The 56,308-nt window shown below is 63.9% G+C and carries 56 protein-coding genes (1 of these 56 cut by a window edge); 30 read left to right on the top strand and 26 right to left on the bottom strand.

Going from position 1 to position 56,308, the window contains the following annotated elements; all coding sequences use genetic code 11:
• The 3 genes in view from ACX80G_RS15750 to ACX80G_RS15740 are tightly spaced (each overlapping or abutting the next) and all read left to right on the top strand, a layout consistent with a single transcriptional unit that may run on beyond the window.
• Positions 1-132 carry the 3' portion of a sensor histidine kinase gene (locus tag ACX80G_RS15750; RefSeq protein ID WP_459308845.1) on the top strand. The gene continues 615 nt to the left of window position 1, outside the view, so 132 of the gene's 747 nt are visible here — the last part of the coding sequence; the start codon falls outside the window, past its left edge; its stop codon occupies positions 130-132.
• Entirely contained in the window at positions 129-428 is a 300-nt protein-coding gene (locus tag ACX80G_RS15745; protein ID WP_459308843.1) for an ABC transporter permease family protein, read from the top strand. The genes ACX80G_RS15750 and ACX80G_RS15745 overlap by 4 nt, the downstream gene beginning before the upstream one ends.
• A complete protein-coding gene (locus ACX80G_RS15740; RefSeq protein WP_459308842.1) occupies positions 422-640 on the top strand; it encodes a hypothetical protein in 219 nt (72 codons plus the stop codon). Before ACX80G_RS15745 ends, ACX80G_RS15740 begins: the two co-directional genes overlap by 7 nt.
• A 40-nt stretch (positions 641-680) precedes the next feature.
• Here the strand turns inward: ACX80G_RS15740 and ACX80G_RS15735 are convergent, their stop codons facing one another.
• The 5 genes from ACX80G_RS15735 to ACX80G_RS15715 all read right to left on the bottom strand — a co-directional run bounded on the left by ACX80G_RS15735 (position 681) and on the right by ACX80G_RS15715 (position 5,319).
• Entirely contained in the window at positions 681-1,397 is a 717-nt protein-coding gene (locus ACX80G_RS15735; protein ID WP_459308840.1) for a hypothetical protein, read from the bottom strand.
• Between the two features lie 249 nt (positions 1,398-1,646).
• A complete protein-coding gene (locus ACX80G_RS15730; protein ID WP_459308839.1) occupies positions 1,647-3,131 on the bottom strand; it encodes a PQQ-dependent sugar dehydrogenase in 1,485 nt (494 codons plus the stop codon).
• A 369-nt stretch (positions 3,132-3,500) separates the two neighbouring features.
• Positions 3,501-3,923: a DUF1801 domain-containing protein gene (locus ACX80G_RS15725; protein WP_459308838.1), complete on the bottom strand. Its 423-nt coding sequence runs from the start codon at positions 3,921-3,923 to the stop codon at positions 3,501-3,503.
• A 30-nt stretch (positions 3,924-3,953) separates the two neighbouring features.
• Positions 3,954-4,313 (bottom strand): VOC family protein, encoded by a 360-nt coding sequence (locus ACX80G_RS15720; RefSeq protein WP_459308837.1) that lies wholly within the window; start codon positions 4,311-4,313, stop codon positions 3,954-3,956.
• 67 nt (positions 4,314-4,380) lie between these two features.
• Positions 4,381-5,319, bottom strand: coding sequence for a 5'-3' exonuclease (locus tag ACX80G_RS15715; RefSeq protein ID WP_459308836.1), 939 nt, complete (start codon positions 5,317-5,319; stop codon positions 4,381-4,383).
• Positions 5,320-5,653: 334 nt separating this feature from the next.
• Here ACX80G_RS15715 and ACX80G_RS15710 point away from each other — a divergent pair, with 334 nt between their 5' ends.
• Positions 5,654-6,670: an NAD(P)-dependent alcohol dehydrogenase gene (locus ACX80G_RS15710; RefSeq protein ID WP_459308834.1), complete on the top strand. Its 1,017-nt coding sequence runs from the start codon at positions 5,654-5,656 to the stop codon at positions 6,668-6,670.
• Between the two features lie 5 nt (positions 6,671-6,675).
• Here ACX80G_RS15710 and ACX80G_RS15705 read toward each other — a convergent pair whose 3' ends face one another.
• Entirely contained in the window at positions 6,676-6,951 is a 276-nt protein-coding gene (locus tag ACX80G_RS15705; protein WP_459308833.1) for a hypothetical protein, read from the bottom strand.
• A gap of 178 nt (positions 6,952-7,129) precedes the next feature.
• Between ACX80G_RS15705 and ACX80G_RS15700 the strand changes: the two genes are divergently transcribed.
• A complete protein-coding gene (locus tag ACX80G_RS15700) occupies positions 7,130-8,734 on the top strand; it encodes a cellulase family glycosylhydrolase (protein ID WP_459308832.1) in 1,605 nt (534 codons plus the stop codon).
• A gap of 2 nt (positions 8,735-8,736) precedes the next feature.
• Here the strand turns inward: ACX80G_RS15700 and ACX80G_RS15695 are convergent, their stop codons facing one another.
• Positions 8,737-10,236 (bottom strand): diguanylate cyclase domain-containing protein, encoded by a 1,500-nt coding sequence (locus tag ACX80G_RS15695; RefSeq protein ID WP_459308829.1) that lies wholly within the window; start codon positions 10,234-10,236, stop codon positions 8,737-8,739.
• Between the two features lie 124 nt (positions 10,237-10,360).
• On the bottom strand, positions 10,361-11,092 hold the full coding sequence (locus ACX80G_RS15690) for a M50 family metallopeptidase (RefSeq protein WP_459308828.1): 732 nt from the start codon (positions 11,090-11,092) through the stop codon (positions 10,361-10,363).
• Positions 11,093-11,144: 52 nt separating this feature from the next.
• Here ACX80G_RS15690 and ACX80G_RS15685 point away from each other — a divergent pair, with 52 nt between their 5' ends.
• Positions 11,145-12,251 carry an App1 family protein phosphatidate phosphatase gene (locus tag ACX80G_RS15685; protein ID WP_459308826.1) on the top strand — a complete coding sequence of 369 codons (1,107 nt, stop codon included), beginning with the start codon at positions 11,145-11,147 and terminating at the stop codon, positions 12,249-12,251.
• Here the strand turns inward: ACX80G_RS15685 and ACX80G_RS15680 are convergent.
• Positions 12,217-13,308: an FUSC family protein gene (locus ACX80G_RS15680; protein WP_459308825.1), complete on the bottom strand. Its 1,092-nt coding sequence runs from the start codon at positions 13,306-13,308 to the stop codon at positions 12,217-12,219. The genes ACX80G_RS15685 and ACX80G_RS15680 overlap by 35 nt on opposite strands.
• Before the next feature lie 305 nt (positions 13,309-13,613).
• Between ACX80G_RS15680 and ACX80G_RS15675 the strand changes: the two genes are divergently transcribed.
• Together ACX80G_RS15675 and metE are read left to right on the top strand one after the other, a co-directional pair.
• On the top strand, positions 13,614-14,531 hold the full coding sequence (locus ACX80G_RS15675; RefSeq protein WP_459308824.1) for a methylenetetrahydrofolate reductase: 918 nt from the start codon (positions 13,614-13,616) through the stop codon (positions 14,529-14,531).
• A 30-nt stretch (positions 14,532-14,561) separates the two neighbouring features.
• The gene (gene metE, locus ACX80G_RS15670) at positions 14,562-16,877 is read left to right on the top strand and encodes a 5-methyltetrahydropteroyltriglutamate--homocysteine S-methyltransferase (RefSeq protein ID WP_459308823.1); all 2,316 of its coding nucleotides are present in this window, start codon (positions 14,562-14,564) and stop codon (positions 16,875-16,877) included.
• Here the strand turns inward: metE and ACX80G_RS15665 are convergent.
• Positions 16,874-17,797 (bottom strand): LysR family transcriptional regulator, encoded by a 924-nt coding sequence (locus tag ACX80G_RS15665; protein ID WP_459308821.1) that lies wholly within the window; start codon positions 17,795-17,797, stop codon positions 16,874-16,876. The two genes, metE and ACX80G_RS15665, sit on opposite strands and share 4 nt — an antisense overlap.
• 202 nt (positions 17,798-17,999) lie before the next feature.
• Between ACX80G_RS15665 and ACX80G_RS15660 the strand changes: the two genes are divergently transcribed.
• From ACX80G_RS15660 to ACX80G_RS15645, 4 genes are read left to right on the top strand one after another with little or no spacing between them, the layout of a single operon-like run.
• Entirely contained in the window at positions 18,000-19,394 is a 1,395-nt protein-coding gene (locus tag ACX80G_RS15660; protein ID WP_459308819.1) for an NAD(P)/FAD-dependent oxidoreductase, read from the top strand.
• Positions 19,391-20,119, top strand: coding sequence for a DUF1365 domain-containing protein (locus ACX80G_RS15655; protein WP_459308817.1), 729 nt, complete (start codon positions 19,391-19,393; stop codon positions 20,117-20,119). The genes ACX80G_RS15660 and ACX80G_RS15655 overlap by 4 nt, the downstream gene beginning before the upstream one ends.
• Positions 20,116-21,393, top strand: a complete 1,278-nt coding sequence (locus ACX80G_RS15650) for a class I SAM-dependent methyltransferase (RefSeq protein ID WP_459308815.1) — start codon at positions 20,116-20,118, stop codon at positions 21,391-21,393. The genes ACX80G_RS15655 and ACX80G_RS15650 overlap by 4 nt, the downstream gene beginning before the upstream one ends.
• Positions 21,394-21,410: 17 nt before the next feature.
• Positions 21,411-22,685, top strand: coding sequence for a class I SAM-dependent methyltransferase (locus tag ACX80G_RS15645; RefSeq protein WP_459308813.1), 1,275 nt, complete (start codon positions 21,411-21,413; stop codon positions 22,683-22,685).
• A 183-nt stretch (positions 22,686-22,868) separates the two neighbouring features.
• Here ACX80G_RS15645 and ACX80G_RS15640 read toward each other — a convergent pair whose 3' ends face one another.
• Positions 22,869-23,006 (bottom strand): hypothetical protein, encoded by a 138-nt coding sequence (locus tag ACX80G_RS15640; RefSeq protein WP_459308811.1) that lies wholly within the window; start codon positions 23,004-23,006, stop codon positions 22,869-22,871.
• 809 nt (positions 23,007-23,815) lie between these two features.
• Between ACX80G_RS15640 and nrdH the strand changes: the two genes are divergently transcribed.
• The 4 genes from nrdH to nrdF all read left to right on the top strand — a co-directional run bounded on the left by nrdH (position 23,816) and on the right by nrdF (position 27,858).
• Entirely contained in the window at positions 23,816-24,070 is a 255-nt protein-coding gene (gene nrdH, locus ACX80G_RS15635) for a glutaredoxin-like protein NrdH (RefSeq protein ID WP_459308810.1), read from the top strand.
• A gap of 70 nt (positions 24,071-24,140) precedes the next feature.
• On the top strand, positions 24,141-24,614 hold the full coding sequence (nrdI, locus tag ACX80G_RS15630) for a class Ib ribonucleoside-diphosphate reductase assembly flavoprotein NrdI (RefSeq protein ID WP_459308857.1): 474 nt from the start codon (positions 24,141-24,143) through the stop codon (positions 24,612-24,614).
• Between the two features lie 74 nt (positions 24,615-24,688).
• The gene (gene nrdE / locus ACX80G_RS15625) at positions 24,689-26,788 is read left to right on the top strand and encodes a class 1b ribonucleoside-diphosphate reductase subunit alpha (protein WP_459308856.1); all 2,100 of its coding nucleotides are present in this window, start codon (positions 24,689-24,691) and stop codon (positions 26,786-26,788) included.
• Between the two features lie 95 nt (positions 26,789-26,883).
• Positions 26,884-27,858: a class 1b ribonucleoside-diphosphate reductase subunit beta gene (gene nrdF / locus ACX80G_RS15620; protein ID WP_459308808.1), complete on the top strand. Its 975-nt coding sequence runs from the start codon at positions 26,884-26,886 to the stop codon at positions 27,856-27,858.
• 819 nt (positions 27,859-28,677) lie between these two features.
• On the opposite strand, the gene ACX80G_RS15615 is transcribed toward nrdF, so the two are convergent.
• The 9 genes from ACX80G_RS15615 to ACX80G_RS15575 all read right to left on the bottom strand — a co-directional run bounded on the left by ACX80G_RS15615 (position 28,678) and on the right by ACX80G_RS15575 (position 36,180).
• A complete protein-coding gene (locus ACX80G_RS15615; RefSeq protein ID WP_459308807.1) occupies positions 28,678-29,526 on the bottom strand; it encodes an alpha/beta fold hydrolase in 849 nt (282 codons plus the stop codon).
• Positions 29,527-29,981: 455 nt separating this feature from the next.
• Positions 29,982-30,437 (bottom strand): MarR family winged helix-turn-helix transcriptional regulator, encoded by a 456-nt coding sequence (locus ACX80G_RS15610; protein ID WP_459308805.1) that lies wholly within the window; start codon positions 30,435-30,437, stop codon positions 29,982-29,984.
• Positions 30,438-30,473: 36 nt separating this feature from the next.
• On the bottom strand, positions 30,474-31,556 hold the full coding sequence (locus ACX80G_RS15605; protein WP_459308804.1) for a fatty acid desaturase family protein: 1,083 nt from the start codon (positions 31,554-31,556) through the stop codon (positions 30,474-30,476).
• A 93-nt stretch (positions 31,557-31,649) separates the two neighbouring features.
• Positions 31,650-32,117 carry a DUF4383 domain-containing protein gene (locus ACX80G_RS15600; RefSeq protein WP_459308803.1) on the bottom strand — a complete coding sequence of 156 codons (468 nt, stop codon included), beginning with the start codon at positions 32,115-32,117 and terminating at the stop codon, positions 31,650-31,652.
• A 52-nt stretch (positions 32,118-32,169) separates the two neighbouring features.
• Positions 32,170-32,826 carry a DUF3618 domain-containing protein gene (locus tag ACX80G_RS15595; protein WP_459308801.1) on the bottom strand — a complete coding sequence of 219 codons (657 nt, stop codon included), beginning with the start codon at positions 32,824-32,826 and terminating at the stop codon, positions 32,170-32,172.
• Entirely contained in the window at positions 32,823-33,278 is a 456-nt protein-coding gene (locus tag ACX80G_RS15590; protein WP_459308799.1) for a phage holin family protein, read from the bottom strand. Before ACX80G_RS15590 ends, ACX80G_RS15595 begins: the two co-directional genes overlap by 4 nt.
• Complete coding sequence (locus ACX80G_RS15585) at positions 33,278-34,024, bottom strand: hypothetical protein (RefSeq protein WP_459308797.1); 747 nt, start codon at positions 34,022-34,024, stop codon at positions 33,278-33,280. Before ACX80G_RS15585 ends, ACX80G_RS15590 begins: the two co-directional genes overlap by 1 nt.
• 921 nt (positions 34,025-34,945) lie before the next feature.
• Positions 34,946-35,413 (bottom strand): pyridoxamine 5'-phosphate oxidase family protein, encoded by a 468-nt coding sequence (locus ACX80G_RS15580; RefSeq protein WP_459308796.1) that lies wholly within the window; start codon positions 35,411-35,413, stop codon positions 34,946-34,948.
• Positions 35,414-35,478: 65 nt separating this feature from the next.
• On the bottom strand, positions 35,479-36,180 hold the full coding sequence (locus tag ACX80G_RS15575) for a FadR/GntR family transcriptional regulator (protein WP_459308794.1): 702 nt from the start codon (positions 36,178-36,180) through the stop codon (positions 35,479-35,481).
• A gap of 147 nt (positions 36,181-36,327) precedes the next feature.
• On the opposite strand from ACX80G_RS15575, the gene ACX80G_RS15570 reads away from it, so the two are divergent.
• The 10 genes from ACX80G_RS15570 (at position 36,328) to ACX80G_RS15525 (ending at position 45,254) form a co-directional block, all read left to right on the top strand.
• Positions 36,328-37,716, top strand: a complete 1,389-nt coding sequence (locus ACX80G_RS15570) for an SLC13 family permease (protein WP_459308792.1) — start codon at positions 36,328-36,330, stop codon at positions 37,714-37,716.
• A gap of 48 nt (positions 37,717-37,764) precedes the next feature.
• Entirely contained in the window at positions 37,765-38,979 is a 1,215-nt protein-coding gene (locus ACX80G_RS15565; RefSeq protein ID WP_459308790.1) for a CaiB/BaiF CoA transferase family protein, read from the top strand.
• A gap of 1 nt (position 38,980) precedes the next feature.
• Entirely contained in the window at positions 38,981-40,486 is a 1,506-nt protein-coding gene (locus ACX80G_RS15560) for a carboxyl transferase domain-containing protein (RefSeq protein ID WP_459308789.1), read from the top strand.
• A 121-nt stretch (positions 40,487-40,607) separates the two neighbouring features.
• Positions 40,608-41,228: an ECF RNA polymerase sigma factor SigK gene (locus ACX80G_RS15555; RefSeq protein ID WP_459308788.1), complete on the top strand. Its 621-nt coding sequence runs from the start codon at positions 40,608-40,610 to the stop codon at positions 41,226-41,228.
• Between the two features lie 20 nt (positions 41,229-41,248).
• Positions 41,249-42,070, top strand: a complete 822-nt coding sequence (locus tag ACX80G_RS15550) for a GAF domain-containing protein (RefSeq protein WP_459308786.1) — start codon at positions 41,249-41,251, stop codon at positions 42,068-42,070.
• A gap of 51 nt (positions 42,071-42,121) precedes the next feature.
• Entirely contained in the window at positions 42,122-42,757 is a 636-nt protein-coding gene (locus tag ACX80G_RS15545) for a DNA alkylation repair protein (protein WP_459308784.1), read from the top strand.
• Between the two features lie 69 nt (positions 42,758-42,826).
• Positions 42,827-42,988: a hypothetical protein gene (locus ACX80G_RS15540; protein WP_459308783.1), complete on the top strand. Its 162-nt coding sequence runs from the start codon at positions 42,827-42,829 to the stop codon at positions 42,986-42,988.
• 18 nt (positions 42,989-43,006) lie between these two features.
• Positions 43,007-43,783: a thioesterase family protein gene (locus ACX80G_RS15535; RefSeq protein WP_459308781.1), complete on the top strand. Its 777-nt coding sequence runs from the start codon at positions 43,007-43,009 to the stop codon at positions 43,781-43,783.
• 58 nt (positions 43,784-43,841) lie between these two features.
• Positions 43,842-44,873: an aldo/keto reductase gene (locus tag ACX80G_RS15530; RefSeq protein ID WP_459308779.1), complete on the top strand. Its 1,032-nt coding sequence runs from the start codon at positions 43,842-43,844 to the stop codon at positions 44,871-44,873.
• Positions 44,874-44,969: 96 nt separating this feature from the next.
• Complete coding sequence (locus ACX80G_RS15525; RefSeq protein WP_459308777.1) at positions 44,970-45,254, top strand: DUF427 domain-containing protein; 285 nt, start codon at positions 44,970-44,972, stop codon at positions 45,252-45,254.
• Positions 45,255-45,270: 16 nt separating this feature from the next.
• Here the strand turns inward: ACX80G_RS15525 and ACX80G_RS15520 are convergent, their stop codons facing one another.
• From ACX80G_RS15520 to ACX80G_RS15505, 4 genes are read right to left on the bottom strand one after another with little or no spacing between them, the layout of a single operon-like run.
• On the bottom strand, positions 45,271-46,626 hold the full coding sequence (locus ACX80G_RS15520; RefSeq protein ID WP_459308776.1) for a M1 family metallopeptidase: 1,356 nt from the start codon (positions 46,624-46,626) through the stop codon (positions 45,271-45,273).
• Complete coding sequence (locus ACX80G_RS15515; RefSeq protein WP_459308774.1) at positions 46,623-50,495, bottom strand: Pls/PosA family non-ribosomal peptide synthetase; 3,873 nt, start codon at positions 50,493-50,495, stop codon at positions 46,623-46,625. Before ACX80G_RS15515 ends, ACX80G_RS15520 begins: the two co-directional genes overlap by 4 nt.
• 38 nt (positions 50,496-50,533) lie before the next feature.
• A complete protein-coding gene (locus ACX80G_RS15510; protein WP_459308772.1) occupies positions 50,534-50,965 on the bottom strand; it encodes a DUF2177 family protein in 432 nt (143 codons plus the stop codon).
• Positions 50,962-51,345: a DUF2177 family protein gene (locus ACX80G_RS15505; protein ID WP_459308771.1), complete on the bottom strand. Its 384-nt coding sequence runs from the start codon at positions 51,343-51,345 to the stop codon at positions 50,962-50,964. The genes ACX80G_RS15510 and ACX80G_RS15505 overlap by 4 nt, the downstream gene beginning before the upstream one ends.
• A 19-nt stretch (positions 51,346-51,364) precedes the next feature.
• Between ACX80G_RS15505 and ACX80G_RS15500 the strand changes: the two genes are divergently transcribed.
• Positions 51,365-52,108: a lipoate--protein ligase family protein gene (locus tag ACX80G_RS15500; RefSeq protein WP_459308770.1), complete on the top strand. Its 744-nt coding sequence runs from the start codon at positions 51,365-51,367 to the stop codon at positions 52,106-52,108.
• 49 nt (positions 52,109-52,157) lie between these two features.
• On the top strand, positions 52,158-52,964 hold the full coding sequence (locus tag ACX80G_RS15495) for a PIG-L deacetylase family protein (protein ID WP_459308768.1): 807 nt from the start codon (positions 52,158-52,160) through the stop codon (positions 52,962-52,964).
• Positions 52,965-53,041: 77 nt separating this feature from the next.
• Here the strand turns inward: ACX80G_RS15495 and ACX80G_RS15490 are convergent, their stop codons facing one another.
• Together ACX80G_RS15490 and ACX80G_RS15485 are read right to left on the bottom strand one after the other, a co-directional pair.
• Positions 53,042-53,671, bottom strand: a complete 630-nt coding sequence (locus ACX80G_RS15490; protein WP_459308767.1) for an MBL fold metallo-hydrolase — start codon at positions 53,669-53,671, stop codon at positions 53,042-53,044.
• Complete coding sequence (locus tag ACX80G_RS15485) at positions 53,671-54,756, bottom strand: S-(hydroxymethyl)mycothiol dehydrogenase (protein ID WP_459308765.1); 1,086 nt, start codon at positions 54,754-54,756, stop codon at positions 53,671-53,673. The genes ACX80G_RS15490 and ACX80G_RS15485 overlap by 1 nt, the downstream gene beginning before the upstream one ends.
• 332 nt (positions 54,757-55,088) lie before the next feature.
• On the opposite strand from ACX80G_RS15485, the gene ACX80G_RS15480 reads away from it, so the two are divergent.
• Entirely contained in the window at positions 55,089-55,724 is a 636-nt protein-coding gene (locus tag ACX80G_RS15480) for a hypothetical protein (RefSeq protein ID WP_459308764.1), read from the top strand.
• Between the two features lie 120 nt (positions 55,725-55,844).
• Positions 55,845-56,308: hypothetical protein (locus ACX80G_RS15475; protein WP_459308762.1), on the top strand; the 464-nt coding region annotated here is incomplete at its 3' end.

Below are 56,308 nucleotides of genomic sequence, written 5' to 3'. Positions count from 1 at the left end.
CGCGCCGGCGACCAGCGTTGGGTGGAGCTGGAGACGGTAGACAATGGGATGCCGCGCCCCACCGCCGAGCCCGGCTCCGGGTGGTCGAAATCCTTGCTACGGCAATACCGATCCGCCAGCTGCTGTGCGTGAAAGTGTTGGGCAACACCATCCTGGCCATGGTCCAACTGGCTCTATACGGTGGTGCTGCGCTGCTCGCACTCAACCTGACCGACACAGCGGACCTGGTGGGAAGCATCATTCCTGCCTCCGGATGGTTTTTCGTGTTCTTCCTGGCCGGCTTCCTGATTCTTGCGGCGATCTGGGCGGTCCTGGGCTCGCTCGCCAGCCGACCCGAGGATCTGACCAACAACTCGACTCCGGTGATGGGTCTCATCTTCGCAGCCCTGTTTGTTGGGTTGTTCGCCTCGGGCCAACTCTGTTGGTAGTTGCTTCCTACGTGCCGGTGGTGTCATCGGTGGCGATGCCCATCAGGGTCCTGAACTCCCCGGTCGCAGTGTGGGAGCCTCTGCTTTCCCTCGTCATCGCTCTGGCAGCGGCGGTTGCGCTCCTGCACCGTGGCGAGAAAATTTACCGCAGGGCTGTCATGCAGGGTGGGGGAGCGCTCAGCCTGCGGAAGGCGATCAAACTGGAGCAGTAGCCGGCAAGCTGGTCGGCTGGCTTCGTCTCCACCCGGGCGCCTAGGGCGCCCAGGTGGAGACGACCTCAATCTGGGCGAACCGTTTGGCAGCTTCGGTTTCCTCAGACGTCAGGCCAGTGATGGGAACTGCAAGCACGCCGTAGTCTCCCGGCGCCAGATCGGGCGCCAGACTGATCTGAAAGGTGTAGTTGCCGTTGGCATCTGCAACGACAACCGGGTATCCGATCACTGACACATCCGTTTGGGCGGGGCCAAACCCGATCTGGATCTCTGCTCCCGGTGCATACCCGGACCCGACGATGTTCCACGTCGTACCAACATGGCGGACCACGCGGACCCCATCCCAAGCGGGGACCAGCACAAGATCGTCGTAGCTTCCGGATAGCCCAGGGATGGGGGGCTCGGACGTTTCGGTGATGGGCTCCTCTGTTGGCTCTGCCACCGCGGTCGGCTCGACGGTCGGTTCGGGTACAGGCGCTGCTGCGGGCTCAGGGCTCGGTTCGGGGCTTGGTTCGGGGCTCGGTTCGGGGCTGGCCGACGGTGGATCGATAGTGGGCTCGGCTGGTGAGGGTGAACTCTCGGGGGTCGGCGTCGGCGTCGGCGTCGGCGTCGGCGTCGTGCTCGGCGACGATGTCGGCGCGGGCGAGGCGCTGGATTCAGTTTCGGTCACCCCCGCCGAAGGCTCGGCGTTGGAGGCGCACCCCGTCAGGAGGAGGGCCGTAATTGAGAGGACAAGAAGGGGCGAGGACTTCTTCACTGGTGTGCTTTCGGATCAGATGGTCGGGATGACTTGGACACTACAGATCCAACGCGCCACTTGACAGCACGACTTGGTCACGTGAGCTAACCGTTATACAACGGGCGGGTCCTGTGTGGTGTGGTCATACTCGTCGCGGATCATCTCCTTGAGGGAGTGCAGGTCGATATCGGCCAACTTGTCGACGTAAATGCAGGACCTCCCACGTCTAGATTAGGACCGGGAGGTCCGAGAGGTGGCGGGAATTCGTCAGCGGGTGATCTGGTGGATCTGACCAGACACACCCGGTTCGAAGACCAATGCGTAGAGTTCGTTGTCCTCGTCCTGACCGAAGCCGATGAGCTGGACGTCCAGAGGCTCGTCCCGGAGTTCGACGACTCGGTGGGCCCCTGTCTTGGAGCCGGAAGTGGCGAACAGCCTACCGTGAGCGTTGTTCAGCCGACGCGAGGTGTCGCCGAATACGTACTGGCCTTGAAGGGCGGGGACTTCTGTGCCCCGGTAGACATACCCGCCGATGATGGCGGTGCCGTCGTCGTGGTCATATTGGGCCACTGGGTCGGTGAACGTCGCGTTGCTGGTCGTTCGAGCGAACACGAATCCGTCGGAGCGTGCACCCTTGAGTTGGAATTCGTTGGGGTTGAACAGGAACCCGCCTTCCCGGACTCGCCAGCCGTAGTTGCGGCCCGCGGAGACCACGTTGACTTCCTCGACGTCGTTCTGGCCAACGTCGCCGACCCAGGCCTGGGCAGGAGTTCCGGTGTTGGCGGAGGTGAAGTCACGGGCATCGAAGGAGAACCTGAACGGATTGCGGAAGCCCATCGCGAAAAGCTCCGCGATCTGGCCCTCGGGGCGTGTGGTAGCGAAGGGGTTGTCCGCTGGTATGCCGTACTGGCCGTTGCTGGAGTTGGTCCCGTTTACGTCGATCCGCAGCAGGTCACCCAGCGGGTTCTTGGGGTTCTGCCCGTTGCCGTTGGCGCCGTGGCCGAACATCGGTTCGCCGTCGAAGTTCGTTTGGCAATTCTGGTCGTCTGCGCCGCCGCCGTCACCGAACGCAATGTACAGCATGCCGTCAGGACCGAAGTGCATGTCGCCCGCGTTGTGGTTGGCCTGCGGTTGGTCGACCGTGAACAGGATGCGGCTACTGGACTGCGCGCCGAAGCGAAGAGGGGCGGTGCTGGTTGGGCGCCATTCTCGAATCACGCTGCGATGGTCGGGTACGGCGCCCGAGAGATCGCAGGGACCGGGCGGGTCAGGAGGCAGTGGGAAGGTGGCCGGCACGGCTGGGTTGAATGCTTCGGAAGTGTAGGTGAAGAGCCGGCCATCGGCGGCGAAGGCCGCGCCGAGGAATCCCCGCTCGTCCGTGGCGTCCTGGGGGCCCACCAGCAGTGGGCTGACGTCGAGGATGGTGGCTAGGTGCGCTACGGGACGAGGGGCGTCGATGCTGAGTTCTTTGAGCTGTCCGATCTGGTCGACGATGTAGAGCTTGCGGCTCTGCCCTGGTGCGGTGATCCCTGCGAGTGGTGCGGTCACGTCGGTGGTCACGAGCGCAAGCCCGACATTTACGGGGCCCTGAGGCACGTCGGGGACGGGGTCGCCGATCCTTTCGCCGCCGCCGGCCGACGCCGAGCTGAGGGCGAGCGCAGAGATGGCCGCCCAGGCAGTAGCGACGGTGGTCAGCCGGGCAAGCCGCGGGCGCCGCGAGGAGCGGCGAGGGCTTGGTGATTGGTGACGCATGAGGAATCCTCTCATGAAGCTACTCAGGCGACGGGTGCCGCCTGAGGGGGCGTCATCGACTACCGTTCCTCGGATGCTCATAGAAGGCTCAGGGATGCTAGACCCCAAAAGCAGGTCTAGTCCTGCGCCGAAACTTTGTCAACCTTCCCAAAGGGCATCGGCGTCCTGGAAAAACTCTGCCGAAGCAGGCGATTGCGAGCCAACACGGAAAGAGCGCGCGGAAGCCGACTGCGGCGAGTCGACCGGCTCAGCGATGATCGGCAGTCGCGGTCCGCGATCGCTCGACCCGACGCGTCGCAACCCGGGAGCACTTGCAGAACAGATCCGATTCGCCACTTCAGAGCACGACCTGGTCGCGTGAGCTAACCGTTATCCAACCGGCGGGTCCTGTGTGGTGTGGTCGTACCCGTCGCGGATCATCTTCTTGAGGACGTCCAGATCGATGTCGGCCAACTTGTTGACGTAGATGCAGGAGCTCCCGCGTTTATGTTTGCCGAGCCGGTCCAGCAACTCTTCTGAGGCTGGTCCGTCGGTGAGCCCGTACAGGACGAGATGCGCCGTGCGGGGTGAGAAGCCTACTGCTGCCGCATTCCCGTCGCGGCCCGACCCGTAGTGGTAGTGGTAGCTCCCGAAACCGATGATGGAGGGCCCCCACATTGCTGCTGGTTGACCAGTGATCTCAGCCATCATGCTCAGCAACACCTCAGCGTCTCTCCGGCGTACGGGGTGCGGCACCGCGGCAACAAAGTCGTTGGGATCGGATCCGGTGGGGGACAGAGCAGGCTCACTCATGGATCCAGTGTCCTCATTGCGGTGACCGGCTCACTCGACGCACAGGCAGAACGGATGGTTCGCCGGGTCGAGGAAGACGCGGAAGGTTGTGCCAGGCTGGACGTCGGCCCTCGTTCCGCCCAGACCGAGCACCACAGCCTCGCCTTCGTCGAGGTTTTCGACCATCAGGTCGAAGTGCATTTGTTGCGGGACCGCCTGATCTGGCCAGCGTGGCGGTTGGTAATTGTCCACCTGCTGGAAAGAAATGCAGTTACTGCCATCGTCGGGGCGGATGTCCGCCCACCCGTCGTTGGCGTCCACTGTCCACCGGAGTAGTGCTCCATAGAAGGTTGCGAGGATCGTAGCATCGGGACAGTCGATGACGACACTGGGGGAGCGTGCGATAGCCATGCCGGAAGCCTACTGCTGTTCCTTGCCCAAATGAAGGGGCAAGCGTCGCTACCACACTGCCAGAAGGTCAGGCGGCTGTCGGGGTGTTCCCCAACGCCTGAAGCGCGCGCCCCGAGGATCCGCCAAGGGCCCAATCCAAGGCTAGCTGCTCAATGTGCTTCAGCTGTTTGGGATCGAGGGGTCTAATGGCCGCATCGAGCTCGCCGAGGTCGAGATCCCGGACTACGTTGACGACGGTCGGTGCCACCCCAAGATAGTCGGCGGCCTGGGTGATTTTGGCCCGCATCGACGCGGACATGGCTGAGGCGCCGTCGTTTGCTGCCTTGATGATCCCGTCCAGGTCGACAAACTCCTGCAGCAGGCTGGCGGCCGTCTTGTCGCCGATCCCCGCGACGCCGGGCAGGCCGTCGGACGAGTCTCCGCGAAGGGCAGCAAAATCCGCGTACTGCCCGGGCAACACCCGGTATTTACTGACCACTGTGGCGTCGGTGAGAACCTCCAGCCGACTCATCCCACGGGCCGTGTAGATCACGCGCGCGCCCCGGCCGTCGTCGACAAGCTGGAACAGGTCCCGGTCGCCGGTCACAATATCGACGGGGCAGTCAGCCTGTGCGGCAAGACTGCCGATGACGTCGTCGGCCTCGTGCTCGGCCGCCCCGGCTACGGTGATCCCGAAGGCGGCCAGGATCTCACGGATCATCGGCACCTGGGCCACCAGCCCTTCCGGCATTTCCTCGACGTCGACGCCGCCGTCCACCGCACTGACCACCCGGTGCGCTTTGTAACTCGGGATCAGGTTGACGCGCCAGGCGGGACGCCAGTCGTCGTCCCAACACGCGACCAGATGGGTTGGCTGGTAGTCACTAACGAGCCGCGCGATCATGTCGAGCAGTCCGCGGACGGCATTCACCGGGGTGCCGTCGGGAGCCTTGAGGGAGTCAGGCAATCCGTAAAACGCACGGAAGTAGAGGGACGCGGTATCGAGGAGCATCAGTCGGTTAGCCACCCCGTGATCCTCTCACGGACGGGTATCGCTACTCCAGGCCTTCAGCGCATCCAGAACCAGGTCTAGCCTGACCTCGAGCTAGTCGCAGAAGTTGTCGCCGGATGTGAGCACGTGCCCAGTGGTGATAGCAGAGCGACAGGGCTTGATGCCCAACTCCTTCGCAAGCGATCGGGTGGCCACTGCTGCGATTCCCGCTCCACCAGCTAGATCGGGTCCATAATGCAGCGACTCTATCGCATTTTCGTACATAGTACGATACGATCGTCGCAGCTGGCACGGAGAGTCATCTCCGTATCCCTTTGGGAAACGGATAGACCTCGGAATGGAGTCGGACATGGTGACCAGGGAAGAGCAACAGGATGGTACCCCGTCGGAGGGCGCGGCGATGCGGGCAGTAGTGCAGCGTAGGTATGGGACTGACTCGGTACTGACCCTCGGACAGGTGACCCGCCCCACACCGGCGCCTCATGAAGTTCTTGTGCGGGTGCATGCCGCCGGAGTGGACAGGGGAGCGTGGCACATCATGACCGGGAAGCCCTACCTGCTGCGCCTCGTTTTCGGTTTACGGACGCCACGACAGCAAGTCCCCGGGCTGGAGTTGGCCGGGACCGTCACGGAGGTCGGCTCAGAGGTCAGCGGGTTCCAGCCCGGGGACGAGGTCTTCGGGTTCGGCGCCGGGGCGTTCGCCGAGTATGCGGTGGCCAGGGCAGACAAGCTCGCCCACAAGCCGCCCAGCCTTTCCTTTGAACGGGCAGCTGTAGTCCCGGTGTCTGCTGTGACGGCGCTGCAGGGGCTGAGGGAAATCGGCAGGCTGGTGCGGGGACAGTCAGTGCTGGTGATCGGAGCCTCAGGCGGAGTGGGCAGTTACGCCGTCCAGCTGGCAAAATACTTTGGCGCCGAAACAACCGGGGTGTGCAGTAGCGGCAAGGTGAATTTTGCCAGGTCCCTCGGGGCCGACCGCGTCATCGACTACACCACTGAGGACTTCGCCAGAGGTCCGCAGAAATACGATCTGATCCTCGACACCGGGGGCAGCTCCTCGCTGCGCCGGCTTCGCAGCGCACTCACGCCCACCGGGACGGCCGTCATCATCGGAGGTGAAGGGGGCGGCGACTGGATCGGAATCAGGCGGCAACTACTGGGGGTTGCCCTGTCGCCGTTCATCAGGCAGAACCTGAAAATGTTCGTCGCAAAGGAACGTGCGGTTGACCTGGAGCTCCTGGCTAGCCTGATCGAACGGGGCGCCGTCACCCCGCAGGTGGGCGGAACGTACCCAGTGAGTCAAGTGCCCGAGGCTATGCGTCTACTGGAGCAGGGGAAGGTCTCAGGAAAACTGGCGATCACCATGTAGCTGGGTCACGGTTCATCGGTGGTCTGGGAGTTTCGGCCGCCCGGGGTACGCCGGCGCATCATGCGCCGCGCAGGACCTGCCCAGGAAAGCAGAAGCAGGATAGTGAAGAAGTGGTTCGACAGGCCGCCGAGGAGATTCGCCGGAACCACTTGGGTAAGCAGGACAATGACCATGGCGGCGCCGAGCACAGTCTTCATAATTTTCAAAAGTCGAGGGTTAACTGGCCGCGGCCAAGCGTAATAGTCGACGGCGAGAGAATCGTCGTGGTTCGAAAATTCCATGGCGTACACCCCTTTCTACACCCAACAGAATACCCGAGCCTTTGTGTTGCGTGGCGCCGGCGCCAACCACCGGATGGCACCTGGTGTCGGGCGGGCACTGTCACACCGGATTATTGGCGTATTCTCATCTTGGATTATTGAGGCGCAGCTGTTCTTACGTAGAAGGAACTCAAATCATATGGTGGAGCAAGCTGCACGGACCCCTGGGCCCATCAACCGTCTTTTGAGGGCAATTATCCCTACAGTTGTGGTGCTGCTGGCGGTGGCTGGGTGTGGAGTGACGTCGCCCGCGGCACCGCCGTCTGTACTCAGCGAGGTGCGGGCCGCTGACGTCTCCCCCAAGGGGTCGGGGTGGCTGCACACGCAGGGTGGCACCATTCGCGATGCGGCCAACCAGCCCTATGTCATCAGGGCAGCCAACTGGTTTGGGCTCGAAACACCGGACTGCGTTCCGCATGGGCTGTGGACCATCAAACTCGATGATGGCCTGAAGCAGATTAGGTCGATGGGGTTCAACACCATCCGCCTACCCTTCTCCAACCAGTGCATCACCTCGGGGAAGGTCAGCTCGGACACCAACTTCTATGCCAACCCCGAGCTGTTGAATAAGAGCCCACAACAGGTCATGGACCTGTTTGTCGCCAAGTCCAGGGCCCTCGGACTTAATGTCATTCTCGACCGTCACCGGCCGTCATCCGACAGCCAGTCGGAGCTGTGGTACACCCCGCGGTACAGCGAAGCGACCTGGATTGCCGACTGGAAAAGGCTTGCCACCCGGTACAAGAACGAGCCAACAGTGATCGGCTTTGACCTCCATAACGAGCCGCATGGCGCAGCGCGGTGGGGTGGTTCCAACCCTGCCCATGACTGGCACGCCGCGGCTACCCGTGCAGGGAAGGCCGTCCAGTCGGTCAATCCCAGGCTCCTGATCATTGTTGAGGGCGTCGAAGCCCAGGGCAATGATTCGTGGACCTGGTGGGGCGGAGGGCTCGCCGATGTGGCAACGAAGCCGGTGAAGCTGACCGTCCCTCACCAGGTGGTGTATTCGCCCCACGATTACCCGGCATCGGTTTATCCACAGAAATGGTTCTCGGCGCCCAATTATCCTGCGAACCTGAATGGTATTTGGGATGCTAATTGGGGCTACATTTCCCGGCAGGGGATTGCGCCGGTGCTTGTCGGCGAATTCGGCTCGAAACTCGAAACCACGTCGGATAAGCAATGGATGAGCAAGCTCGTCAGCTACCTGGCGACGAATCAAACCAGTTTCGCCTACTGGTCCTTCAATCCCAACAGCTCAGACACCGGCGGACTGCTGAAATCCGACTGGCGCACCCCGGAAACCGCCAAACTCGCTGCCCTGAAGCCGATCCTGCGGCCCGTGGCACTGCCCGTGCCCACCGCGACGCCAGCGCCAACCACCAAACCGGTTCCTGTTCCAACACCAACACCGGCTCAGACACCCGTGCCAGGGGCCGGCTCAACAGCGGTCACCGCCCAGTGGTCGTTGCAGAGTTCCTGGAACGGCGGCTACGTCGCCAACATCGCGGTCAAGGCGGCGCGGGACGTAAGCACCTGGTCGGTGACGTTCACCGATCCCGAGGTCATCGGCATTGCCAACTCCTGGGGCATGAAGTGCACCTCGGTGCCGAAGAAGTCGGTCACCTGTGTCGGCTCCGACTGGACCCAGAGCCTGCGAAAGGGGCAGACGGCGACCATCGGTCTTCAGGTCAATGCGTCGAAGCCGCCCGTCAAGCCCATCGTCACGGTGACGGCGAAATAGCCCTAGCTGGGTGAGTGGCCGGCCCGGATGCTGTCAGTATCAGCGACCGGGTCGGCTTCGTCTTTGAGCGCCGACTGACGCAGTACCCGCCAGAAGAGATCGGCTTCGGGCGTGCGTTCGGCCCGGATTGTTGCACTGGCACGGAGCGTGTCGGCCCAGTGCTGCACCAGATCGTGATGGAACACGAACTCTTCCAGGGCATTTCGATCGGGCAACTGTAGGCCCGCGGTCTGCTGACCCTTCGGCAACAGCTCGATGGCCGCGATGATCGATTCGAGGGTACGCCGCGCCGTTTCCGGTCCGCGGGTCTGTTCAGGAATCTGGCCCAGCTCTTTGGCTGAGGCGATCTCCGAGCGCAGGGACTGGGTGTAAGCGGCCCAGGAACGTGCATGGTCGGTGTGGACAACCAGGGTGCCCAGCGCTCCGGCGCCGAGGGTCTTGTCGAAGATGACGAACCCGCCCCGGCCATTGTGTTTCGCCGAGTACATCGCCTGGTCGGCCTCCTGGAGAAGGACCTCGCCCAGGATATGAGGAATGCTGACGGCGATACCAATGCTGACGCTCATGTGCAGGCGAATCCCGAGCAACTCAACCGGTGGCCTCACAGCGGCGAGGATGCGCTGAGCCATCGCCGCGCCCTCGTCGCTACCTGTCCCGGGAAGCAGGAGGGTGAACTCGTCGCCGCCGTAGCGGGCCGCGGTGTCACCGGCCCTGATACAGGACTCAAGGCGGCGCGCCAGCTCGACCAGCAGGGCATCGCCCGCGGCGTGGCCATACGAATCATTGACCGGTTTAAAGCCGTCAATATCGACGGCGAGCACCATGATCGGCGCACCGGTCCGTTGGCCGATGCTGAGGGCTTGCGCCAGGCGGTCGTGCAACAGGGTCCGGTTGGCAAGGCCCGTCAGGGGGTCATGGAGAGCTTGGGACGCCAGCCGGTCGAGGAGCGTATTCTCCTCACGGCGGGCACGCTCATGGATGGTCCAATGAACAATGCTCGTCGCGCACATCGCCAAGAACAGGGTGCTGTGGATCAGCGACCAAATAAGTGGTTGCTCGTGTGCCGCGCCGTGGTTGTAGACGGTGGTCGGCATGCTGACACCCAGTAACACGTGATGACCCAGCACCAGGAACGAGGCAGTGGCCAGCGGGGCCCAATCCTCGTACAGCGCAACCACGGGCACCAGGATGAAGAATAGAAAGTGTGCCTCGATGGTGCCGCTGATCTGCACCACCATGGCGGCAATCACCATCAGGGAAGCCGAGCTGAGCGACGCGCTGAAGCGCCTCCCCATGGGGGCTTTCCATGCCAGAAGTGCGACGACGGCTGGAGTGGCGCCCTGCACCAATGCCAGCCAGACCGGGGTCTGCTGGGTGAGGGAAAAGAGGCTAACTATCCCGGCCGAGACCACTGCAAAGAGAAGGATGAGCCGGTGGCGGAGGTGCCAGGCAGGATCAGGGAGTCTCGAACCGCGCGGAAAAGCCCCGAGAACAGCTCTCACCCGCTGGGATACCACCAGAATGCCCTCGAATCAGTCCAGGAACGCGCTTCGCGTCCGCGCCACGATCAATGTGGCATCCTAACGGTAGCCCCAATCCGACCGGAAACCGTCTACCTCACTCGATCTAACGTAAAAATTGTGGTGAAGTGGAGAGCGATACCCACGCCCACATGAACGACCCGGCAATGACGACGGCGAAGAGCGCCAGCCAGACGGGGGACGGGATACCGGTGCTGCCGTACAACAGGTAGGCGTCGGATGTCTGCAGTTCCCGGCGGCGTCGCAGATGCACCGACGTGACCTTGCCCAGATCCCTGATCGAGCCGACCAGCAGCGCCATGCCGAGCGCCACTACAACATGGCCGACTAACTGCTCCGGCAATGCCACCACCAGGATCGGCGAGACACCGGTGGTGACCAGCAGGATCAGCAGCCCACCGCCGTTACGGATGAACAGAAGCGCGGCCAGCAGGATCAACGCACCAACTGAGAGTGCCGCAGGTCCCCACCCGTTGATCCCGGCCCACGCCAGCGTCGCCCCGAACACGGCCGGGGTGGGGTACCCCCAGAAACCCGCCCAGGCGGAGCGCCACCCAGGTCGTCCCATCGTCGTCGTACCCGCATGATCCATCGTCAGGGTGATGCCCTTCAGTACCCTACCCGTCATGAGCGCCGCGAAGGCGTGCCCCAGTTCGTGGACGAGGGTGGTGAACAAGCCGAAATACCGCCAGATCGAGCGGGGGAGCGAGAGCGCTCCAGCGGCAAGCACCATGATGGTCAGTTCAATGAAGGCGATGTCCGGAGGGGTAGCCCGGGCGAACCCGTCCAGGATCCGGGTCCACCACGTCTCGATCATGCCCCCACCCTACTGAACCGCCCCGGGCGCGCCGGCGTGAAAGACTGATCCCATGTCATCGAGCACCCGACCAAGTCAGCCAGAGGCCCACCGCGACAGAGTCAAGGAACGCACCCATGTGGGGATGCGCATCGACGACGCCTGGCATTCAGTCCAGACCAATCTGGCCCTCAAGCGAGGCCATGTGGAGACGATCATCCCCTACACCGGCTACGGGTCGGGCACGTGGATCCGTGTCCTGGCACGCGTGGTGCTCGCTAATCCAGACGAGATGACGCCGATCAGTGGTGGTGAAGTGCTCAAGACCATCAAGGAAGGCATCCGCGGCTGGCGCAACTTCACCAGTGCCCCGGTGCGGCACGCGAAGGTCACCGTGGAGGTCGACGGCGAAACTCACGAGGTCACCGCCGACCGGGGCGGCATCATCGATGCACGGATCGACGCCCATCTTGCGCCGGGGTGGCACACCATTGCATTGCGCTCGGCCGATGGCACTATTGCGGAGTCGCCAGTGCGGGTCGTCGAGGATGGCACGACCTTCGGTGTTGTGTCGGATATTGATGACACAGTGATGGTCACGGCCCTGCCACGGCCCTTTCTTGCCGCGTGGAATACTTTCGTTCTCGATGAGCATGCGCGCGCTGCCACGCCGGGAATGGCAGTGCTGCTGGAGCGAATCACCCGGCAGGTGCCCGGCGCCCCGGTGCTTTACCTCTCCACTGGTGCCTGGAATGTCGCCCCGGCGCTCACCAGGTTCCTCTCACGGAACCTGTACCCGGCGGGCCCGAAACTCCTCACCGACTGGGGCCCCACCCCGGACCGGTGGTTCCGTAGTGGGCCCGAGCATAAGCGAAGCTCGCTGAAACGGCTGGCCGCAGAGTTCCCCGATATCAAGTGGCTGCTGATCGGCGACAACGGACAGCATGATGAAGAGATCTACGCCGATTTCGCGGAGCACTACCCGCAGAACGTGCGGGCTATCGCGATCCGCCAGCTCACCATCAGCGAGGCTGTTCTGGCCGGTGGCCGGTCCAAAGCCAAACCGTCGTCTCGCACACCCGCCATCGAATGGGTCTACGCGCCCGACGGCGCCGGAATGTCAGCGCAGCTGGCGGAACTGGGAATTATTGACCGCTCTTTTCAGGGGCCGGCAGAGTAGTTCTGTCCTGGTCCTGAGGGCCCGCGTCGGCGCGAATGGTCAGCAGGATGCGGCGCAGCGCCATGCCCAGCGCCGCCGTCGCCTCGATCCGTTCGTCGGATGAGACACGTTTGACCTGCCGCATCAGGTCCTCCACGGCGGCTTCCGCCTTGATCATTGACGGTCCGGTGGTGTCCCAGTCCTGAACTGCCGAGGCCGTGAGGGTCGCGGCAGTTGCGAGAGGCGGTCCGAGAGGTTCGGGCAGCGGAGTGCTGTCCGGTGAACGCCAGATGACGTCAGATAACAGCTCGGTCATGTCTTCGACATAGAACGTGATTCGCTCCATCGACTGCAGGGAGTGGAAATCGGCAGCGAGGTCCCGTTTGTGGCGGTATTGCCGGAGATTGCCGTGGCGGCTGGAGTCCGCCAGCTGAACCGCCGTGCGCACCTCCCTACTAAACGTGGTGAGCTTGTTCTGCCGGTCCGCCCAATCCTTGTGCTCGGGCGGCCAGTGTTCCTCAAGGGCTGCACCCATATCCCGCAACTGCAGGGCAAGCGCGGACCTGAGGCTGTCGAGTCCGGCGACCACTCCGTTGAGGTGCAGGGGAGGGGCTATCAGCATGTTGACCACCAGCCCCACGGTGACTCCCACCAGCATCTGCAGCAGGTACCCGAACGAATACCCGTCTGGGTCGTCGCCGCCCAGCAGGAGCACAAACAGTCCGGCAATGGGAATCCAGTCCCGCCCTGCGCCGATGCGCGGCAGGCCGGCTGCCAGTACGCCGATGCCCACCACCAGGGCCACCGAAAGCACCGAGCGGTCCCCCAAAAAAATGACGGGAAACGCCAGGGCGAACCCGATGGCCAGCCCTGCCAGGGTCTGGATCCCCTGCCGGGCGGAGCCAGCGATGGTCGGATACATGCACGCCACCGCGCCGAGGGGCGCGTAATACGGGTACTCGGAGGCGACGCCCGGAACCTGCAGGGCGATCAGCCAGGCAATCGACGCGGCAAGCGCAGACTTGGCCGCAAGGATCAGCCGCTTGTGTCGGACCAGTCCGCCCATGCCGGTCAGCAAGCGGGCGCCTGAGAATTTTTCAGCATGCTTATTATTGTCCCAGCATTCGGGCGGGTAGGAAATCTGGGGAAAGATACTTGATGGTGCGGAATGGACAGCGTAGCGTAGCCATCAAGTTACTTCAGTAACGGGTCAGCGACTCTCCAGCGGAGAGTGTGGGTGCCCCCATGTGGGCCTGACATTTGTTCGCAGGAGTTCCAGAGCGGCCCGGCCGCGCTGTGCCGGGACTCGGAGCTGCGTTCCTTCTGTTTATCTCACCCAACGGAGCGATCACGCCCCGATGGTGACCTAACGACTGGACACAAATGTCTTTGCCTCTCCCGCCCCCACCCAGCTACCCGGCGCTGTCCTACGAACTCTTCCCGCCCCAATCCGCCCAGGCGGAAAACGGCCTGTGGCGGACCATTCGCGCACTCGAGGACACCCGCCCCGACTTCGTGTCGGTCACCTACGGTGCCTCAGGGTCGAACCGCGACACCGCCGTCGGCCTCCTCAAACGACTCCTCGACGAGACCTCCCTCAAGCCCCTCGCCCACCTGACCTGCGTCGGAAATTCGCGGACCTACCTGATGGAATTGGTCGACGAGCTGATCTCCAGCGGTGTGCGGGGCATCCTCGCCCTCCGGGGGGATCAACCCCGCGACAGCACGCTTCCAGAGGGCGAACTGCAGTACGCCAACGAACTGGTGGAGCTGATCCGGCAAGTTGAACGGCTCAGGACAGCACAGCTATGCGCGGGGAAGGTGGCGGTGGGAGTGGCAGCGTATTCCACCAAGCATCCTGAGTCGCCGAGCCTTGAGCATGACATTGAGGTGCTCCTCGCCAAGCAGGCGGCCGGCGCCGACTTCGCCATCACCCAGGTCTACTTCGCTCCCGAGCAGTACAGCAGGCTCCTGCGGACCGCGCGCCGGGCTGGAGTGGAAATTCCCATCATCCCCGGCGTCATCCCGTTCACCAGTGTGCGCCGACTGGAGCGCCTGAGCGAGCTCGCCGGCGTCGAGATCGACGCGTCGCTGGTGGATCGCCTCAGGAACGCCGACGACGACGCCGGCCGCCGGCGCATCGGTGTGCGGGCCACCGTCAACCTGGCACACGCGGCGCTGGACGACGGCGCCCCGGGCATCCACATCTACACCTTCAACGAACACGCGGCAGCACTGGACGTCCTGGATCGGCTGGAGCTCAGCCGTCCGCCAGCGGTCGGCCTCAGCCAATCCGCCTGATCCATTCCCCCTTTCGAAGGACCCACCACCATGAGCAGTGAATTCCCCGCAGCCACCATTATCGGCTACCCCCGCATTGGCCCACGCCGCGAACTGAAGAAGGCCGTTGAGTCCTACTGGGCCGGCACGAGCACCGCCGCGGATCTTGAGCGCATCACCCGCGAGCTCCGCCTGGCCAGCTACACCCGGCTCGCCGCGCTCGGCCTGGGCAAGGCCACCTCAGCGATCCCAGCCTCGTTTTCCCTTTACGACCAGGTGCTCGACACCGCTGTCACCTTCGGCGCGGTGCCAGCCCGGTTCCAGGACCTGTCCGACGATAGCGGCCGGCTGGGGCTGGACGCCTACTTCACCCTGGCCCGCGGCGACACCGGGCGGCAGCCCCTGGAGATGACCAAGTGGTTTGACACCAACTACCACTACCTGGTTCCCGAGATCGGCCCGGACACGCCGTTCATGCTCGCCAACGACTGGACGCTCCGGCAGGTGACCGAAGCCGCAGCTCAGGGGATCACGGTTCGTCCGACCCTGATCGGCCCGGTTACCTTCCTGCTGCTGAGCAAAGCAGCCGATGAGGCGCCGACCGGGTTCAACCCGCTGAGCCGCCTCGATGACCTGCTGCCGCTCTACGCTGAGCTCCTAGGCCAGCTGTCAGCCGCCGGAGCGGAGTGGGTACAGCTTGAAGAGCCGGCCCTCGTGGTGGACCAGACGGTCTCCGTCGCCGATGTGGCCAGAGCAGTGGACAGCGCCTACCGGTTCATCACGGCGGTCACCGAGCGGCCCGCGGTGCTGGTCACCACGCAGTACGGCTCACCCGGGCCTTTGCTGCCGGTACTGGTCGCCACCGGCCTGGACGCCCTGCATCTGGACCTTTTCAAGGGGGAACTTCCCGCCGCAGCTGACCTTGCTGGCCTGGGTACCACCACTCTGGTGGCGGGAGTGGTGGACGGGCACAACATCTGGAAGACGGATCTGGCCGCCGCCGCCGGTACGCTCGCCGCCCTCAGCGGGATGACGGCGCGGGTGAGCGTGGCAACGTCGACGTCGCTGCAGCACGTGCCGCACGACGTCGACGACGAACCGCAGCTGGACCCCGAGCTGCGGTCCTGGCTGGCCTTCGCCGACCAGAAGGTGGCCGAGGTGGTCACCCTGTCCCGGTTGGTCGACGGGTCACCCGCCGGATTGATCGACGCGGAGGTCTCGACCGCTTCGGCGATCCTGACATCCCGGGCCGGGGCCACGGGAGTGCACCGCCCCGAGGTACGGGATCGCCTGGGTGCGCTGACGCCGTCGGACTTCACCCGCGCCACCTATCAGGAACGGGTCGCGGCGCAGGAGACCGCCCTACGGCTGCCGGTGCTTCCCACCACTACCATCGGGTCGTTTCCCCAGACCGCCGAGGTACGGTCAGCCCGCGCCCGCTTCCACCGGGGGGACCTGACAGCCGCGCAGTACAGGCTGTTGATGCGCGAGGAAATCGCGCGGGTCATTGCACTGCAGGAGGAGCTCGGGTTCGACGTCCTGGTGCATGGCGAGCCGGAACGCAACGACATGGTGCAGTACTTCGCCGAAAACCTCGACGGGTTCGAGGTGACCGTGCACGGGTGGGTGCAGTCCTACGGGTCGCGGTGCACGCGGCCGTCGATCCTGTGGGGGGACGTCAGCCGTCCGCAGGCCATCACCGTGCAGTGGGCCGACTACGCTCAATCCCTCACCGGGAAGCCGGTCAAAGGGATGCTCACCGGACCGGTCACCATCCTGGCCTGGTCCTTCGTCAGGGACGACCAGCCGCTGGGGGAGACCGCCAACCAGGTGGCGCTCGCACTCCGCGATGAGGTGGCCGATCTGGAGAGCGCAGGGATTCGCATCATCCAGGTCGATGAACCGGCCTTGCGCGAGCTGCTGCCGCTACGCAAGGCGTTGCAACCCGACTACCTGGCCTGGTCGGTGAACTCTTTCCGGCTGGCGACGTCGGGCGCCGCACCAGCAACCCAGATTCATACCCACCTGTGCTACTCGGAATTTGGTGCCGTCATCGACGCCATCGATGGACTGGACGCCGATGTCACGTCGATTGAAGCGGCGCGCTCGCGGATGGAAGTGGTCACTGATCTTCAGGCGCAGGGCTTCGGCCGGGGAGTGGGCCCCGGGGTATACGACATCCATTCGCCCCGGATCCCTACTGAGCACGAGGTGGCCGAATTGGTGCAGAAGGCGGTCCGGCACGTTCCGGCCCGGCAGGTGTGGGTGAACCCCGACTGTGGGCTGAAGACCCGCGGCTACGCGGAGACTACCGAGTCGCTGCGCAATCTGGTGAATGCCGCCGCCCGGGTGCGGGCACAGCTCTAACGGCGGATCGGTTCGATGCTCTGCGCCTTGAGGATCCCAGCCAGCTGGTCCATGAAGAGCTGCACCCTGGTGGTTTGCTTGTCGTTGATCTGAAGGGCGAAGATGCTACGCGCCAGGCGAATCTCGGGCACGTCGAGTGCCACCACCCCGGCCGGGCCGTGAGTCATGGCCAGGTCGGGGACCAGGGCGGCACCCAACCCGGCAGCGGCCATGGCGAGGCTGGCATGGAAGTCGTCGCAGTACGCCACCACCCGGGGATGCAGGTTGCAGCTGGCGAACAGGCGTTCGATCACTGTGGCATCGGAGGTCCCCGGGTGGTGCATGATCCACGGCATGTCGGAGAGCTGGTCGGCGCTGACCGCGGCTCCCGGCCGGATCCCCCACGCGGCCGGGAGTACCACCCGGAAATTGTCGTCCCCAATCCACTGACGGCTGACCGATGACGGCCAGGCGAGACCGCCCTGGCCGACCTGGAACACCAGGGCCAAATCCAGTTCACCGCCGGTCCGCAGCCCCTGGATGGTCTGGCCGGGTTCCGCCACATACACCTTCAGGCTGATCCCCAGCCGCCGCCATTCGGGGGTGCCGAGCAACCGGGGAAGGGCATAGGTCGCCAGGCTCGGAAAAATTCCCAGCCGCAGCTCCTGGGTGGACTCGGCCTCGGCCCGCGCCGTGGACGCCAGCAACGCGTCGATGTCGGTGAGCACCTTCGCCGCATGACGTGACATGACGACTGCCGCCTCGGTGGGTACAGCGCTGCGTGCCGACCTCTCGAAGAGGGTGGCTCCGGTATCCCGCTCCAGCGCCGACATCTGTTGTGACACCGCCGACGCCGTGTAACCCAGCCGGGACGCCGCCGCAGTGAAGGAGCCCAGACGGATCACCTCGAGGAGGGTGCGCAAATGTACTGGGTTGACCACCGGCAATCCTTTCGTCAGTTGAAGCCTCAATCATGCCTTTTGGCCCGATCCGTTGCACCAATCCGGGAATCGTCCGTCTCCGAACTCTTACCAAACTATATTTACAACAGGCGTTTTCCTTCTGGGAGGCCTGTGGTGACGAGTTAGCCCGGTCAGATCGGTTCGGGCGGCGGTGTCACTCAACCCACGCGGAGGAGCGCAGATGACCGAGCAGCAGCATGACACTGACCCACTGGTGGCCGGTTGGGGCGAGACCCTTCCCCGGCGCCGGGTCGCCGTCGTCGGCAGTGGTGTTGCCGGGCTGACAGCAGCCTACGTGCTGAGCCGTCACCATGCGGTCACGTTGTACGAGGCCGACCACCGCGCGGGCGGCCACGCCCACACCCACCAGATGCCCATGGCCGACGGCACCACGTCGGGAGTGGACACCGGGTTCATTGTCCACAATGACAAGACGTACCCAACACTGCTGCGGCTCTTCGGCGAATTGGGTGTCCCCACCCAGGACTCGGACATGACCATGTCCGTGCGGTGCGACGGCTGCGGCCTCGAATATGCGGGCGCCAAGGGGTGGCGCGGGGTCTTCGCCCAGCCGGGGGTGCTCCGGCGCGGGAGGTACCTCAGGATGCTGCTCGAGGTACTCCGCTTCCAGCGTGATGCCCGGGCCCTGCTCAAGGAAACCGGCGGGTACGACGGCGCGGCCGAGGCTACGACCGCCGGCGACGGCATGACCCTGGGGGAGTTCCTCGCCAAGGGCCAGTTCAGCCAGTACTTCATCTCTCACTTCATGACCCCGGTGGTGTCCGCCGTCTGGTCCTGCGACCCGGCGACGGCGTTGACCTACCCGGCGCGGTACCTCTTCACGTTCATGTCCCACCACGGGATGCTCACCATCAAGGGCTCACCGCAGTGGCGCACCGTCACCGGTGGTTCGGGGGAGTACGTCAGCCGGGTGCTTGAACACCTCGACGACGTGAGGCTCGGCGCACCAGTGACCCAGGTGCTCAAGGTGGGTGACGGCGTCGTCGTCACCGTTGATGGAGCGTCAGAGACCTACGACGCGGCCGTCATCGCCACCCACCCGCACCAGGCGCTCGCCATGCTGGGCGACGCCGGGCCGTTGGAGGCCGCGGTGCTCGGTGACATGCCGTACTCCATCAACCACACCCTGTTCCACACCGACGAATCGGTGTTGCCGCGCGCCGACGCCGCACGATCCTCCTGGAATTACCGGTTGCCGTCCTGTGAGGCGAGCCCCGACCGGGTGCTGGTGACCTACGACCTCACCCGGCTGCAGCGGCTCGAAGGGCGCACCGACCACCGCTTCCTGGTGAGCCTCGGCGAGGGCGACGAGGTTGCGCCGTCGGCTGTGCTGCGCACCATGACCTACGAGCACCCTCAGTACACGCCGTCGTCGCTCGCCGCGCAGCGTCGTCTCGCCGGGCTCAGCGACGACCGTATTGCGTTCGCGGGGGCCTATCACGGCTGGGGGTTCCACGAGGATGGGGCGCTGTCCGGACTGCGCGCGGCGGAGCGGTTGGGCGGCTCCTGGGACGCCGAGCCCCTCGACGCAGCGCTGGTGGATGCCCCATCATGACCGCTGCCCTGTACCCCACGACCATCCGGCATGTGCGCCGGACGCCACTGCGTAACGAGTTCACCTACCGCAGCTACAGCTGGTTCGTTGACCTCGATGACCTGCCGCAGCTCCCACGGCTGCTCAGACCGTTCGCCGTGTTCGCCGCGGCCGACCACCTGGGCGATCCGGAGCGCTCCATCCGTGCCAACGTCGCCGCCTATCTTGCGGCCCAGGGGATCGACGACGACGGCGGCCGGGTGACCATGCTGGCCAGCGGGCGGGTGCTCGGTCACGTGTTCAACCCGCTCAGCCTGTTCTGGTGCCACCGCGTCGACGGATCGCTGGCCGCCGTCGTCGCCGAGGTGCACAACACTTACGGGGAACGGCACTGCTACCTGCTGGACCCCGATCAGTCGGGCCGGGCGGAGACGGAAAAGGCGTTCTATGTGTCGCCGTTTAACGACGTCTCGGGAAATTATGAGATGCGCGTCCCGGAGCCTGACGAGCGCCTCAAGATCGCTATCACCCTCCACCGGGAGGACCAGTCCCCTTTCATTGCAACGATGGCGGCGCAGCAGCGGCTGCCAGCGACCACCCGCAATGTTGTCCGCATGATCACCGCTATCCCTGTTGCACCACTCCGCGCGGCTGCGCAGATCCGGTGGCAGGGAGTTAAACTCTGGATGCGTCGCTTGCCAGTCCGCACCCGTCCGCACCATGAATCACAGGAGGCAGTTCGATGAGTACCCTTGTCCGTTCCGAGGAAGACGTAGATCCGGAGTATTGGCCCGGTATCGCCAACGTACCGTCGGGCCCGAGGAACAAGGTCGCTGCTGCCCTCGCGGAGAAGATCTTCGCGGCGGCGGTCAATCGCCTGCAGTTGCGGGTGGTGTACGACGACGGCACAGTCCTCGGCGCACCCGGCGGCGGACCCCGCCCCGAAATGCGGATTCACCGGCCCGTCGACTTTTTCGCCCGGCTCGGTGACAACGGGCTGATCGGTCTCGGTGAGGCCTACATGGCGCAGGACTGGACGGCGTCGGACCTCACCGACGTGATGCAGGTGTTCGCCGCGCAGGCGGCCCACCTGGTGCCGGTGCCGTTGCAGAAGCTCCGTGGGCTGTACCTGCCCAAGCCGCCCCGCAAGGAGCGCAACACCAAGGTCAACACCCGGTCCAACATCGCCCGGCACTACGACCTCTCAAATGATCTGTTCAAACTGTTCCTCGACGACACCATGTCCTACTCCAGCGCGCTGTTCGACGCCAACGGGCCGCAGTTGCTCGATGCCCGGTGGGATGAGCTTCCCGAAGCCCAGCAGCGCAAGGTTGACCGCCTGCTGGATCAGGCCGACGTCGGCGTGGGCACCCGGGTGCTTGAGATCGGCACCGGCTGGGGCGAACTCGCGATTCGTGCGGCACGTCGTGGCGCCACGGTGGTGTCGGTCACCCTGTCGAGTGAGCAGAAGGAGCTGGCCGAGCGGCGCATCGCCGAGGCTGGTTTGTCGGATCAGATCACCGTCGAGCTGAAGGATTACCGCGCCGTCGAGGGCCAGTTCGATGCCATTGTGTCGGTGGAAATGATCGAGGCCGTCGGCTACGAGTACTGGGGGGTGTACTTCCAGACCATTGACCGGCTACTGGCGCCCGACGGTCGGGTGGCCATCCAGGCGATCACCATGCCCCACGAGCGGATGATGGTGACCCGCCGGTCCTACACCTGGATCCACAAGTACATTTTCCCGGGCGGGTTCATCCCTTCGGTGCGGGCGATCGAGGACATCACCGACCGCTACACCAGCCTGCGGGTCCGGGAGCGGCTGTCGATGGGTGACCACTACGCGCAGACTTTGCGCCTGTGGGAGGAACGTTTCCTCGCCCACACCGACGATGTGTCGGCGCTGGGCTTCGACCAGGTCTTCCAGCGGATGTGGCAGTTCTACCTGTGCTATTCGAGGGCCGGCTTCCAGTCCGGGTACCTCGATGTGCAGCAGCTCATCTTTGACCGCCGGCCGTAACCATCAGGAGCATTCCTTTGACGCACCCAGAATCCACACTCCAGGCCGCCAGCATCGATAGGGGTATTGCCGGCAAGCTGGCGCGCATCCTCGAACCCATCGTGGGCGGCGAACTGCCCGTTCACCTGCGCGCCTGGGACGGCAGCACGGCCGGGCCGTCTGATCAGCCCGAGGTGCAGATCAACAGCGCCAACGCGCTGCGTCGGCTGCTCTGGAGCCCGGGGGAGTTGGGCGCATCGCAGGCGTATGTCACCGGCGAGATCGACGTGCCCGGCTCGCTCGAGGCTGCGCTGACCCATGTGTGGAGCGTTGTGGCGATGCGGGGTCTGACGATGCCCAAGCTCACCCCCACCCTCGTACTGCAGCTGACCAAGCTGGCCCGCGAGCTGGGGGTTTTTGGGACGCCGCTGCCCGCACCGGCGTCGCAGGCAAAAATCAAGGGCAGGCTGCATAGCCTGCTTCGCGACCGTGAGGCAATCAGTCACCACTACGACCTGTCCAACGCGTTCTACCAGTTGATCCTCGACGACCACATGGCGTACTCCTGCGGCTACTGGCTGTCCGACGATCAGGACTACAGCCTGGAGGACGCCCAGCGGGACAAGCTGGACCAGGTCTGCCGCAAGATCGGCCTGGACACGATGCCCGGCCAGCGGTTCCTCGATGTCGGCTGTGGGTGGGGCTCGCTAAGCCTGTTCGCTGCCGAGCACTTCGGGGCGAAGGTCACCGGCGTGACCATCTCCAGGGAGCAGAAGGCATTTATTGACGAGCGCATCACAGAGCGTGGGCTGCAGGACCGGGTGGAAATCCGGTTGCAGGACTACCGCGATGTCCGCGATGGACCGTACGACGCCGTCGCCTCCCTGGAAATGGGGGAGCATGTCGGGGAAGAGAACTACGGTACCTACACCTCCACCCTGTTCCGTAATGTGCGGCCGGGCGGCAAGGTGCTGATTCAGCAAATGTCGCGGCATGGGAAGCATCCGGGTGGCGGACCGTTCATCGAATCCTTCATCGCCCCCGACATGCATATGCGGGCGGTGGGAGACACGGTCAACCTGATCGAGAACGCCGGCTTCGAAATTCTCGGCGTCGAGGCAATGCGGGAGCACTACGTTCGCACCATCGATGGCTGGCATGACCGCTTTGACGCCAACTGGGACAAGGCAGTCGACATGATGGGCGAGGAAGTGGCCCGCGTCTGGCGCCTCTACCTGGTCGGCGCGATGATGACCTTCCGCGACGGGCGCATGGGAGTGGACCAGATTCTGTCCCAGAAGCCGCTCGGCTAGGTTTCTTCGGGCTCGCGTTCGTGGGCTCGGTCCCTTGGGCTGGGAATCCCTGGCTCGGACTCTCCGGCTCCCGGTCCCGTGGGCGAGGCATTTCTGCGGGGTTTGAATGTCTTGCGCAGGTCTGGTGGGTGCGCGGCGGTCGCACCCGCCAGGGCTGCGCTTTTGTTTTGTCTGTGGGTGGTCTCACTCGCCAGTACTGCGAAGTTGTTCGGTGACGGCGGTGGGGAGGGTGCCGATGGCGGCCACGGCGTTGGCCGGTGGCTGTGACGGCGTTGGCCGGTGGCGACGGCGTTGGAACGACGAGGGCGGCCCAGCGGCCATGGCGGCCCCGCCCCACCTGCGGCGACCGACTTCCTCATTGGCGTCGGCTCAGCTATCCGGCGAGCTCCGGTTGATCCGTGGGGCTGATCGCTCTGGTGTCTGCCTCATGTGTGCAGGTGTGGTGGGTGCGGCGTCGCCGTTTTGGGCTCCCTCCAATCTTTTGCGCAGCTCTGGTGGGTGCGGGGCGGTCGCACCCACCAGAGCTGCGCTTTAGTTTTGTCTGTGGGCGGTCCCATTCGCCAGTACTGCGCAGTTGTTCGGTGACGGCGGGGGCAAGGGTGCCGAGGGTGCCGATGGCTGCGTTGGCCGGTGGCGGTGGGGGGCGAGGGAACGACGACGGTGGCCCAGTGGCCACGGCGGCCCCGCCCCACCTGCGGCGACCGACTTCCTCATTGGCGTCGGCTCGCGGCTATGGGCATTCGCCACCAAGCACTGCGGGTGACCGACACTTAGCCCACGGAACCGCGACACGCCGATGACACGCGACACAGAGGTATTTTTCCTGTGTGCAAGTACTCCACAGGGGTGTGGATGACGCGCACGGATTGGCCGGTTTCCGCGCGTTTTCGAGGGGTTCGCTTGTGGATTATCTGTGGACTAACTCACCGATGAATGACATACTTGTAATACATCATCTTGGGGTCGCATCCATCGGTTTGCACTAGATGTAGTATTTATATATCGAACCGCTGGCAAGGTAGGCATAGGCGGAGCAGCCCGGAACACCACCGGACAGCCCGCTTTTTGAAGCCCTCCAATTCCTGAATATGCGTCGATTACAAGCTAAGAATTACAAGGGAAGAGGGACTATGACCGTCACGGTTTACACCAAGCCAGCATGCGTACAGTGCAACGCCACCTACCGGGCCTTGGACAAGAAGGGCATCACCTACCAAAGTGTGGATATCTCACAGGATCCAGCTGCTTTGGATCGGGTCCGTGCGCTGGGCTACATGCAGGCCCCAGTTGTCATCACCGAACAGGACCACTGGTCGGGGTTCCGCCCAGACAAGATCAACGAACTGGCCGAACTGAGCCATGCATCGGTCAGCTCGGTCGCCTGATCTGAGAGGAAACGGATCTCTCCTCGACCAGATGGCCAGCGAGCCGTCGTCGGGAAGCATCCACCCGGACATGACCCTCGCAGCAGTGGACACCTCACCAACCGCACCGGTTCCTGGCGAACCGGGCGGAGTGACCAATGCCCGGCTGATCTATTTCTCGTCGTCCTCGGATAACACCCACCGGTTCGTGCAGAAGCTGGACGCAGCAATGGATGTGGAGTCTGCGCGAATGCCGCTGCTGACACGGAATCCGACGCTCAAAGCACTACGGCCGTTTGTGCTGGTCCTCCCCACTTATGGAGGCGTCTCCGGACGGGGTGCAGTACCTAAACAGGTGATCAAGTTCCTCAACGACGAGGGAAACAGATCATTGATCCGGGGCGTCGTCGGCGCCGGGAACACCAACTTCGGGGAAACCTACTGCCTGGCGGCGGACATCATCGCCGCCAAATGTGGGGTACCCGTTCTATACAGATTTGAACTGATGGGAACGTCCGAGGACGTTGACCGCGTAGCCCAAGGATTGGAAGCGTTTTGGATATGACTGTTGCAGAGACAGAGACAGAGACCACGGGAGCAGGCGGCACCGCCGCACCTCAGCTTGAGCGGTTCCACGGCATGGGCTATCACGAGCTCAACGCCATGCTGAACCTCTACGGTCCCAACGGAGAGATCCAGTTTGAGGCCGATCGCGAGGCTGCACACCAGTACTTCCTGCAGCACGTCAACAACAACACGGTGTTCTTCCACGACCTCGAGGAGAAGCTCGACTACCTCGTGAAGAACGAGTACTACGAGCGGGAAACCCTCGACCAGTACTCAATGAACTTCATCCGCGACCTCTACAAGCGCGCGTACACAAAGAAGTTCCGCTTCGAGACGTTCCTTGGCGCCTTCAAGTTCTACACCTCCTACACGCTGAAGACGTTCGACGGCAAGCGTTTCCTGGAGCGCTATGAGGACCGCGTCTGCATGGTGGCACTCCACCTGGCCCGCGGCGACCAGCAGTTGGCGCTGCAGATGGTCGACGAGATCATTGAGGGTCGTTTCCAGCCGGCCACCCCCACCTTCCTCAACGCCGGCAAGCGCCAGCGCGGTGAGCTGGTCTCCTGCTTCCTGCTTCGCATCGAAGACAACATGGAGTCCATTGGCCGGTCCATCAACTCGGCGCTGCAGCTCTCCAAGCGGGGCGGCGGTGTGGCCTTCGCGCTGACCAACATCCGCGAGGTCGGTGCGCCGATCAAGCAGATCGAGAACCAGTCCTCGGGTGTTATCCCCGTGATGAAGCTTCTTGAGGACAGCTTCTCCTACGCCAACCAGCTGGGAGCCCGCCAGGGTGCGGGAGCCGTGTACCTGCACGCGCACCACCCGGACATCTACCGCTTCCTCGACACTAAGCGTGAGAACGCTGACGAGAAGATCCGGATCAAGACCCTCTCACTCGGCGTAGTGATCCCTGACATCACCTTCGAACTGGCGAAGAAGGACGAGGACATGTACCTGTTCTCGCCCTACGACGTCGAAAAGGTGTACGGCATGCCGTTCTCCGACGTCTCGGTCACCGAGAAGTACTACGAAATGGTTGACGACGCCCGGATCAAGAAGACCAAGATCAAGGCCCGCGACTTCTTCCAGACTCTTGCGGAGATCCAGTTCGAGTCCGGCTACCCGTACATCATGTTCGAGGACACGGTGAACCGGGCCAACCCGATCGACGGCAAGATCATCATGTCCAACCTGTGCTCCGAGATCCTCCAGGTCTCGCAGCCCACGACGTACCACGATGATCTGTCCTACGACGAGACCGGCAAGGACATCTCCTGCAACCTGGGTTCGCTGAACATTGCGAAGACCATGGATTCGCCGGACTTCGGTTTGACCATCGAGACGGCTATCCGGTCGTTGTCGGCGGTGTCGGACATGTCCAACATCGTTTCAGTACCATCGATCGCCCGCGGCAATGACCAGAGCCACGCCATCGGTCTCGGCCAGATGAACCTGCACGGTTACCTGGCTCGTGAGCGGGTCCACTACGGGTCCGAAGAGGGCCTGGACTTCACCAACATTTACTTCTATTCGGTGGTGTACCACGCAGTGCGCGCGTCCAACCGGTTGGCGATTCAGACCGGCACAACGTTCGGTGGCTTCGAGAAGTCCAAGTACGCCTCCGGCGAGTTCTTCGACAAGTATACGAACCAGGAATGGGTTCCGCAGACGGAGAAGGTTGCCGAGTTGTTCAAGGGCATCCACATTCCTACCCAAAAGGACTGGAGCGCGCTGAAGGCTTCGGTGATGGAGCACGGCATCTACAACCAGAACCTGCAGGCGGTGCCGCCGACCGGTTCGATCAGCTACATCAACAACTCCACCTCGTCGATCCACCCGGTGGCGTCGAAGATCGAGATCCGGAAGGAAGGCAAGCTGGGCCGCGTTTACTACCCGGCGCCGTACCTGACGAACGACAACCTCGAGTACTACCAGGACGCGTACGAGATTGGCTTCGAGAAGGTCATCGACACCTACGCGGCCGCCACACAGCACGTGGATCAGGGCCTGTCGCTGACGTTGTTCTTCAAGGACACCGCCACCACGCGTGACATCAACAAGGCCCAGATCTACGCCTGGAAGAAGGGCATCAAAACCATCTACTACATCCGTCTCCGCCAGCTCGCGCTGGAAGGGACTGAGGTGGAGGGCTGCGTCAGCTGTATGTTGTAACCGATATCGGTTGATATTTGCTTGGGTACGACGGCGGGTCCTCGCCCGTCGTCGTACGCTTTATCTAGGAACTAACCCACCATTTAGGGGATGACATGACCGAGAAGGTCAAGCTGCTTAGCCACGTTGAGGCAATCAACTGGAACCGCATCCAGGACGACAAGGACGTGGATGTCTGGAATCGTCTGGTCAACAACTTCTGGCTGCCGGAGAAGGTGCCGCTGTCGAATGATGTGCAGTCGTGGGCGACGCTGACTCCTGACGAGCAGCAGCTCACCATGCGCGTCTTCACGGGTCTGACCCTGCTGGACACGATCCAGGGCACCGTTGGCGCTGTCAGCCTGATCCCCGATGCGATCACTCCGCACGAAGAGGCCGTGTACACGAACATCGCGTTTATGGAGTCGGTGCACGCCAAGAGCTATTCCTCGATTTTCTCCACGCTGGCTTCCACCAAGGAGATCGACGAGGCGTTTCGCTGGTCGACGGAGAATGAGAATCTGCAGCGCAAGGCGGAGATTGTCATGAACTACTACCGCGGTGACGATCCCCTGAAGCGCAAGGTGGCGTCGACGCTGCTCGAGAGTTTCCTCTTCTACTCAGGCTTCTACCTGCCGATGTACTGGTCCTCCAGGGCGAAGCTGACCAATACGGCTGACCTGATCCGTCTGATCATCCGCGATGAAGCTGTTCACGGCTACTACATCGGCTACAAGTTCCAGAAGGGGCTTGAGAAGGAGACCGCTGAGCGGAAGCAGGAGATCAAGGACTACACGTTCGAACTGCTGTTCGAGCTGTACGAAAACGAAGTGCAGTACACCCACGATCTTTACGACTCCGTCGGCTTGGCCGAGGACGTCAAGAAATTCCTGCACTACAACGCCAATAAGGCGCTGATGAACCTCGGTTACGAAGCCATGTTCCCGGCGTCGGTCACCGATGTGAATCCTGCGATCCTGTCGGCGCTGTCACCGAACGCCGACGAGAACCACGACTTCTTCTCCGGATCAGGCTCGTCTTATGTGATTGGTAAGGCAGTCAACACCGAGGACGACGACTGGGACTTCTAGTCTGCTGTCTATGTCTGATCTGAGTTTTTCTGTGAGGTCGGAGGCGAGGTGGCGGTTCGCGCATCGATTCAGTCCCGTATCCGAGCTGCGTGCGAGATTCTACAGAAGGTGGCCATTTCCCACCCTAAATGGCCACCTTCTACGGTAGTTTGGCCAACTGTATCGTGCAGTTCTCAACAGGTTCCAAGTATCTATCAGAGGGTGCAGTCGGCCCAATCTGTCCAGTCAAAGTTCGGCGACGGCGTGGCGGGGCTGTTCCTTCAGAGGGTGAACTCGGTCCATGGCGGGTAGTTTCGGTGGCGGTCGGAAAATTGAGCCGTTGTGACGGCGGCAGGTTTCAGCGGTCGTTGCAACAGTTTAGGAGTCTGTCGGTGGTGAGAGGAGACTCGCGAGCTGCTCGGCGGGGCTTTGACAGCCTAGAATTTCTCGTGGTCGGCGGTTGAGCCCAGGTAGCTGACCTCGGGGCGTCATCGGATCTCATGCCCGAAGCCTGCAAGCGGACTGTGGGTTGGAGGCCTTTTAGGGTTGCCAGGAACTGCTTCTCCTGACCGGCACATTCGGACATCCCACGGATGAGCCGACCAACAAGTGAGCAGTGAGCTTGGCGGAAGGAGTCACCCTCCCTGAAAGTGACATTGCACAGCCCTTCGTCAGCCTTGATGGTCCCCTCGTGCTTGTCGGCCAGCTAGAGCAGGTCTGGTGCCGACGCGCCCAAATTGAGCGTTTTGCACACTACTCCGCCTCACTCCAGTGTTGAACCAAAGTTGAGCCGCCTTGACTCGGCTGTGGCTCTGCCGGAGTGCGTTGGGTCGGGAACGCCTACAGGCAGCGCGGCTGGAACGTCGGATCCGCTGGGCCCTTCTGCGCAAGAGCATGAGACACCAGCCGGTGCACCACCGGATCGTTGGGAGCCTGGTCATGCTCGACCAGGTCCAGCGCGCATTTGTCCTGAATGGTGATGTTGGTGACCTGCTGAGCTCGCCCGTCGAGGAACTGGCTGGTGTACGGCGTTACAACCTCGTCGTACTTCGTGCTGATCACCGTGTACGACGGACCATTCACCGTGTCACCGATCGAGTTCAGCTCAGTCAGGAAAGGTGAACCAGCCTGCTGATCGGAACATGCCTGGCAGAGGGAGTTGGAGTCAGACGCAGCGAGCGACGGGTCCTCATCGGCAGGCACGAGTAGTCCCTCGGTGCCATGGTTGGAGGGAGCGATTCCGACCAGGTGGTTGACCTTCTTGGCGCCGCCGAGGAACCCGATGTAGTAGCGCGGCATCATGCCCCCCTGGCTGTGGCCGACCAGATCGACCTTCTCCGCTCCAGTAGCACCCAGCACAGCGTTGACGAACGAGCCAAGCTCCGCGGCAGAATCAGCTACCGGGCCGGTGGCATCGATGTTGTTGGTGGTGCCGTAGTTGAGGGCGAAGACACAGTAACCCTGCCCGGCGAGGACCGGAGAGAGCGTGGACCAGTTCTTGAGCATGCTTTCGAACGTTCCGGGCACGAGGATGACGGGGTACGGGTGTTCGGCGCTCGGCTGGCAGGACCAGTTGTTCGCGCCGGGCGGGGAAATGTCCTCGGTATCGGCTGTGGCAGGCGGCGCCCCGGCTAGGCTTCCGCCAAGCAGGGCCAGAGTGGCAAGGAATGTCGAAAAACGGTGGGGCATGCGCTGAAACCTCTTCGTATCATCGAAGCTCCCCGGACGGGAGCATGCACCGCACAAACGATAGCTACTGGCCGGTAACCTTCGCAACACTAATGGGAATATGTGCATGCTCCGGCAACCGCACGCCGTCGTGCCGCGCCAATGTCGAAGCCCACCAGACGAAGGCCTGAATCTGCCTGTCAGAGAACGAATTCGTCCACAAAAGGCAGTGCTGCACTAGTTCGCTGTAGTCGGTCACCCGGAGTCTGAAAGGCCAAACTGAATTCGTGTCGACGCCGCTATGGATGCAATGCTCCGCGACATAGGCGCACCGGCCGTACCCTGGGACGTGGTAGTGGATTTCGGAAGTTTGGGGGGGATCGCGGACGATAACTGTCACTTAATGGCCGTGATTGCGCCCGGTGGTCAGGGCGTGTCTGGCGGCGCGTCCTGTGGCACTACTGCCGTTGAACTTTTCATGGCAACAGATATTTCTGTGAATGCCGGTGGTGACGTCGAGTCAGCTCAACAATTGTTTGCTGTAGATAGTGGCGTACGTTTCGGTCGTGGGGCGCGCCTAGCGGCAGAATGTTTTGCTCGGTTCCAGTGGTTGACTGAATGACGTCACTGCCTGCAGGGGTGATGGTGAATAGCCGTCTCTTTTGTTCGACCGCAGGTTGAGAGTGGGAGATGAAGCCTCCGGTTTCGAGATTGTCCAGGATCCTGGTCATGGTTTGTGGTTGGACCCGGACGCGGCGGGCAATGTCAGCTTGGGTTCCCGCGCCTTGCAGGGTAATCACCAGCAGTACGGTCAGCCCCGCGTGAGTTATCCCAAAGATGGCGAGTTCCTTGTTCCACGCGTTTTCTACGAGCCGGGTAGCGGTCAGCAGAAGGCGGCTTGTTGACCATTGATCCAAGTCCAGCTCCTGCATCGCTTCGAAACTCCTATTTGCTCAATAGCCGGTCGGCTATTGGTGCCGGTATTTGTTGACCATGGGGCAGTCGAAGGGGTCGCGGGCTGCGAGTCCTACCCGGTTGAGGTAGGAGACCACTGCACCGTAGGACGCGGCGACGCCGACCTCGGTGTAGGGGACTTTGAGGCGTTCACAGTGTTCGCGGACGATCAGGGCCGCCTGGCGCAGGTGCGGGCGTGGCATGTCCGGGAACAGGTGGTGCTCAATCTGGAAGTTCAGCCCGCCGAAGGCGTTGTTGACGAACGATCCGCCCTTGATGTTTCGTGAGGTGAGGACCTGTTTCTGGAAGAAGTCGAGTTTGCTGTTTTTCGGGATGATCGGCATGCCCTTGTGGTTGGGGGCGAAGGACGCACCCATGTAGATCCCGAACACGGCCATCTGCACGCCGATGAAGGCAAACGCCATGCCGACGGGCAGGAACCAGAACAGGACGCCCAGGTAGGCGCCGAACCGGACCGCGAGGAGCGCGAGTTCAATCCAGCGGCCCTGGACGGCTCCGGGGCGGAACAGGGTGCCGATGGATTTGGCGTGCAGGTTCAGTCCCTCGAGGGTGAGTAGGGGGAAGAAGAGGTAGCCCTGGCGGCGGGTGATCCAGGCGTGGAGGCCCTTGGCTTTCGCGGCGTCTTCTTCGATGAAGGAAATGGTGTCGATCTCGATGTCGGGGTCCTTGCCCAGCACGTTGGGATCGTTGTGGTGGCGGGTGTGTTTGTTCATCCACCATTGGTAGCTGATGCCGACGACGCCGGCTGCCAGGATCCGCCCGGACCAGTCGTTCGCGCTGCGGGTCTTGAAGATCTGCCGGTGGGACGCTTCGTGGGCCAGAAACGCTAGCTGGGTAAAGACGATGCCGAGCACTGCGGCGATGAGCAACTGGAACCAGGTGTCACCGAGCAGGGCGAATCCGGTCCAGGCGGCGCCCATGGTCAGCGCCAGCACGGCGAAGACCGAGACGTAGTATCGGCGGCGACGGTTCAGCAGCCCCTCTTTGCGCACCTGCTTGAGCAGGATGGAATAGGAGGCGACAATGTCGTTAGGCTTCGAAACGCGCACACTACGGGTAGGGGCGGCAATACTCATTGGTTGTTCCTTAGTGGACGAGACCCCCACGGTCGGTGCTGGAAACCGTCGGGGTCCTGGTGGTGAGCGGGACCCCGACGGTTTGGCGTTGCTTTAGGTCCGGCTGGCGGTGTCGTGCTCCCGCTTCCGGCTGAGGATCAGGGCCAGACCGATCATCGCGACACCGAGGAATAGGTGCAGCCAGTTATCCGCGTCGTTCAACGGAACGAAGTTAGCGTCGGAGTTCTGGTCAATCACTAGCCCGTAGATCCAGAGCACCAGGTAAATCACTCCTCCAACGAGGAGGTAATTTTTGGCGTTCGAATAGGTGCGGGCAAGGACCAATCCCGCGACGCCGAACAGTAAGTGGACGATGTTATGCAGGATCGAAACCTGGAACGTTCCGAGCAGAAACGCTTCGGACTCGTGTCCTGCCATGTCCATTTGGTCCATCTGACTGGTGACCCCGGGGATGAAGCCAAGGATGCCGACTAGCAGAAACACCGCCCCGATAGTCATTGCAGCTTTCTGCATGGTCGTCTTCTCGCGAGTGCTATTAACCTGATTGCTATGGGCGGTCATGATGTCCTCCTAGAGAAAATTTGTGTTCGGATTCCTTGGATCCTGGCGGGCGTTAGATGGGGCCGCTGGTCCCGGGGCTCCTGGTTTCAGTGCCGGCAGTTTGGCTGGACTGGATGTTGTCTTTTGCGTCCTGTGTCTTATCCTTCAGGTCGGAGGCGGCGCCGGTACCTTCGTCCTTGACTGTTTGAGCTGATTCAGTTGCTGTTTCCTTGACGGAATCCATTGCTTCCTGGGCCGGCTCTTTCATGTCTTCCATGACCTGCTTGGCGGACTCGGTGATTTCGCTTGTCAGCGGCTGTGCTTTGTCCTTCAGGGCTGACGCGGCTTCCTTTTCCTTCTCGCTTGCTGGGATCAGCGACGCGATAAGCATGCCGGCTCCGAAGGCAATCAGTCCTGCGGCAAGGGGGTTGCCCTTGGCTTTATCGCTGAGCTGATGGGGCGCGTCGTGCACGGCGTTACCGGCGTCGTGGACTGCGGACTTTGCGGAGTCTCCGGCATTTCCGGCTGATCCCATGACTCCAGTTTTGACGTTGTCAGCGGAACCCATGATTTTATCCTTTACGTTACCGACGGCGCCCTTGACTTTGTCTGTCTGACGTTGGGCGATATTGGAGGGGTTGACTTTATCGGCCACGGCATCGACGTTCGTTCCGAGGTCGGCCCGGGTCAATTCGATTTCTGCGCGGATTTGTTCTGGTGTCTTGTTCATGGAGTGTGTTCACCTGGTTTCAGTGTGGGAGGGAGTTCTTTGAGGGTCTCAGCGGTGTCCGGCATTCCGCGGACGGCTTTGAGTTCCTTCTTGCCTTTGGAGGCAAGAACGGCGGCAACAATGCCCCACAGCACGGCAATGATGACCGAGGACCAACCGAGACCGATCAGATCCCCCAATCCCCACATCAGAGCCAAAGACAGGAAAAGCAGAACAAAGTGCCCTGCTATCCCAGCGCCGCCGAGCATTCCCGCGCCCTTACCTGCCTGGGTACCGGTTTCGCGGAGCTCAGCTTTAGCGAGTTCCAGTTCCTGGCGCATCAGGGTAGAAATGTCACGGCTGACCTCGCCTAGGAGGCTGCCCAAGGATTCGTGTTCGGCCTTTTCGTGAGCCTCGCTGGGGGGCGGTTGCCCAGGGGTGTACGATGAGCCGCTTGTTGGTGGGTAGCTCATTAGCGAATCTCTCGTCGGCCGGGAAGGTCGCCGATTGGTGGTGTTCCCGGCGCGATGGTCGGATAGGTATCTGCCGGATCCAGTACCTGCGTATCAGGTACCGCGGGGGCGGCATGGGCCGGAATCCGTGTTCCAGCTGGCGGCGTCATCGCCGTCTGCGATGGTGGCCCACTCTGGGTACCAACGGAAGTGTTGCCTGAACCGGAACCGTCGGATCCGCCCAGATTTCGGGCCAGACGCCCTGCCACGAGTCCGGCGCCAGCGGCCATCACCAAGAAGGTTCCCGGATGGGACCGAGCATAACCTTTGACCTCATTGAGCAGCGAACCCGGGTCGCGGCCCTCAAGCCAACCGGCAGCGGATCCCGTTCGATCAGCAGCCTGCTGCACCAACTGCTTTGCCGGCCCTTCGTCCTCAGTTTTGTCGGCCATGGATCGCAGTTCATCACTCAACGCCCGCAAGCCCTCGGTGACTTTCTGCTGCTGATCTCCCGCTTGACTCTTCAAATCCGAGCCCAATTCGCCTAGCAAGTTCTTCGCCTGGGTGCCTGCCTCGGAGGCAACATTCTTCACCTCGGAAGCAGTGGTCTGCGCGACTCCCTTCGCCGCATCCGTACCCTCCTGACCAAGATTTTTTGCTTCATCCTTCGCCTGGGTCGATGACGACTGAGCACTGCCTGAGGTGCCGACCCTTTCCGTAGGCGGTACGGGAATGACCGGGTCTTCCGACCAATTTTGGGTACTCATAGTGTTCTCCTTTGGTACGGGGCCGAGTGTGGAAAACCCGGCCTTATCGGTGTGGCGTTCGGTATGACGCGGATTGTGTACGAGAAGGCGGCTGGTGCTCGCGGCACGTTACCATTCTTTACTCCACACAAGTTGTCAAGATTCTGGTGCGCTTGCCGGTGGGGCCCGGGGCCCTAACTACCGGAAGAACAGCATGCTTAGCTTTACAGTTAAAGATAAGCACGCTTATCAGTTCTTCGCAAGAGCTGGAATGTCGTCGATTGTCGTCTGGGTGTGTTCGCGGTGGCGATGAATAGATCCACGCTGGTGACCGTGTGCTCAACCGGTTTTTTATTGATTCGATGGGGTTTAGGTTGGAGGGTCTGACCCTGCGTTCGGGTCGAGTCAGCGTCGCGTGGAAATGTCCGCTGAGCGCAATACTCGTTGTTGGGCTCCCAAGACAATGAGGGCGGCGCTGGGTGCAGGCAGTATTCACTGCAGTCTTCCGAGCTGATTCTGGGCTCTCGCCAACTCCGCCGGAGCACCCGCACCCAACTCGGTAGCCCTCGTCCAGCAATGCGCTGTCAATCCCTACTGCAGACTCGGCGAACCAGGTCAATCAGTATCCGGGACTTCTGGAATCGTCTACACCAGCAGTGCCCATGCGAGTGTGGTCATCCTTTTTGTTCTTCTTGAGGCCCGCCAGGCCCGCCAGGCCCGCCAGACCAAGAAGGCCGAAGAGACCCCACAGGCACGCGTCCCCCTTTTGTCGTCGCTTTCCGGGTCTGCTGAATGGGGGGGGCGTTTCGTCCGCGGCATTGGCGGGATTTGATAGTCGATGAACTCAACGCCGCCTCCAAGGTACGGTCCTCGCGATCACAACCGCGTTGGGCGTGGCGATCCTGGCCGTTGAACGCTTAGTCCGTTGGCAGTTGAGTCGGTTTACTCCAACCCGGCACGCACCGCGTCGTCGAGGCGGCCGCCCCAGGTCAGGGGTGCAGCAATCCGGAACCGCCGTCCAGTGACAACCTCGGGAAAAATGCCGACGAAATGGTCCTTTGTGCCGGCTTCCCACGGGACAAGCAATCGCCCGACGGAGTTGAGTACGTCGGGTGTCCGCTCAAGCTTGTTGGCAGGACCCTTGACGACGACGCTCCAGGCGACCCCGCCATGCTCACTGGTTCCGTCAATTTCCAAAGCGACCCGCTTACCCAAGGCAGAGGCCAGCTTGGTGCCATGGCTCGTCCGAAAAACCAACCTATCATGATCAACCTTGTAGTTGAGCGGAAAGATTTCGGGCTGATCGTTGGCCCACACGGCGAGGCGACCAAACGCTGTCAGCCGTAGAAGTTCCCAGCACTCGTCGGAGGACAGGGTGTCGGTCTCGGGCACGGGCGCTTCAGTAGTCATGGGTTCGAGCCTATGGCCCCAGCGAATAGGCTCCTAGGGCCAAAAGACCCACCCCAACCGCCCAGTTATTTTAGCAACGCAACGTCAGAGACCAGATCGATGTGCGACTGCATCGCGGCCGCTGCTGCCGCCGAATCGCCGGCACGAATCGCCTCCGCAATCACCCGGTGCGACCTGAGCGACTGCTCCGGCCGGCCTGGCTGACCCAACGACTCAATCCGCGTCTCCAGTACCAGTTCGGCGATAAACGCCATCAGTTGTGCCAGCACAGGGGAGTGGGCAGCAGCCGTGACCGCCTGGTGGAACAACTCATCGCCGAGAGTGCCGCGATCTCCCGCGGCAATTTCAGTAGCCATCGCATCCAACGCGGCATCGATGGCAGTCAGGTCCGCCTCGGTCCGCCGATCGGCAGCCAGCGATGCAAGCTTCACCTCAAGAGTGCTGCGCGCTTCCGCAATCTCCGGCAGCCGGGACTGGTGTTCCCGCAGTTTTCTGATCACCGTCGCCAGGGAAGGCCGGTACACCAGCACCGCCCCGGTGCCGTGCTGGACGTCAATAATCCCCAGCACCTCAAGTGCCACCAGCGCCTGAGCCAACGTGGCCCTCGACACCCCCAGCTGTTCGGCGAGGATCCGCTCAGCCGGCAGGAGATCGCCTGGACCCAGCTGGGCTTCCTCGATGTACACCAGGATCTGCTCCACCAGTTGCTCGTACAGCCGGGGCCGCGGTGCGCGGGCGAGCTGCCGGGGGTCGGGCAGTGCGTTCATCAGCGGTCCTCAACGTCAGCGGGGAGATGTCATGCCAGTGTAGGGGCCGGGCAGGTCACAATTGACAAATGGATCAGTGTCTAACAGTCTAGTCCAGTGCGCAGGTAACGTGCGTCACATCACACTTTCACCGGCGAAAGAAGACCCATGTCCGTCCAACTCCTCTCCATCATCATCCTGGCAGCGATGTTCCTCATCGCCACGCTGCTGCCCGTCAACATGGGCGCCCTCGCCTTCGTCGGCGCTTTCCTGCTGGGTGCGGTCTTCCTCGGCATGGAAACCGATGACATCATCGCCAACTTCCCCGGTGGCCTATTCCTCACCCTGGTCGGCGTCACCTACCTCTTCGCGATAGCTCAAAACAACGGCACCATCGATCTCCTCGTCAACGGCGCCGTCAAACTGGTCCGTAGCCGGGTGGCACTCATCCCGTGGATCATGTTCATCATCACCGGTGTCATCACGGCAGTCGGCGCCCTCGGCCCCGCGGCCGTCGCCATCATGGCGCCCGTCGCCCTCGGCTTCGCCGCGAAGCACAAGATCAGTCCCCTCCTGATGGGCATGATGGTGGTCCACGGCGCACAGGCCGGCGGTTTTTCGCCCATCGCTGTCTACGGCGTCATCGTCAACGGCATCGTCGCCGACACCGGCTTCGACTACAGCCCCATGGCTCTCTTCCTCTCCAGCCTGATCTTCAACTTCCTTATCGCCGTTGTCCTGTTCCTCGTTCTCGGCGGCAGGAAACTGTTCTCCGCACGGGTTGAACAGTTCGTCGAAGGCGCGGCCGACGCCCGGATGCGCGCCAGTGTTGGTGCCCGCGCCTCGGGCGCCGACGTCGACTTCCGTGGCACCGGTTCCGGTACCGACTCCATGAAGGGCAAGACCAACACCAACCCAACTATCAACGACGACGGCGCTGTCGCCACCGAGGGCAAGCAGGCCCTGGCGCAGTACGCCACCATTGCCGGCCTGATCGTCCTCGCCGTTGTGGCGCTGGGCTTCAAGGTCGACGTCGGCTTCGTCGCCATCACCGTCGCCGTCGCCCTGGCGCTGATCTCACCACGGTCACAAAAGGGCGCCGTCGAAAAGATCAGCTGGTCAACGGTCCTCCTGATCTGCGGCATGCTGACCTTCGTTGGTGTCCTGCAGGAAGCCGGCACCATCGAATACGTCTCGGACGGCGTCGCCAGCCTGGGCATGCCGCTGCTTGCGGCCCTGCTGATCTGCTACATCGGTGCAGTCGTCTCCGCGTTCGCTTCCTCCACAGCGATCCTCGCCGCGTTGATTCCGCTGGCCATCCCGTTCCTGGAATCGGGTGAAATCGGTGCGATCGGCGTCATTGCCGCCCTCTCCATCGCCTCCACAGTGGTCGACGTGTCCCCGTTCTCCACCAACGGCGCGCTCGTGCTCGCGAACGCCCCCGAAGGCACCGACAGGGACCGCTTCTACAAGCAGATCCTTGCCTACGGTGGCATCGTCGTCGTCGTCGGACCGCTAGTCGCCTGGCTGGTCCTGGTGGTTCCGGGCTGGCTCTAAGCCCTGAACCACCGGCAACCGGAAACCCCATTGAGCGGAAAGACCACCATGACCACAGCTACTACCAGCCCCGCAGAGCGGTCCGGCCCACTCGTTGGCACCCTCGTGGTGGACCTGAGCCGCGCGTTGGCGGGCCCGCACGCCGGAATGATGCTGGCCGACCTCGGCGCCCGCGTGATCAAGGTGGAGAACCCCGGTTCCGGCGATGATACCCGCGGCTGGGGCCCACCCTTCGTGGGCCCCGACGACAACCCCCAGGCCACCTACTTCCTGTCCTGCAACAGGAACAAGGAATCCATCGGCCTGGATCTGAAGAGCGACGATGGAAAGAAGGTCCTGACCGCGCTGCTGCAACGGGCCGACGTCGTCGTCGAAAACTTCCGGCCGGGCGTCCTGGACCGGCTAGGGTTCTCCACCGAGGTCATGCACCAGCTCAACCCCCGGCTGGTCATCCTCTCCATCACGGGATTCGGGCACGACGGCCCCGAGTCCAGCAGGAGTGGCTACGACCAGATCCTGCAGGGCGAGGCCGGCCTGATGTCGCTCACCGGGCCCGGTCCGGATGACCCGCAGCGCGTCGGCGTGCCAATCGCCGACCTCCTCTCTGGAATGTACGGGGCATACGGCGCGCTGGCCGCACTCCTGGAACGGGAGAAGACCGGCAAGGGCCAGGTGGTGCGGACGTCGCTGCTCGCCGCGCTGATCGGCGTCCACGCCTTCCAGGGCACCAGAACCACCGTCGCCGGCGAGGTTCCGAAGGCGCAGGGCAACCACCACCCGTCCATCGCGCCCTATGGCCTCTTCGGCTGCGACGCCGGCAAGGTCCAGATCAGCGTCGGCAGCGAAAAGCTGTGGCACACGTTCGCCACGACGTTCGGGATCGACGCGGGCCGTGCCGAGTTCGCCAGCAACGGCGACCGCGTGCGGAACCGTGACCTGCTGATCGGCGAGATTGAAACGGCCTTCGCCGCATACGAGTCCGAGCCCCTGCTGGCGAAGCTCAACGAAGCCGGCATCCCGGCGGGCAAGGTCCGGTCCCTCGACGAGGTGTACGAATGGGAGCAGGTGAAGTCGCAGGGCCTACTGATCGACGTCGAGCACCAGCTACTGGGCACGGTGAGCCTCCCCGGCCCGCCGCTGCGGTTCTTCGATGGCGCGGAGCAGGAAACCACCAACTCCACCCACACGGCGCCGCCACTGCTGGACCAGGATGGCGCCGACATCCGGCGCTGGCTGGACGACGCCCTGGCGAAGGACTCCTAGCATGTCTGTGGCCCAGCCGGTGCGCCATCTGTCGGCGGCGGAACTGATCGACGTCGTGCTCGACCCGGGCACCTTCATCTCCTGGGATGGCCCAGTGGCCGGGCCGCATCACGACGACGGGTATGAACGTGAGCTGCAGGCGGCCCGCGACAGAAGCGGCGTTGACGAATCCGTGCTCACCGGCGAGGGCCTCATCCGCGGCCGGCGCGTGGCAGTGATCGTCTCGGAGTTCAGGTTCCTTGCCGGGTCCATCGGGCTGGCCGCCGCCAATCGGATTGTTGAGGCTGTCGAGCGTGCCACCCGTGAGAAGCTGCCCCTGTTGGCCGGACCCGCGTCGGGCGGGACCCGGATGCAGGAGGGCACGCTCGCGTTCCTCTCGATGGTGAAGATTTCGGCCGCGGTCCGCACCCACCGGCGGGCCCGGTTGCCGTACCTGGTGTACCTGAGGCATCCCACCACCGGCGGCGTCATGGCGTCCTGGGGCTCACTCGGCCACGTGACAGTCGCGGAGCCGGGAGCCCTGCTCGGTTTCCTCGGCCCGCGGGTCTACGAGGCGCTGTACGGCACCCCGTTCCCCGAGAAGGTGCAGGTCGCAGAAAACCTCTACGACAAGGGGCTGATTGATGCCGTGGTCCCTCCGGAACTACTACCTGAGATCGTTGACCGGGCGTTGAACGTGCTGACCCGGCGGGCCAGCGAGCCCGTGGCGCTACCGGCAACCGTCGACGTCGTACCCTCCCCGGTCGGTGCCTGGACCTCCATCGAGATCTCCCGTAACCGGCGTCGACCCGATCTGTGGCGGCTGCTCGGCTGGGCTGCCCAGGATGTGCTGCCGCTCAACGGCACCGGCCAGGGCGAAAAGGATCCCGGCCTGCAATTGGCGCTGGCCCGCTTCGGCAGCCAGTCCTGCGTGGTGCTCGGCCATAACCGGTCCCGATCCACTTCGGAGAGTGCAATGGGACCCGCGTCGCTGCGCGAGGCTCGACGCGGGATGAGACTGGCCGAGGAACTCGGACTGCCGTTGCTGACGGTGATCGATACGGCCGGCGCGGCCCTGTCCAGGGAAGCCGAGGAGGGCGGCCTTGCCGGCGAAATCGCCCGTTCTCTCTATGACCTCATCGGGCTGCGGTCGCCGACGGTCTCGGTGCTGCTCGGCCAGGGTGCCGGCGGGGGAGCGTTGGCGCTTCTCCCGGCAGACCGCACCATCGCCGCCCACCACGCGTGGCTGTCGCCGCTCCCGCCCGAAGGGGCGAGCGCCATCATGCACCGCAGCACCGAGTTCGCACCGGCGCTGTCCGAGGCGCAGGGCGTCAACGTGGCCTCGCTGCACGCCAATGGTCTGGTCGACCACATCGTGGACGAGCGCGACGACGCCGCAGACGAAGCCAAAGCCTTCTGCCGGCGGATGGGCGCGGCCATCGAGTACGAGCTGTCGGCGCTGGCCGGGGCAGCCATCGACGGGCTGCTGACGACCAGAACAGCCAAGTACCGCGGCCTCGGACTGTGAAATGGCCCTGCCTTTGTTGCGGGTAGCCCGTCCGGATGGCATAGTTCGAACCGTGTGGGCCCCGACGACGCAGCAGCGTCGCTGGTCTCGAACCGCACACTTCACTTAACGGCGAGGTCTCATGTTGAACAGCACTACGCTCGGTCCGGCCGATTCCTCAGTGATGGATCAGGCGGGCTCCCCTCCTTTGACCGAGCTTCTTCTGCGGACCGCTGATGGGGAGCAACCGGCCTTCACGGCCCTGTACGAGGTCACCTGCAAACGGGTGTACGGGCTGGTGTTGCGGGTCATCAAGAACCCCGCAATCGCCGCGGAAGTGGTTCAGGAGGTCTACCTTCTCCTCTGGACGTCGGCCGGCCAGTTTGACGCCGATCGCGGGTCGCCGCAGAGCTGGATCTTCACTCTTGCTCACCGCCGGGCCGTCGACAGGGTGCGCAGTGAGCAGAGCTCGATCGGGAGGGATGCGGCGTACAGTCAGCGTGCGGCCGCTGTGGGGCAGGACAGTGTCGAGGATACGGTCCACCACACGATGATGTCTGAGAGCGTCAGGAAATGTCTGGCGTCTCTCACCCCTCGCCAGGCTGAGGCCATCAATCTTGCCTACTATGGGGGGCTCACGTATGTGCAGGTCGCCGAAACGCTACAGATCAAGCTACCCACGGCAAAGTCGCGAATCCAGGCTGGCCTGATCCGCCTTCGCAACGCGATGGAAGCCGACGGCTACGACGCGCACTCCCGATGAGCCTGGAGAGGAGATAATCGATGGATCCCTACCTGCAGCAGTGGTTCGCGCGCCTTGCCGCAGTGAACTCCGGCCTTGACTTCGACTCTGCCTGGATTTACTACACCGGCATCGGCGGTTCCTGCGATCTGGTCGAATTCACTGCGTACCTTCATGGTCTGATGCAACTTGACGACCTCCAGCGGGACATGGTCTCGCATGCCATCAATGAGATGCTCGACGACGTCAACTCACCGGTGCGGCGTGCCGCGTACACCACCGACGACATTTCCCTCGCGACCGGGGTTCCCGTCGAAAGCAGCTTCGACAGCTGGACGGATACGGCGCTGCGACGGCTCATGACGACGTCGGCCGCGTTATTCCCGATGGACCGGGACGAGGCCAGGCGGTTACGGTCACTGCGCCGCACCGGCCTGATGGAAACCGCCCGCGAGGAGCGGTTCGACAGGATCACCCGGGAGGCCCAGGCAGTCTTTCGCGTCAGTTCGGCCTCGATCGCGTTGATCAGCCAGCACCGCCAGTTCATCAAATCGGTGGCGGGCCCGATCGGCTCGAATGTCCCGCGCCGGGTTTCCTTCTGCGACCAGACCATTCGGAACAACCGGGTGCTGGTCGTTCCCGACGCGCTGGTCGACGGAAAATTCCGCGACAACCCTCTGGTGCAGCTGAAACCCCACATCAGGTTCTATGCAGGGCTTGCGCTCCGCGGGCCGGACGGTTGGCCCATCGGCACGTTATGCATTATCGATGATCGCCCGCGCAGCTTCTCCAGCACCGACGGACTGGTATTGGAGCGGTTGGCCGCCAAGGCCCAGGAAGAACTGGATTCATCACCGGCGTAGCCGCGGGTGCGAACCCTGTTCGCGGGCGCCAGGAGTGAAACGGGAAACATCGTGAGTGACGCGGGAGACTTTATCGATGCCGCCCTGCAGCGTGAGGCCTCGTGGGAACGGGCGGCGGACCAGGGCGATGGCCTCCGGGTCTACGGCTCGTCGGTGGGCGCCGTGCGCGGCACGGTCCGCGATGCGTTTCGCCGCTACCGGGGAATGGATCACGACGCCGTGCTGTCGCTGAGTTCCGAACTGTGGTCCGTCCCGGTGTTCGAGCGTCGGCTGGCGGCCGTCGTGGTGCTGCAATCGAAGGGGTCCCTCCTTCAGGTCACCGATCTGACCCGCATTGAAGGGTTCCTGAGGCTTGCGGGCCGAGCGGACCTCACCGACCAGCTTGCCATCGACGTGGTGGGTCCCCTGATTGATCGGTTGCCGCCACGGGACAGGGAGCGTGCGGCTGTCGTGCTGGACCGGTGGGCGAGCGACGTCGACCCCTGGCTCAGCCGGGCGGCGCTGCTTTCACCCCTGCGGCCCCTGCGTGCTGGCGGCGGGGACTGGGACGGCCATGTTCGGCGGGCCAAGGCAGCGAGAGCGGCGAGCCGGGAAGGAACAGGGCACGACGTCGTCGGCCAGGCCATTGAACTGATGGGCGCCGCATGGGCAAAGGCCCGGCCGGGGCTGAGCATCCCGCCGACATGACCGAGTGGTCCACCCGCGTAGAGTCGTAGGTGAGACGACGCCGTCGTCCAGCTATCAGAGGAGTACATCATGGGCCTGAGCGACACGATCAAGAACGCCATTGGAAAACTGGCTAGCGGCAACCGCGGAACCACGGGTGGACATGCCGGCGGCAGCACCGGTGGGAAAACTGGCGGCTCCGCGAGCGCGGGCATTACCTCCAAGATCCGTAGCTTCCTCAACCGGCGCTAAATCCGGGGGGCTTTTTTCATGGCAAGTTCGTACTACCGTTCCCTGGGTGAGAGCAGCTTCGAATCGACCATCCATGCTCAGGGCGCCTGGAACCCCAAGGAACAGCACATGGCGCCAGCTGCGGGGCTGCTGGCTCATTGCCTTGAGCAGTTCAGCCCCCGCCCGGATTTGCGGATGGCACGGCTGAGTTTTGACATTCTCGGGATGATTCCCGGCGGGTCGTTCGACGTCATCGTCAAGGTGGTCAGGCCTGGCAGGACCATTGAGCTGCTGGAAGCCGAGATGATCTCCGATGGACGGACGGTAATCCGTGCGAAGGCGTGGCGGCTCGCGAAGGCTGACAGCTCTGCCGTAGCGGCCATCGAGGACGCGCCGATGCCCGGACCTGAGTCGGCCGGCCCGTTTGCCGAGATGACCGCCTGGCCGGGCGGCTACATCGAATCGCTGGAGTTCCGTGTGGTGGATGGACACCGCCCCGGACGCGGGCGGGTCTGGCTGCGGACGCCGCACCAAGTGGTTGAAGATTTTCCGACAACGGACCTGGTCCGGCTGATCGGCCTGATCGACACCGCCAACGGCGTGTCAGCCCGCGTCGCACCGGGGCTGGGAAGCTGGATGTTCCCCAACCTTGACCTGCAGGTCCACCTGTACCGGGAACCGGCAGGCGAGTGGCTCGGCCTGGAGACGAGCGTCAGTTTTGGCACCGACGGCATTGGGCTGACCTCTGCGGTGCTGCATGACGTCGCCGGGCCCTTTGGGCGTGCCGAGCAGATTCTGACGATCAGGAAGTTGTAGCACTGCAACTAGGATGGAGTGGGGAAACACCACCAGTCGATCCAAAGGAGCACACACGATGGAATACCGGAAGCTTGGAAACAGCGGCACTGCCGTCTCGGCATATGCACTTGGCACCATGACCTTCGGGGCCGAAGCGGATGAGGCGACCTCGCATCAGATCCTGAGCGGCTACGTGGCGGCGGGTGGCAATTTCATCGACACCGCCGACGTGTACACGGCAGGCGCCTCGGAGACGATCATCGGCTCCTGGTTGGCCAAGAACCCGACCGAACGGGACCAGATGGTCCTGGCGTCGAAGGGCCGCTTCCCCATGGGCGAGGGCGTCAATGATCTGGGGTTGTCCCGCCGCCACCTCCGCCGGGCGCTGGACGACTCCCTTGCCCGGCTGGGAGTGGACCACATCGACCTGTACCAAGTGCACTCCTGGGATCCGTTGACCCCGCTCGAAGAGACCCTCGGCTTCCTCGAGGACTCGATCAGCAACGGCAAGATCGGGTACTACGGCTTCTCCAACTACCTGGGCTGGCAGCTGACCAAGGCCGTCATGATGGCGAAAATCCACGGCTGGAACGCACCGGTCACCCTGCAGCCCCAGTACAGTCTGCTGGTCCGCGAGATTGAGTCGGAAATCGTTCCGGCAGCGCTCGACGCCGGCATCGGTCTCCTGCCCTGGTCACCCCTCGGCGGCGGCTGGCTGACAGGCAAATACCAGCGCGACACCTCCCCGACCGGAGAGACCCGGCTCGGCGAGAACCCCGAGCGCGGAATGGAGGCCTGGAAGGAACGCAACGCCAAGGAACGCACCTGGCGCATCATCGACACGGTCGTGGAGATCGCCGCCGAGCGCGGAGTCACCGCGTCGCAGGTGGCCCTCGCCTGGGTTGCGCAGCAGCCGGCTGTCACGGCGGTGATCCTCGGTGCGCGGAACACCGCCCAGCTCACCGACAACCTGGGCGCCGACGTCGTGAAGCTCACCGCCGGGGAGGTTGACCGGCTGAGCACAGTCAGCGCTTCTGAGGTCGCAGACTACCCCTACGGTGTGCCGGGCCAGGAGCAGCGCAGCCGCATGCTCGACGGCGAGCGCTGACCCGGGGCGGGGGCGGGCGGCGGAATGTTCACGCCCCGTCAGCGGTTAGCAGTGAGTACCAACCCGTTGAGGGAACCTCAGAGAAAGGCCAGCACCATGGCAAAGGCAATGTGGAACAACGTGGTCATCGCGGAGTCAGACGAGACGGTCATGGTGGAGGGGAACCACTACTTCCCCCGGGACTCGGTCAAAACCGAATATCTCACCGACAGCGCCATGTCCACTGTGTGCCCGTGGAAGGGGACAGCGAGCTACTTCTCGCTGGAAGTCGACGGCACCGTCAACGACGACGCCGCCTGGACCTACCCCGAGCCGAAGGCCAAAGCGGAGAACATCCGCGATCATGTGGCCTTCTGGCGCGGAGTGACCGTCACCGACTGACCCGTTCCCGCCGGGGTCAGGGCAGCGGTGGCAGCCTGGTCCGATACAACCAGGGCTTCAATAACCCTGCGGCGTCGAAGCCTGCGACCCCGGCACAGACATTGTCCGCCACGGCGACCAGATCCGCGGTGGTGACGTTGCGGTGCCTGAACTGAGTGGTCCATGAGCGCAGCAACGTGAAGAAGAGCTGATCCCCGGCTGCCGTTCTGAGTGCATGCAGGGCGAGGGCGCCTCGCTTGTAGACCCGATCGTCGAACATGCGTACTGCCCCAGGATCGCCGATCACCAGGTCTTCCGGCTCGGCCGCCAGCTTGCGCCAGGCGTCTGCTGCTCGCTGCGCCGCCGAAAGGTTTCCCGACTTTTCGGACCACAGCCATTCGGCATAGGAGGCGAATCCCTCATGTAACCAAATGTCCCGCCAGGAATCCGCTGTCAGTGAGTTGCCGAACCACTGGTGGGACAGCTCATGGGCGATGAGCCGCTGGGATTCCCACCCGATGGTCAGGTGGTTCCGCCCAAGGATCGACAGTGACTGGGCTTCCAGCGGGATCTCCAGGACATCATCGGTGACCACCACCGTGTAGGCCTCAAAGGGATACGGCCCAAAGAGATCGATGAAGGTACTCATCATTTCCGGTTGGCGGACCAGGGCACGGCGTGCAGTCTCGCGTAACCCGGCCGGTGCGGCAGTGAACTGGGGGACGGGGGAGGTGCTGGAGCGGTCCAGCTGGTATCGCCCGATCTGCACCGTCGCCAGGTAGGTCGCCATCGGTTCGGGCTGGTCGTACACCCAGGTGCCGCGGCTGGACCGGGGGGTGTGGGAAACCAGCCGCCCGTTGCAGATGGCACGGTAGTTTGCGTCGGTGGTCACCGCGATGCGGTACGTGGCCTTCTGGCTGGGCAGGTCGTTGCAGGGGAACCAGGAGGGGCTGCCGGTGGGCTGTCCCGCGACCAGGACGCCGTCGGTCAGTTCCTCCCAGCCCAGCTCACCCCAGACGCTTCTCAGGGGCAGCGGGTTCCCACCGTATCTAATGTCGAGGGTGAACTCCTGGCCACCGGTGAGCGGTTCACCCGGGGTCACGACCAGGCGGGAACCCCTCGCGCTGACGCGCAGCACCCGTCCTTCGCCGAGACTGACCTTGGTGACCTTCAATCCGGCCAGGTCCAGTTCAATCCGGCGCAGGAGACGGGACGGCGGTCCGGCGGCACGGCCGGTGACGACGGCGCGGCCCACCAACCGGTTGCTGGCCAACCGGTAGTCAAGGTCAAGGTCGTAGTGCAGCGCCGTCCAGTCCGGGGAGCCGTGACCGGGCGTATAGGGATCGGGGCCGAGGGCGCTGCTGGCCCGCTTCCCGTCGACAGCCTGCGTCATGGAGCGGCCACCGGCCGTTTCCAGGGGCTGACCGGGTTACCGATCCAGTAACTCCCGGCGGGGACCGTCTCACCGCGCATCACCAGCGATGCCGGTCCAACGGTTGAACCCTGGTCCAGGCGGGCAGCGGGAAGTATCACTCCGTGCGGTCCCATCGTTGCGCCATCCTTCAAGGTTACGGTGTCCATCGACATCACCCGATCGTGGAACAGGTGGGTCTGGATAACGCACCCCCGGTTCACCGTGACGCTGTCACCGAGGGTGACCAGATCGGCTTCCGGCAGCCAATAACTTTCGCACCACACCCCATGACCGATCTTGGCGCCCAGCGCCCTCAGCCACCACACGAGCGTGGGGGTGCCGCTGGCGGCCCGCGCAAACCAGGGGGCGGTCACCGTCTCAATAAACGCATCAACCACCTCGTTGCGCCAGATGAAGGAGCTCCACAGCGGATGCTCACCGGCACTGATCCGGCCCACCAGCAACCACTTCACGACGACGGCGCTCACCGCGGCCAGCCCCCCGGCGGTCAGCATCACCACACCGCTGAGCAGGGCGGCCACTGGATACCCCCAGCGGACGGCGACGGCGTCGAGTCCCACGAGCACCAGCACAGCGATGGTCACGGTGAGCAGCGTCGCGGCGAGCCGACAGACCTCCCACGCACCCCGTGCCACCTTGAGGCGCCGTGGCGGGTCAAAGGTCCGCGTCTGGTCGGCATCCATCTGGGTGCGGCGCAACCGGACCGGTGGGCTGCCCAACCAGGAGGTTCCCGCCTTGGCTTTGGCTGGGGTGGCCGACAGCACGGCGACGAGGGAGTTCTTGGGCACCCGGCGACCCGCGGCGGTCATCCCCGAATTACCGAGGAAAGCCCGCTTCCCGATCTTTGCGGGGGCCACCTTCATCCAGCCCCCGCCGAGCTCGTAGGAGGCCACCATCGTGTCGTCGGCGAGGAAGGCGCCGTCGCCAATGGTCGTCATCTTCGGGACCAGCAGCACTGTCGAAATCTCGACGTTCTTCCCCACCGACGCCCCGAGCAGTCTCAGCCACACCGGCGTGAAGAGACTTGCGTACAACGGGAAAAGGAGGTCGCGTGCCAGGTCGAGGACCCGTTCGGTGGCCCAGACCTGCCAGCCGACCCGGCTGCGGACCCGGTGATATCCCTCCCGCAGACCGACGCCGAGCAGCCGCACTGCGGCAAGGATGAGCAGCATCGTTGCCACAAACCAGAGCAGGCCGGCCGCGGGCACGGACCAGAGGAGTTGCGGCAACGCGCCGGAAAGGGTGGGGGAGCCGCGCAGGGCGGCAATGAGGGGAAGCGCCGCGATCGCAGCGGCCAGATAGGGGATCCCGGCGAGCACTCCCGAAGCGGCCGCGAACGCTGGGAAGCTGATGGTGCGGGACGACGACGGTGGGGCGTCGGGCCAGATGGGTTTGGCCTTTCCCACCCGGGTCGCGGGGGATCCTGCGTACTGCTGACCGGGCCGGACCTTCCCCAGCACGGCAGAACCTGGTGCAACCTGGGAGTCGGCGCCGATTCGCGCGCCGGGCATCAGCGTGCTCCGGGTACCGACGACCGCGCGTTCCCCGACGCTGACCCTGCCAATGTGGACCAGGTCGCCGTCGACCCACCAGCCGGAAAGGTCAACTTCGGGTTCAACGGAGCTACCGCTGCCGAGGTGGAGCATCCCGGTGACCGGTGGCACCGAGTGGAGGTCGACGTCGCGCCCGATCTTTGCACCTAGGGCCCTGGCGTAATAGGTGACCCACGGCGCGCTGGCCAGGCTTACAGCGGCCGCCATGTCGGCGATCTGCTCGGCGAGCCACAGTTTGAGGTGCACCCTGCCGCTGCGGGGGTAGCTTCCCGGCCGGACGCCGCGGAGCAGGATCCGGGCGGCAGCCACGGAGATTCCCATCCGGCCGAGCGGGCTCACGAAGACCGTCCAGCTGGCGAGGATCCACCACCAGGACACGGTCGGTGCGGCTGACACGCCGGCGACGGCGAGCACCTGGTTGATGATCATCAGATAGGTCAGCCAGCGCATGCCGACCAGCAGGTGGAGCGGGAGCCCCATCAGGGTCTGGAACACCTGGGCTTTTCGGGTGGTGCGGGCGACATGTCGTTCAACCCTGATCGTTCCGCCAACCGGCTCCGAATGGCGCACCATCTCGATCAGGGCGCCCACCCGCGGATGAGCGTAGATATCGGCCACCGTGACGGTGGGATAGTGCTGCCGCAGGGCTGAAACCAGTTGCGCCGCTGACAGGCTGCCGCCGCCATAGGCGAAGAAGTCGGCGTCCAATCCCGACGCCGGCAGACCGAGCACCGCAGTCCACTGATCAACCACCCATTGGGCTTCGTCGTCGAGCAGCGGCACGTCGCCGTCGCCAGCCTGGGCCAGCGGCCAGGGCAGGGCCGCCCGGTCCACCTTCCCGCTGGTCTTGGTGGGAAGGGAAGCGGCCTCGCTGAGCATCGGGATGAGCGCTGCGGGTAGTGAACCGGCGAGCTGGGAGCGTAGGCTCGGCAGGTCGAGCGGCGCACCCGCTGGCACCAGATAGCCCACCAGCACTTGGTTGCCGGCGGCGGTGGTCTGCACTGCCGCAGCGGCGCCGGCGACGCCGGGGAGGGACTGCAGGGCGGCGTCGACTTCGCCGAGCTCAATGCGCCTCCCGCCGAGCTTGACCTGTTCATCGGCGCGTCCCATGAATTCCAGGCCGGCCGGGTCAAACCTGACCAGGTCACCACTGCGGTACGCCCGGTCCCAGCCCAGCGACGGCATGGCGGCGTACTTCTCCTTGTCCTTCTGCGGATCAAGGTATCGGGCCAGACCGACTCCGCCAATGATCAGCTCGCCGATGTCCCCTGCGGCCACCGGGACGCCCGATCCGTCGACGACGGCGAGGTCCCAGCCGTCCAGGGGGAGGCCGATGCGCACCGGGCCGGGACCGCCCAACAGGGCGGCGCAGGCGACGACTGTCGCCTCGGTGGGGCCATAGGTGTTCCACAGTTCCCGGTCGTCGGTGGCGAGCCGCGCTGCCAATTCGGGAGGGCAGGCTTCGCCGCCGAAGATGAGCAGTCTGACCGCTTCAAGCGACTCGACCGGCCAGAGGGCGGCGAGGGTGGGCACCGTGGAGACCATGGTGATGCCGTGGGTGATCAGCCAGGGACCCAGATCCATGCCCGAGCGGACGAGTGCCCGTGGGGCGGGAACCAGGCATGCACCGTTGCGCCAGGCGAGCCACATCTCCTCACAGGACGCGTCGAAGGCCACCGAAAGTCCGGCGAGGACGCGGTCGGTGGGGCCTGCAGGTTCGGCCTGCAGGAACAACCGGGCTTCGGCGTCGACAAAGGCTGCCGCCGAGCGGTGGGTGACCGCAACCCCTTTGGGCGTTCCGGTGGACCCGGAGGTGAAGATGATCCACGCGTCATCGTCCGGGCGGGGCATGCGCGGTGTCGCGAACGGCGCATTCCTGCCCTTCTGCACCACCGGCGCGCGCCCCGCCCTGATAATTCCGGCGACGCCCGCCTCGGAGAACACGAGTTTGGCGCGCTCGTCGGGGTCGTCGGCGTCGACCGGGACGTAGGCGGCTCCGATCAGCAGAGTAGCGAGGATGGCGATATACAGCTCGGCGGTGCCGGACGGGATCCGGATGCCGATCCTGTCCCCGGCACCCAGCCCGGCCAGGTGAAGCTCCTTCCCCATGGCACGGACGCTGGACAGTAACTCGGCGTAACTGAGGCTGGTGGCGCCGTCGTCGAGCGCTGAGGCGTCAGGAAAAGCCTCCGCCGTAGCGGTGAGGATGTCGATCAGGGTGCGCGGCTGCGGGGCCGCTGACCGGCGGGAAAGTTGCGGGGTATGCGGCGTCACCTGATAAGTGTCCCACCCGGGAACGCTGCGCGCGGCGGCTACACGCCGTCGTCGTGCAGCGGTGTGCCGCGCCGGTTGATGCGCCTGATGGTTGAGCAGGCTGCAGCGCAAATCCCGGCGGTCAGGACGGTGCCCCAGACGGTGTCGATGAGGAGCATCTGTGCCGGCCAGTCGCGGAGGGTCGCGGCGTTGGTGAAGCCGTAGGTGCCGTAGGCGGCGAAGCCGAGGACCGCGCCGGATAGTGCAGCAGCTTTCAGGCTGTCCTTCTCCAGGGCGGGCCGGACGGCGAGCCAGCAGGCTGCCGCGGCGTAGGCAAGATAGAACACCACCGCATACCCGAGTGATGCCTGTTCGGCCATCAGCGGTCCGATCCAGCCCCGGTACGTTCCCGCCATCGCGAGCAGCCAGGGGATGTCGAAGAGCAGGAAAAAAGCGGCCACCACCGCTGTGTCGCGGGCGAACCGGATCATGCGAACACCAGGTACGTGACCAGGGTGATCAGGGCCGTCAGGGCGGTGCCCCAGGCGAGGTCGACGGCGACCAGGACGGCCGGCCACCGTTTGAGCGTTGAGGCGTTGGTGAGGTCATAGGTCGCGTAGGCGAAGAAGCCCAGCGCCCCACCATAACCCAACGCCGCCCACCAGGACTCGGCGGCCAGTGCGGGTTGGACGGCGAACAACACGATGCCGGCTACATAGATTAGGTAGAACGCCGCCGCGTAGAGAAAATTGGGTCTGTCGGCAAGCTGGTCGCCCAGCTGCTGACGATAGAAGGTGCTCATTGATTTGAGCCAGATTGCGTCGAGCAGCAGGAATGTCGCTGCGGCGACCAGAAACTGCAGGAAGACCATGGACAGGAGCCTAACCTAGATGACCGGGACGGACCTGCTGGTGGTGCGCGACGGCGCTTCGGCCGGGGCTGCGGCAGATCTCGCGGAGGGCATTGGGCTGCTGCGCGCCGTGGCTGCGGGGCAGCGGCCCGCCACACTGCGGCTGTACCGGCCCGAACCTACCCTGGCCTTTGGGCAACGGGACACCCGGTTGGCCGGGTTCGCGTCAGCTGAGGCTGCTGCGCGGTCGCACGGGTTTGAGCCGCTGGTCCGCCGGGCGGGCGGCCGGGCTGCTGCCTACCACCGCGGGTGTTTGGTGATTGATCATGTCGAGCCGCAGAGCGATGCGGTTGCCGGGTCTCGGAAACGTTTTGCCGGATTTGGTGGACTCCTTGCGTCAGCACTGCGCTCGGTGGGTGTGGACGCGGCTGTAGGGGAGATTCCCGGCGAATACTGCCCCGGCGAGTACAGCGTGCATGGGGTGAGTGCGGGTGGGCAACGTCTGAAGCTGGTCGGGACGGCCCAGCGGGTGGTGTCCGGTGCGTGGCTTTTTTCTTCGGTGGTCGTGGTGGAAAATTCGGCTCCGATCCGGGCGGTGCTGACGTCGTCGTACGCCGCGATGGGACTGGACTGGGACCCCGCCACGGCCGGCGCTGCCAATGATCTCGTCCCCGGGGTGACCGTCGACGACGTCGGGCGTGCCATCCTGGCCGCCTACCGGCACGCAGGCTACACCCTTCAGCTGTCGGAGGCTTCCGCAGCCCTCCTGCCCGGCGTATCCTGACTCCAGGATGACCGTTCGGAGCTGATCGAAGCCGGTGTGGAGGCAGGGTATGGCACGAACCGCAGACCCGCAGGCGCGGTCAGTGATGCTGGTGGTCGCCCACCCCGACGACGACGCCTACGGACTGGCGGGAAGCGTCGCGTTGCACGCGGCTGACCCAGATTTCCGGTTCACGCTGGTTCATGCGACCGACGGTGCTGCGGGGGAAATCCCACCGGATTTTCCGGCCACCCGGGAGTCCCTGGGCGCGGTGCGTCGGGGCGAGTGCCGCAACGCCTGGCGAGCGCTGGGACGTGTTCCCGACCGGCACATCTGGCTGGACTACGCGGACGGGGCGCTGGCCGCGGTGCCCTTTGAGGAACTGGTGGACCGGATCGGTGCCCTGTTGGAGGAGGAACACCCCGATGTGGTGGCCACCTTCGGGCCGGACGGGATCACCGGGCACCCCGATCACATTACGGTGGGGCGGGCCACCGATGAGGCCTTTCATCGACGCCGGGCTGCCGGTGGGCCGGGGCTGCGCAGACTGCTCCACGGCGCCATGAAAGCGTCAACGTTTGAGCGCTGGAATGCCGCACGGGTGCGTGCGGGCAAGGAAGCCTGGGATCCGTCCAGGGTTTATCACCTGCGCGGTGTGCCCGACGAATCGATTGGCCTGGAGGTGGACACCACAGCCGTGGCCGACCGGATCGTCGCCGGGCTGTCGCAACACCGGAGCCAACTCCATCTGATCTCGGATCCCACCCGCAGCGCCGGCGACTGGCGGCGGACCGTCGGCCGAGAGTTTTTCGTCGTCGCCTGGCCACCCCGGACGTCCAAGGATCCGGTGCTCCACGACATTTTCGAGGGGCTCTAGGGTTTGGATCTAAGCGACGACCGCCCCGCGGCTAGGTAGTGGCCACGGGGCGGTCGTCGTCGTTGTGCTGTTGAGCTTTAGTGGCCGCGCTTGATCCACTCATCAAGGGATGGTGCTTCGGCGCCGACCGTCGTCGAGTCGCCGTGCCCGGGGCGCACCACAGTCTCAGCCGGGAGGCTGAGCAGGCGGTCGCGGATGGACTCGATGATCGTCGGGAAGTCGCTGAAGGACCGGCCGGTGGCACCCGGACCACCCTGAAACAGCGTGTCGCCGGTGAACACCGTGCCCGCCTCCTTCAGGTAGAAACTCACCGACCCGGGGGAGTGTCCGGGGGTGTGCAGCGCCTTGAGGGTGACGCCAGCCACCTGGAACTCGTCGCCGTCGTTGATCTCCTGGTCCGGCGCGGTGCCGGGGTAGACCTGGTCCCACAGCATCCGGTCGGCGGAGTGCAGATGGATGGGAGCCTTGACGGCCTCGTGCACGTCCCCGACGGAGCGGATATGGTCATCGTGCCCGTGGGTCAGCAGGATGGCTCGCACCGGCCGGCCGTTGATCTGCTCGACGATCGCGTCGGCGTTGTGGGCTGGGTCGATGACGATGCACTCGGTGTCGTCGCCGATGATCCAGACGTTGTTGTCAACATCCCAGGTGCCGCCGTCGAGGGAGAAGGTCCCGGACGTGACGCGGTGTTCTACACGGGCGGCCATCAGAGTTCCACCACCGAACGGAGCACCGAACCGTCGTGCATTTTGTCGAAGGCTGCTTCGACCTGGTCCAGGGTGATGCGCTCGGTAACGAACGCGTCGAGGTTCAGGTTGCCCTGCTGGTAGTGGCTGACCAGCATCGGGAAGTCCCGTGACGGGAGGCAGTCTCCGTACCATGAGGATTTCAGGGAGCCGCCGCGGCCGAAGATGTCGAGGAGTGGGAGTTCCAGCATCATGTCGGGGGTGGGGACGCCCACGAGCACCACTGTGCCAGCGAGATCGCGGGCGTAGAAGGCCTGCTTGTAGGTTTCGGGGCGGCCGACGGCGTCGATCACCACGTTGGCCCCGTTGCCGTCGGTGAGTGCCTGGATGGCCTCGACTGCGTCCTGGTTCTTGGAGTTGACCGTGTGGGTCGCTCCGAGCTTCCTGGTGGCTTCGAGTTTCCGGTCGTCAATGTCGACGGCGATGATCGTCGTCGCGCCCGCAAGCTTGGCGCCAGCGATGGCTGCGCTGCCCACTCCGCCGCAGCCGATGACTGCTACCGAGTCGCCACGGCGGACGTTTCCGGTGTTGATGGCGGCGCCGATGCCTGCCATGATGCCGCACCCCAGCAGGCCGACGGCCGCGGCATCCGCAGCCGGATCCACCTTGGTGCACTGGCCGGCTGCGACGAGGGTCTTCTCAGCGAAGGCGCCAATGCCCAACGCGGGGGACAGTTCGGTGCCGTCCTCGAGGGTCATCTTCTGGGTGGCGTTGTGGGTGTTGAAGCAGTACTGGGCCTCGCCGCGGCGGCAGGCACGGCATTCGCCGCACACCGCGCGCCAGTTGAGGATGACCCGGTCGCCGGGCTCCACCTCGGTGACATCGGGTCCGACGGCGCTGACCACGCCGGTGGCTTCGTGGCCAAGGAGGAACGGGTAATCGTCGCTGATGCCACCCTGTTTGTAGTGCAGGTCGGTGTGGCAGACGCCGCAGGTGAGGATATCCACCAGCGCTTCACCCGGTCCCGGATCGGGCACGAGAATGGTCTCGATGCCCGCTGGAGCGTTCTTTTCCCTGACAACTACGGCTTGGACTCTATGAACCATTTCTACACGGTCCTTTCAGTTGGGTACCGGGCGGTTATCCCAAGCATAGGCACGGACACCGACAGCGGTTCAATCAGGTGATTTCTGCCCCGCTCTGGGTGGGGCTTCACGCTCATCAGGCGGGGGAGCATACTGAAGTTCATGCGGGTGGATTGGCTCTGCGGTGAGGGGTGGTGTGGCTGATGCGGCGGTATCTATTGGCATCGAGCACGGCAGCTGGTATCGCTTTGCTAGGAGGATGTGGCTCCCAGGGCGATTCACCGGTGGTGGCCACCTGGCTTTTGGCAAGTCCGGATGAGGTGTCGCCGGCCTCAACGAGTTTAAGGTTGGGTGTGGAACGGGCGGCCTGCTCGAATGGCGTGACGGGCACGGTGCTGGACCCGGAACTCACCTATGAGGCCGATCGAATTGTCATTGAGACCTATGTTGAGCCCATACCTGGCCGCGAAACCTTGACCTGTCAGGGCAATAATGTGGTCGCGGTGACGGTCAATCTCACCGAATCCGTGGGAAACCGGGATCTGGTCGACGGTCTCTGTCTGGACGTGAATGCGGTTCCTGCGACGTACTGCGGCGAGGACGACGGCGTGCGTTGGGCCGTGCGCGAGCCGTCAGCATCAGCGATCTGGCGGCTACCCAAGGGCGAGGAGGTCTCGCCGAGTTCAACAAGTTTCCGGGTTGACGTGACTCGGATAGGTTGCTCGGGCGGGGTGACCGGACCTGTGCTGGAGCCCAAGATCACCTACGAAGAGGACCGAATCGTGATCAAGACCGACGTTGGGGCGTTGCCTGAGGCCGGCTATAACTGTCCCAGCAACGACATGGTCCAGCTAACTGTGGAACTGGCAGAACCGGTTGGCGCTCGGAGATTGATCGATGGGGGCTGCCTGGCGGGGGAGGCTGTCACCACAACCTTCTGTGAGGACGACGGCGTACGAGCTCCGTGGCCTCCACCTGCTGGGTCCTGAGAAGACAGTTCGCCGTTACCAATGCGGACCTTTGTTGTGTTCGCTGTGGGCGTAATGCAGTCCTGGCTTCTGTCCTCTTAGCGGGCTAGGAATGTCGGTGGCGGGTGATGGGATGGGGGTATGAAGCAGCAGGAGAAGGCAGGCCACAACCGGAGCATCGCTGAGGTGTTTTCCGCCAGTCTTGGTGGTCGGGCGGGCCCTGGTTTTCCGGGTGGTTCGGGGTCGTTGGCGTTGATGGATCCGTCGTGGAGTCCCGGTGAGGTCGCGGGTGTCTTACGGCGAGTGGGTAAGTCCGCGCGGGCTCACCGGTTCGCGGCCAACACTGCGCCCACCCCGGCGGAGCTGGCTGGGCCCGCATCACTGGTCGGCATGCTGCTGCCACAGGACACTGTTGAGGACACTGTTGAGGACACTGTTGAGGACACTGTTGAGGACACTGTTGAGGACACTGTTGAGGACATTGTTGAGGACATTGTTGAGGACACTGTTGAGGACACTGTTGAGGACACTGTTGAGGACACTGTTGAGGACACTGTTGAGGACACTGTTGAGGACACTGTTGAGGACACTGTTGAGGACACTGT

The sequence above is a fragment of the Arthrobacter glycogeni genome (genome assembly GCF_054510815.1).
The sequence above is the reverse complement of the archived record's forward strand: the minus strand, read 5'-3'. Positions and strand labels throughout refer to the sequence as shown.

Bases quoted from the DNA above. Each gene is read 5' to 3' on its own strand.
- ACX80G_RS15730 (WP_459308839.1), bottom strand. From the start codon at position 3,131: ATGCGTCACCAATCACCAAGCCCTCGCCGCTCCTCGCGGCGCCCGCGG.
- ACX80G_RS15725 (WP_459308838.1), bottom strand. From the start codon at position 3,923: ATGAGTGAGCCTGCTCTGTCCCCCACCGGATCCGATCCCAACGACTTT.
- ACX80G_RS15720 (WP_459308837.1), bottom strand. From the start codon at position 4,313: ATGGCTATCGCACGCTCCCCCAGTGTCGTCATCGACTGTCCCGATGCT.
- ACX80G_RS15710 (WP_459308834.1), top strand. From the start codon at position 5,654: ATGGTGACCAGGGAAGAGCAACAGGATGGTACCCCGTCGGAGGGCGCG.
- ACX80G_RS15705 (WP_459308833.1), bottom strand. From the start codon at position 6,951: ATGGAATTTTCGAACCACGACGATTCTCTCGCCGTCGACTATTACGCT.
- ACX80G_RS15700 (WP_459308832.1), top strand. From the start codon at position 7,130: ATGGTGGAGCAAGCTGCACGGACCCCTGGGCCCATCAACCGTCTTTTG.
- ACX80G_RS15690 (WP_459308828.1), bottom strand. From the start codon at position 11,092: ATGATCGAGACGTGGTGGACCCGGATCCTGGACGGGTTCGCCCGGGCT.
- ACX80G_RS15685 (WP_459308826.1), top strand. From the start codon at position 11,145: ATGTCATCGAGCACCCGACCAAGTCAGCCAGAGGCCCACCGCGACAGA.
- ACX80G_RS15675 (WP_459308824.1), top strand. From the start codon at position 13,614: ATGTCTTTGCCTCTCCCGCCCCCACCCAGCTACCCGGCGCTGTCCTAC.
- metE (WP_459308823.1), top strand. From the start codon at position 14,562: ATGAGCAGTGAATTCCCCGCAGCCACCATTATCGGCTACCCCCGCATT.
- ACX80G_RS15660 (WP_459308819.1), top strand. From the start codon at position 18,000: ATGACCGAGCAGCAGCATGACACTGACCCACTGGTGGCCGGTTGGGGC.
- ACX80G_RS15655 (WP_459308817.1), top strand. From the start codon at position 19,391: ATGACCGCTGCCCTGTACCCCACGACCATCCGGCATGTGCGCCGGACG.
- ACX80G_RS15650 (WP_459308815.1), top strand. From the start codon at position 20,116: ATGAGTACCCTTGTCCGTTCCGAGGAAGACGTAGATCCGGAGTATTGG.
- ACX80G_RS15640 (WP_459308811.1), bottom strand. From the start codon at position 23,006: ATGGCCGCTGGGCCGCCCTCGTCGTTCCAACGCCGTCGCCACCGGCCA.
- nrdH (WP_459308810.1), top strand. From the start codon at position 23,816: ATGACCGTCACGGTTTACACCAAGCCAGCATGCGTACAGTGCAACGCC.
- nrdI (WP_459308857.1), top strand. From the start codon at position 24,141: ATGACCCTCGCAGCAGTGGACACCTCACCAACCGCACCGGTTCCTGGC.
- nrdE (WP_459308856.1), top strand. From the start codon at position 24,689: ATGGGCTATCACGAGCTCAACGCCATGCTGAACCTCTACGGTCCCAAC.
- nrdF (WP_459308808.1), top strand. From the start codon at position 26,884: ATGACCGAGAAGGTCAAGCTGCTTAGCCACGTTGAGGCAATCAACTGG.
- ACX80G_RS15615 (WP_459308807.1), bottom strand. From the start codon at position 29,526: ATGCCCCACCGTTTTTCGACATTCCTTGCCACTCTGGCCCTGCTTGGC.
- ACX80G_RS15610 (WP_459308805.1), bottom strand. From the start codon at position 30,437: ATGCAGGAGCTGGACTTGGATCAATGGTCAACAAGCCGCCTTCTGCTG.
- ACX80G_RS15605 (WP_459308804.1), bottom strand. From the start codon at position 31,556: ATGAGTATTGCCGCCCCTACCCGTAGTGTGCGCGTTTCGAAGCCTAAC.
- ACX80G_RS15600 (WP_459308803.1), bottom strand. From the start codon at position 32,117: ATGACCGCCCATAGCAATCAGGTTAATAGCACTCGCGAGAAGACGACC.
- ACX80G_RS15595 (WP_459308801.1), bottom strand. From the start codon at position 32,826: ATGAACAAGACACCAGAACAAATCCGCGCAGAAATCGAATTGACCCGG.
- ACX80G_RS15590 (WP_459308799.1), bottom strand. From the start codon at position 33,278: ATGAGCTACCCACCAACAAGCGGCTCATCGTACACCCCTGGGCAACCG.
- ACX80G_RS15585 (WP_459308797.1), bottom strand. From the start codon at position 34,024: ATGAGTACCCAAAATTGGTCGGAAGACCCGGTCATTCCCGTACCGCCT.
- ACX80G_RS15580 (WP_459308796.1), bottom strand. From the start codon at position 35,413: ATGACTACTGAAGCGCCCGTGCCCGAGACCGACACCCTGTCCTCCGAC.
- ACX80G_RS15575 (WP_459308794.1), bottom strand. From the start codon at position 36,180: ATGAACGCACTGCCCGACCCCCGGCAGCTCGCCCGCGCACCGCGGCCC.
- ACX80G_RS15570 (WP_459308792.1), top strand. From the start codon at position 36,328: ATGTCCGTCCAACTCCTCTCCATCATCATCCTGGCAGCGATGTTCCTC.
- ACX80G_RS15565 (WP_459308790.1), top strand. From the start codon at position 37,765: ATGACCACAGCTACTACCAGCCCCGCAGAGCGGTCCGGCCCACTCGTT.
- ACX80G_RS15560 (WP_459308789.1), top strand. From the start codon at position 38,981: ATGTCTGTGGCCCAGCCGGTGCGCCATCTGTCGGCGGCGGAACTGATC.
- ACX80G_RS15555 (WP_459308788.1), top strand. From the start codon at position 40,608: ATGTTGAACAGCACTACGCTCGGTCCGGCCGATTCCTCAGTGATGGAT.
- ACX80G_RS15550 (WP_459308786.1), top strand. From the start codon at position 41,249: ATGGATCCCTACCTGCAGCAGTGGTTCGCGCGCCTTGCCGCAGTGAAC.
- ACX80G_RS15540 (WP_459308783.1), top strand. From the start codon at position 42,827: ATGGGCCTGAGCGACACGATCAAGAACGCCATTGGAAAACTGGCTAGC.
- ACX80G_RS15535 (WP_459308781.1), top strand. From the start codon at position 43,007: ATGGCAAGTTCGTACTACCGTTCCCTGGGTGAGAGCAGCTTCGAATCG.
- ACX80G_RS15530 (WP_459308779.1), top strand. From the start codon at position 43,842: ATGGAATACCGGAAGCTTGGAAACAGCGGCACTGCCGTCTCGGCATAT.
- ACX80G_RS15525 (WP_459308777.1), top strand. From the start codon at position 44,970: ATGGCAAAGGCAATGTGGAACAACGTGGTCATCGCGGAGTCAGACGAG.
- ACX80G_RS15520 (WP_459308776.1), bottom strand. From the start codon at position 46,626: ATGACGCAGGCTGTCGACGGGAAGCGGGCCAGCAGCGCCCTCGGCCCC.
- ACX80G_RS15510 (WP_459308772.1), bottom strand. From the start codon at position 50,965: ATGATCCGGTTCGCCCGCGACACAGCGGTGGTGGCCGCTTTTTTCCTG.
- ACX80G_RS15505 (WP_459308771.1), bottom strand. From the start codon at position 51,345: ATGGTCTTCCTGCAGTTTCTGGTCGCCGCAGCGACATTCCTGCTGCTC.
- ACX80G_RS15500 (WP_459308770.1), top strand. From the start codon at position 51,365: ATGACCGGGACGGACCTGCTGGTGGTGCGCGACGGCGCTTCGGCCGGG.
- ACX80G_RS15495 (WP_459308768.1), top strand. From the start codon at position 52,158: ATGGCACGAACCGCAGACCCGCAGGCGCGGTCAGTGATGCTGGTGGTC.
- ACX80G_RS15490 (WP_459308767.1), bottom strand. From the start codon at position 53,671: ATGGCCGCCCGTGTAGAACACCGCGTCACGTCCGGGACCTTCTCCCTC.
- ACX80G_RS15485 (WP_459308765.1), bottom strand. From the start codon at position 54,756: ATGGTTCATAGAGTCCAAGCCGTAGTTGTCAGGGAAAAGAACGCTCCA.